At 60.2% G+C, this 57,671-nt stretch carries 51 protein-coding genes, 1 other RNA gene and 1 pseudogene (2 of these 53 cut by a window edge); 21 read left to right on the top strand and 32 right to left on the bottom strand.

Going from position 1 to position 57,671, the window contains the following annotated elements; all coding sequences use genetic code 11:
• Nucleotides 1-924 (top strand): annotated as a pseudogene (locus AC1DPR_RS08125) (metallophosphoesterase) (it extends 172 nt beyond the left edge of the window).
• Nucleotides 925-926: 2 nt separating this feature from the next.
• On the opposite strand, the gene murB reads toward AC1DPR_RS08125, so the two are convergent.
• The 12 genes from murB to mraZ form a co-directional block, all read right to left on the bottom strand.
• Complete coding sequence (gene murB / locus AC1DPR_RS08120) at nt 927-1,901, bottom strand: UDP-N-acetylmuramate dehydrogenase (protein ID WP_018858326.1); 975 nt, start codon at nt 1,899-1,901, stop codon at nt 927-929.
• The gene (gene murC / locus AC1DPR_RS08115; protein ID WP_113471581.1) at nt 1,898-3,313 is read right to left on the bottom strand and encodes a UDP-N-acetylmuramate--L-alanine ligase; all 1,416 of its coding nucleotides are present in this window, start codon (nt 3,311-3,313) and stop codon (nt 1,898-1,900) included. The genes murB and murC overlap by 4 nt, the downstream gene beginning before the upstream one ends.
• Nucleotides 3,310-4,434, bottom strand: a complete 1,125-nt coding sequence (gene murG, locus AC1DPR_RS08110; RefSeq protein WP_113471580.1) for an undecaprenyldiphospho-muramoylpentapeptide beta-N-acetylglucosaminyltransferase — start codon at nt 4,432-4,434, stop codon at nt 3,310-3,312. The genes murC and murG overlap by 4 nt, the downstream gene beginning before the upstream one ends.
• A gap of 6 nt (nt 4,435-4,440) precedes the next feature.
• A complete protein-coding gene (ftsW, locus tag AC1DPR_RS08105) occupies nt 4,441-5,595 on the bottom strand; it encodes a putative lipid II flippase FtsW (RefSeq protein ID WP_018858323.1) in 1,155 nt (384 codons plus the stop codon).
• A gap of 1 nt (nt 5,596) precedes the next feature.
• The gene (gene murD / locus AC1DPR_RS08100; RefSeq protein WP_018858322.1) at nt 5,597-7,009 is read right to left on the bottom strand and encodes a UDP-N-acetylmuramoyl-L-alanine--D-glutamate ligase; all 1,413 of its coding nucleotides are present in this window, start codon (nt 7,007-7,009) and stop codon (nt 5,597-5,599) included.
• A gap of 7 nt (nt 7,010-7,016) precedes the next feature.
• Nucleotides 7,017-8,117, bottom strand: a complete 1,101-nt coding sequence (gene mraY / locus AC1DPR_RS08095; protein WP_018858321.1) for a phospho-N-acetylmuramoyl-pentapeptide-transferase — start codon at nt 8,115-8,117, stop codon at nt 7,017-7,019.
• A gap of 22 nt (nt 8,118-8,139) precedes the next feature.
• Nucleotides 8,140-9,573, bottom strand: a complete 1,434-nt coding sequence (locus tag AC1DPR_RS08090; protein ID WP_018858320.1) for a UDP-N-acetylmuramoylalanyl-D-glutamyl-2,6-diaminopimelate--D-alanyl-D-alanine ligase — start codon at nt 9,571-9,573, stop codon at nt 8,140-8,142.
• Entirely contained in the window at nt 9,570-11,030 is a 1,461-nt protein-coding gene (locus AC1DPR_RS08085) for a UDP-N-acetylmuramoyl-L-alanyl-D-glutamate--2,6-diaminopimelate ligase (protein WP_018858319.1), read from the bottom strand. Before AC1DPR_RS08085 ends, AC1DPR_RS08090 begins: the two co-directional genes overlap by 4 nt.
• Before the next feature lie 67 nt (nt 11,031-11,097).
• On the bottom strand, nt 11,098-12,840 hold the full coding sequence (locus tag AC1DPR_RS08080; protein WP_018858318.1) for a peptidoglycan D,D-transpeptidase FtsI family protein: 1,743 nt from the start codon (nt 12,838-12,840) through the stop codon (nt 11,098-11,100).
• Nucleotides 12,841-12,842: 2 nt separating this feature from the next.
• Nucleotides 12,843-13,244 (bottom strand): cell division protein FtsL, encoded by a 402-nt coding sequence (gene ftsL, locus AC1DPR_RS08075; protein ID WP_018858317.1) that lies wholly within the window; start codon nt 13,242-13,244, stop codon nt 12,843-12,845.
• A 1-nt stretch (nt 13,245) separates the two neighbouring features.
• The gene (rsmH, locus tag AC1DPR_RS08070; RefSeq protein WP_113471579.1) at nt 13,246-14,271 is read right to left on the bottom strand and encodes a 16S rRNA (cytosine(1402)-N(4))-methyltransferase RsmH; all 1,026 of its coding nucleotides are present in this window, start codon (nt 14,269-14,271) and stop codon (nt 13,246-13,248) included.
• Nucleotides 14,272-14,288: 17 nt separating this feature from the next.
• Nucleotides 14,289-14,726, bottom strand: a complete 438-nt coding sequence (gene mraZ / locus AC1DPR_RS08065) for a division/cell wall cluster transcriptional repressor MraZ (RefSeq protein WP_025659370.1) — start codon at nt 14,724-14,726, stop codon at nt 14,289-14,291.
• Nucleotides 14,727-15,305: 579 nt separating this feature from the next.
• Between mraZ and AC1DPR_RS08060 the strand changes: the two genes are divergently transcribed.
• Nucleotides 15,306-15,500 carry a hypothetical protein gene (locus AC1DPR_RS08060; protein WP_018858314.1) on the top strand — a complete coding sequence of 65 codons (195 nt, stop codon included), beginning with the start codon at nt 15,306-15,308 and terminating at the stop codon, nt 15,498-15,500.
• A 40-nt stretch (nt 15,501-15,540) separates the two neighbouring features.
• Here the strand turns inward: AC1DPR_RS08060 and rnpB are convergent.
• From rnpB to AC1DPR_RS08035, 5 genes are all read right to left on the bottom strand, one after another.
• Nucleotides 15,541-15,936: RNase P RNA component class A (gene rnpB / locus AC1DPR_RS08055), an RNA gene on the bottom strand.
• 98 nt (nt 15,937-16,034) lie between these two features.
• Nucleotides 16,035-17,222, bottom strand: coding sequence for an FAD-dependent oxidoreductase (locus tag AC1DPR_RS08050; RefSeq protein ID WP_113471578.1), 1,188 nt, complete (start codon nt 17,220-17,222; stop codon nt 16,035-16,037).
• Between the two features lie 100 nt (nt 17,223-17,322).
• A complete protein-coding gene (locus AC1DPR_RS08045) occupies nt 17,323-17,841 on the bottom strand; it encodes a lytic transglycosylase domain-containing protein (protein WP_026371940.1) in 519 nt (172 codons plus the stop codon).
• Nucleotides 17,842-18,102: 261 nt separating this feature from the next.
• Complete coding sequence (locus tag AC1DPR_RS08040) at nt 18,103-18,867, bottom strand: N-acetylmuramoyl-L-alanine amidase (protein ID WP_113471577.1); 765 nt, start codon at nt 18,865-18,867, stop codon at nt 18,103-18,105.
• Nucleotides 18,864-19,571 carry a J domain-containing protein gene (locus tag AC1DPR_RS08035; protein WP_018858310.1) on the bottom strand — a complete coding sequence of 236 codons (708 nt, stop codon included), beginning with the start codon at nt 19,569-19,571 and terminating at the stop codon, nt 18,864-18,866. The genes AC1DPR_RS08040 and AC1DPR_RS08035 overlap by 4 nt, the downstream gene beginning before the upstream one ends.
• Nucleotides 19,572-19,984: 413 nt before the next feature.
• Between AC1DPR_RS08035 and AC1DPR_RS08030 the strand changes: the two genes are divergently transcribed.
• From AC1DPR_RS08030 to AC1DPR_RS08020, 3 genes are all read left to right on the top strand, one after another.
• Nucleotides 19,985-21,196, top strand: coding sequence for a pyrophosphate--fructose-6-phosphate 1-phosphotransferase (locus AC1DPR_RS08030; protein WP_113471576.1), 1,212 nt, complete (start codon nt 19,985-19,987; stop codon nt 21,194-21,196).
• 57 nt (nt 21,197-21,253) lie between these two features.
• Nucleotides 21,254-21,889 (top strand): LysE family translocator, encoded by a 636-nt coding sequence (locus tag AC1DPR_RS08025; protein WP_018858308.1) that lies wholly within the window; start codon nt 21,254-21,256, stop codon nt 21,887-21,889.
• A 113-nt stretch (nt 21,890-22,002) separates the two neighbouring features.
• Nucleotides 22,003-22,938 (top strand): lytic transglycosylase domain-containing protein, encoded by a 936-nt coding sequence (locus AC1DPR_RS08020; RefSeq protein WP_018858307.1) that lies wholly within the window; start codon nt 22,003-22,005, stop codon nt 22,936-22,938.
• On the opposite strand, the gene AC1DPR_RS08015 is transcribed toward AC1DPR_RS08020, so the two are convergent.
• A complete protein-coding gene (locus AC1DPR_RS08015; protein ID WP_018858306.1) occupies nt 22,932-24,317 on the bottom strand; it encodes a serine hydrolase domain-containing protein in 1,386 nt (461 codons plus the stop codon). The two genes, AC1DPR_RS08020 and AC1DPR_RS08015, sit on opposite strands and share 7 nt — an antisense overlap.
• A gap of 172 nt (nt 24,318-24,489) precedes the next feature.
• Between AC1DPR_RS08015 and AC1DPR_RS08010 the strand changes: the two genes are divergently transcribed.
• The 4 genes from AC1DPR_RS08010 (at nt 24,490) to AC1DPR_RS07995 (ending at nt 28,646) form a co-directional block, all read left to right on the top strand.
• Nucleotides 24,490-25,734 carry a BtaA family protein gene (locus tag AC1DPR_RS08010; protein WP_018858305.1) on the top strand — a complete coding sequence of 415 codons (1,245 nt, stop codon included), beginning with the start codon at nt 24,490-24,492 and terminating at the stop codon, nt 25,732-25,734.
• Nucleotides 25,731-26,402, top strand: a complete 672-nt coding sequence (locus AC1DPR_RS08005) for a class I SAM-dependent methyltransferase (RefSeq protein ID WP_018858304.1) — start codon at nt 25,731-25,733, stop codon at nt 26,400-26,402. The genes AC1DPR_RS08010 and AC1DPR_RS08005 overlap by 4 nt, the downstream gene beginning before the upstream one ends.
• Before the next feature lie 130 nt (nt 26,403-26,532).
• Nucleotides 26,533-27,330: a glycoside hydrolase family 25 protein gene (locus tag AC1DPR_RS08000; protein WP_018858303.1), complete on the top strand. Its 798-nt coding sequence runs from the start codon at nt 26,533-26,535 to the stop codon at nt 27,328-27,330.
• 83 nt (nt 27,331-27,413) lie between these two features.
• Nucleotides 27,414-28,646: a lytic murein transglycosylase gene (locus tag AC1DPR_RS07995; protein ID WP_018858302.1), complete on the top strand. Its 1,233-nt coding sequence runs from the start codon at nt 27,414-27,416 to the stop codon at nt 28,644-28,646.
• Nucleotides 28,647-29,157: 511 nt separating this feature from the next.
• On the opposite strand, the gene metF is transcribed toward AC1DPR_RS07995, so the two are convergent.
• The 4 genes from metF to AC1DPR_RS07975 form a co-directional block, all read right to left on the bottom strand.
• Nucleotides 29,158-30,057, bottom strand: coding sequence for a methylenetetrahydrofolate reductase [NAD(P)H] (gene metF, locus AC1DPR_RS07990; protein ID WP_113471575.1), 900 nt, complete (start codon nt 30,055-30,057; stop codon nt 29,158-29,160).
• Between the two features lie 4 nt (nt 30,058-30,061).
• Complete coding sequence (locus AC1DPR_RS07985) at nt 30,062-31,084, bottom strand: ArsR/SmtB family transcription factor (protein ID WP_026371939.1); 1,023 nt, start codon at nt 31,082-31,084, stop codon at nt 30,062-30,064.
• A 166-nt stretch (nt 31,085-31,250) separates the two neighbouring features.
• On the bottom strand, nt 31,251-32,900 hold the full coding sequence (gene ettA / locus AC1DPR_RS07980) for an energy-dependent translational throttle protein EttA (RefSeq protein WP_018858299.1): 1,650 nt from the start codon (nt 32,898-32,900) through the stop codon (nt 31,251-31,253).
• Nucleotides 32,901-33,109: 209 nt separating this feature from the next.
• The gene (locus AC1DPR_RS07975) at nt 33,110-33,844 is read right to left on the bottom strand and encodes a ribonuclease T2 family protein (RefSeq protein ID WP_477816074.1); all 735 of its coding nucleotides are present in this window, start codon (nt 33,842-33,844) and stop codon (nt 33,110-33,112) included.
• 158 nt (nt 33,845-34,002) lie between these two features.
• Between AC1DPR_RS07975 and AC1DPR_RS07970 the strand changes: the two genes are divergently transcribed.
• From AC1DPR_RS07970 to AC1DPR_RS07955, 4 genes are read left to right on the top strand one after another with little or no spacing between them, the layout of a single operon-like run.
• Nucleotides 34,003-34,932 (top strand): alpha/beta hydrolase, encoded by a 930-nt coding sequence (locus tag AC1DPR_RS07970; RefSeq protein ID WP_026371938.1) that lies wholly within the window; start codon nt 34,003-34,005, stop codon nt 34,930-34,932.
• A gap of 16 nt (nt 34,933-34,948) precedes the next feature.
• The gene (locus AC1DPR_RS07965; RefSeq protein WP_026371937.1) at nt 34,949-35,905 is read left to right on the top strand and encodes a DMT family transporter; all 957 of its coding nucleotides are present in this window, start codon (nt 34,949-34,951) and stop codon (nt 35,903-35,905) included.
• 18 nt (nt 35,906-35,923) lie between these two features.
• Nucleotides 35,924-37,126 (top strand): succinate--glutarate CoA-transferase, encoded by a 1,203-nt coding sequence (gene caiB / locus AC1DPR_RS07960; RefSeq protein ID WP_018858295.1) that lies wholly within the window; start codon nt 35,924-35,926, stop codon nt 37,124-37,126.
• Nucleotides 37,123-38,781: a thiamine pyrophosphate-binding protein gene (locus AC1DPR_RS07955; protein ID WP_018858294.1), complete on the top strand. Its 1,659-nt coding sequence runs from the start codon at nt 37,123-37,125 to the stop codon at nt 38,779-38,781. The genes caiB and AC1DPR_RS07955 overlap by 4 nt, the downstream gene beginning before the upstream one ends.
• Nucleotides 38,782-38,820: 39 nt before the next feature.
• On the opposite strand, the gene AC1DPR_RS07950 is transcribed toward AC1DPR_RS07955, so the two are convergent.
• From AC1DPR_RS07950 to AC1DPR_RS07940, 3 genes are all read right to left on the bottom strand, one after another.
• Nucleotides 38,821-39,165: a RidA family protein gene (locus AC1DPR_RS07950; protein WP_018858293.1), complete on the bottom strand. Its 345-nt coding sequence runs from the start codon at nt 39,163-39,165 to the stop codon at nt 38,821-38,823.
• Nucleotides 39,166-39,237: 72 nt separating this feature from the next.
• Nucleotides 39,238-39,576, bottom strand: coding sequence for a protein tyrosine phosphatase family protein (locus tag AC1DPR_RS07945; RefSeq protein ID WP_018858292.1), 339 nt, complete (start codon nt 39,574-39,576; stop codon nt 39,238-39,240).
• Between the two features lie 69 nt (nt 39,577-39,645).
• The gene (locus AC1DPR_RS07940; RefSeq protein WP_018858291.1) at nt 39,646-40,485 is read right to left on the bottom strand and encodes a DUF4432 family protein; all 840 of its coding nucleotides are present in this window, start codon (nt 40,483-40,485) and stop codon (nt 39,646-39,648) included.
• Between the two features lie 232 nt (nt 40,486-40,717).
• On the opposite strand from AC1DPR_RS07940, the gene AC1DPR_RS07935 reads away from it, so the two are divergent.
• Nucleotides 40,718-42,070: a L,D-transpeptidase family protein gene (locus AC1DPR_RS07935; RefSeq protein ID WP_026371936.1), complete on the top strand. Its 1,353-nt coding sequence runs from the start codon at nt 40,718-40,720 to the stop codon at nt 42,068-42,070.
• A gap of 72 nt (nt 42,071-42,142) precedes the next feature.
• Here the strand turns inward: AC1DPR_RS07935 and AC1DPR_RS07930 are convergent, their stop codons facing one another.
• The 6 genes from AC1DPR_RS07930 to AC1DPR_RS07905 all read right to left on the bottom strand — a co-directional run bounded on the left by AC1DPR_RS07930 (nt 42,143) and on the right by AC1DPR_RS07905 (nt 49,686).
• A complete protein-coding gene (locus AC1DPR_RS07930; RefSeq protein WP_477816073.1) occupies nt 42,143-42,856 on the bottom strand; it encodes an AAA family ATPase in 714 nt (237 codons plus the stop codon).
• A 229-nt stretch (nt 42,857-43,085) separates the two neighbouring features.
• Nucleotides 43,086-44,237: an iron-containing alcohol dehydrogenase gene (locus AC1DPR_RS07925; RefSeq protein WP_018857114.1), complete on the bottom strand. Its 1,152-nt coding sequence runs from the start codon at nt 44,235-44,237 to the stop codon at nt 43,086-43,088.
• On the bottom strand, nt 44,234-45,619 hold the full coding sequence (locus tag AC1DPR_RS07920; protein ID WP_025659346.1) for an aldehyde dehydrogenase family protein: 1,386 nt from the start codon (nt 45,617-45,619) through the stop codon (nt 44,234-44,236). The genes AC1DPR_RS07925 and AC1DPR_RS07920 overlap by 4 nt, the downstream gene beginning before the upstream one ends.
• Nucleotides 45,620-45,723: 104 nt before the next feature.
• Nucleotides 45,724-47,091 (bottom strand): glutamine synthetase family protein, encoded by a 1,368-nt coding sequence (locus AC1DPR_RS07915; RefSeq protein WP_018857116.1) that lies wholly within the window; start codon nt 47,089-47,091, stop codon nt 45,724-45,726.
• 148 nt (nt 47,092-47,239) lie between these two features.
• Nucleotides 47,240-48,787, bottom strand: coding sequence for an amino acid permease (locus tag AC1DPR_RS07910; protein WP_018857117.1), 1,548 nt, complete (start codon nt 48,785-48,787; stop codon nt 47,240-47,242).
• A 125-nt stretch (nt 48,788-48,912) separates the two neighbouring features.
• Complete coding sequence (locus tag AC1DPR_RS07905; RefSeq protein ID WP_018857118.1) at nt 48,913-49,686, bottom strand: N-formylglutamate amidohydrolase; 774 nt, start codon at nt 49,684-49,686, stop codon at nt 48,913-48,915.
• Between the two features lie 176 nt (nt 49,687-49,862).
• Here AC1DPR_RS07905 and AC1DPR_RS07900 point away from each other — a divergent pair, with 176 nt between their 5' ends.
• The 7 genes from AC1DPR_RS07900 (at nt 49,863) to AC1DPR_RS07870 (ending at nt 56,691) form a co-directional block, all read left to right on the top strand.
• Nucleotides 49,863-50,735, top strand: a complete 873-nt coding sequence (locus AC1DPR_RS07900) for a MurR/RpiR family transcriptional regulator (protein WP_113471573.1) — start codon at nt 49,863-49,865, stop codon at nt 50,733-50,735.
• A gap of 202 nt (nt 50,736-50,937) precedes the next feature.
• A complete protein-coding gene (locus AC1DPR_RS07895) occupies nt 50,938-52,020 on the top strand; it encodes an ABC transporter substrate-binding protein (protein WP_477816077.1) in 1,083 nt (360 codons plus the stop codon).
• A gap of 75 nt (nt 52,021-52,095) precedes the next feature.
• A complete protein-coding gene (locus AC1DPR_RS07890) occupies nt 52,096-52,989 on the top strand; it encodes an ABC transporter permease (protein ID WP_026371779.1) in 894 nt (297 codons plus the stop codon).
• The gene (locus AC1DPR_RS07885) at nt 52,986-53,774 is read left to right on the top strand and encodes an ABC transporter permease (protein WP_018116406.1); all 789 of its coding nucleotides are present in this window, start codon (nt 52,986-52,988) and stop codon (nt 53,772-53,774) included. The genes AC1DPR_RS07890 and AC1DPR_RS07885 overlap by 4 nt, the downstream gene beginning before the upstream one ends.
• Before the next feature lie 14 nt (nt 53,775-53,788).
• Nucleotides 53,789-54,850 carry an ABC transporter ATP-binding protein gene (locus AC1DPR_RS07880; protein WP_113471572.1) on the top strand — a complete coding sequence of 354 codons (1,062 nt, stop codon included), beginning with the start codon at nt 53,789-53,791 and terminating at the stop codon, nt 54,848-54,850.
• A 149-nt stretch (nt 54,851-54,999) separates the two neighbouring features.
• Nucleotides 55,000-56,334 carry an MFS transporter gene (locus AC1DPR_RS07875; RefSeq protein ID WP_113471571.1) on the top strand — a complete coding sequence of 445 codons (1,335 nt, stop codon included), beginning with the start codon at nt 55,000-55,002 and terminating at the stop codon, nt 56,332-56,334.
• A gap of 51 nt (nt 56,335-56,385) precedes the next feature.
• On the top strand, nt 56,386-56,691 hold the full coding sequence (locus AC1DPR_RS07870; RefSeq protein WP_018116403.1) for an NIPSNAP family protein: 306 nt from the start codon (nt 56,386-56,388) through the stop codon (nt 56,689-56,691).
• A 68-nt stretch (nt 56,692-56,759) separates the two neighbouring features.
• On the opposite strand, the gene AC1DPR_RS07865 is transcribed toward AC1DPR_RS07870, so the two are convergent.
• Nucleotides 56,760-57,671: the 3' portion of an ABC transporter ATP-binding protein gene (locus tag AC1DPR_RS07865; protein WP_018857123.1), read on the bottom strand. 90 nt of this gene lie beyond the right edge of the window; 912 of the gene's 1,002 nt are visible here — the last part of the coding sequence; its start codon lies beyond the right edge, outside the window; it ends in the stop codon at nt 56,760-56,762.

Here is a 57,671-nt window from a genome sequence, read left to right as displayed (position 1 = left end):
AGGCAAGACCGACGCAAACCTGCTCCGTCACATTCTTGCGCTCAACGGCATTCACCACCAGGCATGGCCCACTGAGATCGCAGGGGAGCCGAGCGGCCTTCTGCTCGCCGGTCAGCCGATTGCGAGGCCGCAGGGCATTACCGTGTGTGGCGATGTGACCGATGATGGCGGCGGCCAGACTGCGGAGTTCGCAGAAGGGTCGCAGCTACTGGAGTCTTCTCAACGCTACCAGCAAGGACGCGGTGCCGACCACGTGCACTTTCCCGTCTATGTTGGGCTCGGCAACCACGATCTCGATCAGGACGGGCGCCCGCCGCAAATCGATTGGTACCGCGACGAACTGCGTGATTACGTGCAGATGAACCACAAGCCGAGCGTCTTCTTCAAGCCGCTGGTGCCTGTCGACAACTACGACGAAGCATCGGACAACTACTCCTGGAATTGGGGTGGCCTGCATCTGATTCAGGCGCAGCGTTACGCTGGGACAACACAAGAGGTTCAGCGAGCAGCCTCGATTGGATGAAACGCGATCTCGAGACCTATGCGTCCGATGGCCGCCCGGTGGTCATCTTCCAGCACTATGGATGGGACCGGTTTTCCCTCGAGCGCTGGAATCCTGAAATGAAGACATTCACGTTAAGAGGAAGCGGTGCGCCCCACTGGTGGGGTGAATCGGAACGTCAGGAACTCCTCGCAACCCTCGAAGGCTACAACGTAATCGGTATTTTCCACGGCCACGAGCACAACACGCCGATGGCCTATCGGGTCGGCAAGCTGGACGTTTTCAAAGCAAAAGCCGCCTTCATGGGCGGCTTCTGCCTTGTCCGGGTGACAAGCAACACGATGGATGTAGCGATCGGCGAAGCCAGTGACGACAGGGGCGGCGTAACTTTCTCCACCGCCTTCAGCAAACGCCTCACCTAACGTTACTCGTTGGTTACGCCTTGGAAAGGACGAACCTCACGTCCTGGCATGAAGACGCCGAGACGCTTGATTTCCCACTCGAGCTTGATACCGGATTTTTCGAAGACTTCGCGACGGACCTGTTCGCCGAGATATTCGAGATCATATCCCGTCGCCTGCCCCATGTTGATCATGAAATTGCAATGAAGCGACGACATCTGGGCGCCACCGATCACCAGCCCGCGGCATCCCGCTTCGTCGATGAGCTTCCAGGCGGAATGGCCGTCCGGATTCTTGAAGGTCGAGCCGCCGGTCTTCTCGCGGATCGGCTGGACCGTTTCACGATGACTGCGCACGGCATCCATCTCGGCCCGGATCTTGGCGCGGTCCTCGCTGTACCCTTCGAAGAGCACCGAGGTGAAAATCAGATCGCTCGGCACCGATGAATGACGGTAGGAATAGCCCATATCCGCGTTCGACAGGACAAGCTTGTTGCCCTTGCGATCAACCGCATTCACCTCGACGAGCCGCTCGCGCGTCTCCCCGCCGTTGGCGCCGGCGTTCATGCGCGCTGCGCCACCAATGCTGCCGGGAATACCGTAGTAGAAATGGAAGCCGCCGATGCCGTTGTCCATAGCCATGGCTGCGACATGCTTATCGGGGCAGATCGCACCAGCGCGTATGCGGTTCTCGCCCGCAAGCTCGACGGCGCCGAAGCCCTTTGCCGAAAGCCGCAACACCACGCCGGGAATGCCGCCGTCACGAACCAGGATGTTCGATCCGACGCCAACGACGGTGACCGGGACTTCCTCCGGCAAAAGCTTGAGGAAAGCAATCAGGTCGTCCTCATCATGCGGCTGGAACATCAACTCGGCCAGACCGCCAGCGTGGAACCACGTGACGCGGTCCATCGGCGCATCCGGCGTGATCCTACCGCGGATGTTCTTTACACCGTCGCCGAGCGACGCAAGAAGCTTTTCCCCATTCACCTGTTTCATGCAGATATTCCCGAAAGGCTTTCCAATTGCTTGGGCAACGCTGCCGCCCAGTATGTGATACTCCCAGCCCCCAACAGAACCACAAAATCCCCCGGCTTTGCAATCTCTGCGACCATTTCAGGCAAAAGCTCTTGGGAAGGCAGGAAGCGGGCATCGCGGTGACCGCCCGATTTGATCCGGGATACGAGTGCCTCGGAATTCACCCCTTCGATCGGATCCTCACCCGCCGCATAGACAGGCGCGAGGAAAATGCTGTCCGCATCGTTGAAGCAAGACGCGAACTCCTCGAAGAGGCTGGATAGCCGCGAATAGCGATGCGGCTGATGAACTGCGATCACGCGACCCTTGCAGGCTTCGCGCGCAGCGCGCAGCACGGCTTTGATCTCGACAGGATGGTGGCCGTAGTCGTCGAAGATCTGGACGCCATTCCATTCGCCGGTCAGCGTGAAGCGGCGCTTGACGCCGCCGAAGGAGGCCAGTCCCTTGGCAATGTCCTCGCTGGACATACCGAGGCGATTGGCAACCGCGATCGCGGCGGTGGCATTGGATATGTTGTGCCGTCCGGGCATCGGCATCACGAGATTGTCGAGCCTGATCACCTGCCCGGTTCTCCGGCGGCGGATCTCTACGTCGAAGATCGAGCGCGGACCCTCGACACGGACATTCATGAAACGAACGTCGGCCTGCGGATTCTCGCCATAGGTAACGATCTTGCGGTCCTCGATCCGGCCGACGAGCGCCTGGACTTCCGGATGGTCGAGGCACAGCACGCCGAAGCCGTAGAACGGCACGTTCTCGACGAACTGGCGGAATGCGCCGCGAACCGCATCGAAATTGCCGTAGTGGTCCAGATGCTCGGGGTCGATGTTAGTGATGACGGCAACGTCGGCGGGAAGCTTCAGGAACGTGCCGTCGGACTCGTCGGCCTCCACCACCATCCACTCACCCTCACCCATGCGAGCGTTGGTGCCATAGGCATTGATGATACCGCCGTTGATGACGGTAGGGTCGAGACCGCCTGCCTCCAACAGCGTTGCCACCAGCGACGTGGTTGTGGTCTTGCCATGCGTACCGCCGATCGCGATCGCATTGCGGAACCGCATCAATTCGGCAAGCATCTCCGCCCGGCGAACGACCGGCAGCAGCTTTTCACGCGCCGCGACAAGCTCGGGGTTGTTCTTCTTGATCGCAGTCGAGACGACCACCACTTCGGCGTCACCGAGGTTTTCTGCCTTGTGGCCGACGAAGACTTCGATGCCCTTGTCACGCAAGCGTTGCACGTTGGCGCTGTCGGCCTGATCCGATCCCTGCACGCGGTGACCGAGATTGTGGAGCACCTCGGCAATGCCGCTCATGCCGATGCCGCCGATGCCGATGAAATGAACGAGGCCGATGGCCTTCGGCATTTTCATGCGCGTTTCCCCTTGAACTCTGCAATTGTACGTCGTGCCGCAATAGCCTCTACCATGTCGGCAAGCAAGTTCGCAGCGTCGGGTTTACCCGCTTGCCTGGCTGCAGCGGCCATCCGGGCGAGCTTTTCCGGATCGTTCATCGCATGGGTGAGTATCGAAGCGATCTTCTCCGGCGAAAGCTCGGCCTGCGGAATGACCTTGGCTCCGCCGGTCGCCGCAAGCGCTGCCGCGTTCGCCGCCTGATCGTGGTCCAAAGCATGTGGGTAAGGCACAAGCACTGCCGGCCGCCCGATCACGGAAATCTCCGAAACCGTGGATGCACCGGAACGGCAGATGACGAGATGTGCCGCGGCAAGTCGTTCGGCCATGTCGCTGAAGAACGGCGCCGTATCAGCAGCCATCTTCAATTGAGCGACGCAAGCGCTCAACATGCCCATATCTTCCGGACGCACTTGCTGGGTGATGCGCAGGCGATCGCGAAGCCCGTCCTCGAGCAAGCTGATGGCTGTCGGCATCGCCTTGGAGAAATACTGCGCGCCCTGGCTGCCGCCAAAGACGACGAGATTGAAAGGCTCACCGGGATTGGACGGAGAATACGGCACTTTCGCCGCCTCGATGATGGCCGGTCGCACCGGATTGCCCGTTGTCACCGTCTTGCTCGGAAACTGGCCGTCGCCTTCGGGCAGGAACCCGCCTGCAATCGCCTGCATACGGCTAGCCAGCGCCTTGTTGGCGCGGCCCATCACGGCGTTCTGCTCGTGGATCATCGCAGGCACGCCGAGGCGCGTTGCAGCGAGCAGCGGCGGTACGGTGGGATACCCGCCGAAGCCAACGACCACCACAGGCTTGAGACGCGCGATAAGCTTCTTGGCAGCCCGCATTCCGGTCCACAGCGTCCACAGCGAGCGCGCGACAGCGACCGGATTCTTGGAGCCTATCGTCGACGACGGCACGACATGAATCTCATCGGCCGGGAATTTGCCGGCATAACGCTCGGCACGGCTATCGGTGACCAGGTGCACGGAATAGCCGCGCTCCTTCAGCTTGTAGGCCAGAGCCTCCGCAGGAAACACATGACCGCCGGTTCCCCCGGCGGCAAGCAGGACAATGCCTTTACTCATAAGCAATTACTCCGCCGGCATTCCGTGCGCGACGCGGAAGAGGCTCCGATCCTGCGCACGTTTTTCCGGCCTGTGACGCGTCAGCGCGAGAATGAACCCCGCGGTAACGCAGATGGCGACCATGGACGAACCGCCGTAGGAAATCAGCGGCAGGGTCATGCCTTTCGCCGGTAGCAGTTCGAGATTGACGCCTACGTTGATGATCGACTGTATGCCGATCTGCAGCACGAGGCCAGCGACGGCAAAGCGGTTGAAGTCGTTCCGCTCCTTGTAGGCATGCGAGAGACCGCGCAGCACGAGGACGGAAAACAGCGCAACGAGCGCCATGCAGAAGACGATGCCGAACTCTTCGGCCGCGACCGAGAAGATGAAGTCGGTATGCGCGTCGGGGATGATCCGCTTGACGATGCCCTCGCCAGGTCCCTGGCCGAACCAATCGCCACGAATGATGGCTTCGCGTGCCGTGTCGATCTGAAAAGTATCACCTTCGCCGGTCAGGAACTTGTCGATGCGCAGCGCCACGTGCGGGAAGATGTAATAGGCGCTGACAAGGCCGCCGACACCGCCTGCGCCGAGCAGGATGATCCAGATCCACGGCATGCCGGCCATGAAGAACATGCCGCCCCACACCGCCGTCGTCAGGATCGTTTGCCCAAGGTCGGGCTGCGCGACCAGAAGTGCAGCGACAATGCCGAAAAGTATGATGGCAAACAGGTTACCCGGAATCTCCGGCTGCCTTGCATGCTCGGCAAAGAGCCAGGCACAGACGACGACAAAGGCCGGCTTCATGAATTCGGAGGGCTGGATAGAGATGCCGGCAAGCGTGACCCAGCGGCGGGAGCCTTTGACCTCGACACCGAAAAACAACGCCAGCAACATCATGCCAAGGGCGACGATCAACAGGATGATCGCCGTTCGCCGCACCTGGCGGGGCGTCAGAAAGGAGAGGCCAACCATCACCGCGAGCGACGGGATCATGAAAGCGGCATGGCGCTTGACGAAGTGGAACGGCTCCAGCCCGATGCGCTCGGCGACGGCGGGCGACGCGGCGAAAGACAGCATGAAGCCGATGCCCATCAGGAAGATGAACATCGCCAGGAAGAAGCGGTCGATGGTCCAAAACCAATCGGCCAGAGGCCCACGTTCCGCGCGGCTTACCATGTTATTTATCTCCTGTTGCCGAATCGATCAGCATGGTGATTCCGTCGAGCGCTGCCACATGGCTGACAAATGCATCGCCCCGGACTTCGAAGTTCTTATATTGGTCGAAGCTTGCGCAAGCCGGGGATAACAGCACGGCCAGAGGACCGCTTTCGTCCTTTTCGGCATCGGCAGCTGCATGAGCGACGGCGCGCTCCAACGTCCCCGAAATCTCATAGGGCACGGCCTCGCCGAGTGTCGCGGCAAACTCGGCCGCGGCTTCGCCGATCAGATAGGCCTTGGCGATCCGCGGGAAGAACCCCGTCAGTGAGGTAATGCCTCCGGCTTTCGGCAAGCCGCCGGCGATCCAGTAAATGCGGTCGTAGCTCGACAACGCCGGAGCCGCGGCATCGGCGTTGGTGGCCTTCGAGTCGTTGACGAAGACGACGTTGCCGCGACGCCCGACCGGCTGCATCCGGTGCTTGAGGCCGGGAAAGGATGCGAGCCCGGCGCGTATCTCTTCTTCGGAGACGCCGACGGCCAGGCATGCGGCAAGCGCCGCTGCGGCATTCTGTGCGTTGTGGCTGCCGCGCAGCGTCTGGATCCCGTCGAGATCGGCAATCGACTTTGTTGCGCCTCCCGAGGCCTGGATGAGCTTCGTTCCATCCGCGTAGATGCCGTAGGGAAGTGCATGACGGCGGGAAATGCGCATGACCTTGCCGCCGGCCCGCTCGATACGATCCGCGATCATCTGGCAGTGGCTGTCGTCCACGCCGATGACGGCGACGTCACTGCCGGCAACCAGCCGCTCCTTGATGTCGGCATAGTGCTGCATCGTGCCATGACGATCGAGATGATCCGGCGTCAGGTTGAGCAGGATGCCGGCGGACGGATTGACCGTCGGCGCGAGGTCGATCTGGTAGGACGAGCATTCGACGACGTAAAAACGTCCATCCTTCGGCGGGTCGAGCGTCAGCACCGCCGTCCCGATATTGCCGCCGAGTTGCGTATCGCGGCCGCTCGACTTCAGGATATGCGCGATCAGCGCTGTCGTCGTCGACTTGCCGTTGGTACCGGTAATGGCAATGAACGGGCAATCGGGCGCATGAGCCCGGCGCTCGCGCACGAAGAGCTGGACGTCGCCGACGACATCGACGCCGGCGGCACGCGCAAGATCAACGGTCCAGTGCGGCTTGGGATGCGTCAGCGGCACACCCGGTGAGAGCACGAAAAGCGACTGCGCGCTCCAGTCGATGGTGCGCAGATCGGCGGTATGGATGCCCTCGGCGGCGGCTTTGGTAACGCTATCCGGATTATCATCCCACGCGGTCACCTCGGCGCCGCCCAGTTTCAGCGCGCGCGCCGTGGCAAAACCGGAACCGCCGAGCCCGAATAGCGCGACCTTCTTTCCTGATAGCGTCGTAACGGGAATCATCGCCGCCTCACCGCAGCTTCAGGGTGGAGAGACCAAGCAGGGCAAGACCGACCGCGATGATCCAGAACCGGATCACCACCTGGCTTTCCGTCCAGCCCTTCTTCTCGAAATGGTGATGGATCGGCGCCATCAGGAAGACGCGCCGGCCGGTCATTTTGAAGTAGCCAACCTGGATGATGACCGAGAGCGTTTCCATCACGAACAGGCCACCGATGATCGCCATGACGATCTCATGCTTGGTAGCGACGGCAACCGTGCCGATCGTGCCGCCAAGCGCCAGCGAGCCGGTGTCGCCCATGAAGATTGCGGCGGGCGGCGCGTTGAACCAGAGGAATCCGAGGCCGGCGCCGATGACGGCCCCAAGCACCACCGAGAGCTCGCCGGTGCCCGGTACGAAGTTGATCTGCAGATAGTTTGCAAAGACGGCGTTACCCGCGAGATACGCAATCACCCCGAAGGATGCTGCGGCAATCATCACCGGCACGATGGCGAGCCCATCGAGACCATCGGTCAGGTTCACGGCATTGCCGGCACCGACGATCACGAAGCCGCCGAAGAGGACGAACATGATGCCGAGGTTGATCATGAAGTCCTTGAAGAACGGGAACGCGATCGATGAGCCGAAGGTCGAACCCGCGGTTCCGGATGCAAGCGCCGTTCGCATCATGAAGTAAACGGCAATGCCTGCGATCACGAACTCGATGCCGAGTCGCGCCTTGCCGGAGAAGCCCTTGTGGCTTTGCTTGGTGACCTTCAGGTAGTCGTCATAGAAGCCGATCGCGCCGAAACCGAGGGTGACGAGCAGCGTGGCAACCACGTAGACGTTGGAAAGATCAGCCCATAGCAGCGACGACCCGACGATACCCGCGAGGATCATCAGGCCGCCCATGGTCGGCGTACCTGCCTTCTTGAAGTGTGTCTGCGGACCGTCGGCGCGGATCGGCTGCCCCTTGCCTTGGCGGATGCGCAGCGAGTTGATGATCGTCGGACCAAAGAGGAAGACAATGAAGGCGGACGTAAACAGGGAGGCGCCCGTGCGGAAGGTAATGTACCTGAACAGATTCAAGAATTTCAGGTGTTCCGACAGTTCGACAAGCCAAATCAGCATTCAGGGCCCCTTGTTTACCCGCTCAAAAATCGCGTTGCGTGTCGGCAAATGGCGGGAACTTGTCAAGAAGCGCGGCGACGATCTTTCCGAAACCTATGCCCAGTGACGATTTTACCATCAGCACGTCGCCAGCCACGACGGAGTTCAGTACGTATTCGCTTAGTTCTTCTGTCGTCTCGTAGTGAACGACCTGGACGCTCTCCGGGAGCGATTCCTTCAGCGCAGCCATTTCACGACCGGCCAGCCAGACATGCTCAATGCCGGCAGCAAGCAACGGCCCCGCCAGATCCGAATGGACCCTTTCCGCGTAGTCGCCCATCTCCAGCATGTCGCCGAGTACGGCGATGCGCCGCCCCGCCCCCGTCGGCACCGCGCTCGCAAGCACGGCGATTGCCGCCCTCATAGAGGCGGGATTGGCGTTGTAGCTCTCGTCGATGACCGTGAAGGCGCCGTGGTCGATCATCAGCCGATGACGGCGGCCCCTGCCCTTCTCGGGCTGGAGCGTCGCGAGGGCGCCGATCGCCTGCTGCATGTCCGCACCGACTATCTTCACGACCCCGAGGGCAGCCAGCGCATTCTCCGCGATGTGCCGGCCCGGCGCACCGATTGCCACTTCCTTCGTGTCGCCGTCGATGGTGATCCAGAGCGTCGAACTCTGGTCCGAGCCGTTAAACTCTGCCAGGCGGAAATCCGCTTTCGCGTGCTGACCGAAGGAATGGATGTGGTGGATACCGCAAGCTTGTGCCGTCCGCTCCAGAAAGTTGAACTGGTCGTTGTCTCGATTGAGCACGACCTGCCCACCGGACACGACGCCTTCGAAAATCTCGGCCTTGGCCGTCGCGATCTCACGAATGCTCTTGAAGTTGCCAAGGTGTGCCGGCGCGATTGTCGTGATCACGGCGACATGCGGCTTGATCATCTTGACCAGCGGGCGGATCTCGTCCGGATGGTTCATGCCCACTTCGAAGACACCAAAATACGTGTCGAGCGGCATCCGGGCGAGCGTCAGGGGTACGCCCCAGTGATTGTTGAATGAGGCAACGGAAGCGTGCACCTTGCCCGATGGAGACAAGACCCGGCGCAGCATCTCCTTGGTGGTCGTCTTGCCGACCGAACCGGTGACGGCAATGATCTGGGCGCGCGAACGGGCGCGAGCAGCCTGTCCGAGCTTTCCGAGTGCCGCCAACACATCTTCGACAACGATCACTGGGACGGTGAGCCGCCCCATGGCTGGCAGGCGCGCTTCGCTGACGACGAGAAGAGCGGCTCCGTTTGCCATCGCCATCGACGCGAAGTCGTGGCCATCGACGCGGTCGCCCTTGATGGCGAAGAAGGCTTCGCCGGGCGCAATGGAGCGGCTGTCGATGGAAATCCCGGTAATGCCCTCAGGCAAAGTGCCGAACGGCCGCCCTGCCATGGCGGCAATCATGTCTTCCGTCGTCCAAAGCCAGTTCACGGTTTCAGCTCCTCCAAAGCCTTACGCAATTCGGCGTGATCCGAAAACGGCAGGGTGACGCCCCCTATCGTCTGCCCTTCCTCGTGCCCCTTGCCGGCGACGATCAGCGTGTCGCCGGATGTCAGCATCCCGACCGCCGTTCGGATCGCCTCGGCGCGGTCGCCGATTTCGGTTGCGCAGCCAGCGGCCGCCATGATCTCGGCACGGATGCTCGACGGCTCTTCGGAGCGCGGATTGTCGTCCGTGACAATCACCACATCGGCCAGACGGCAGGCGATTTCGCCCATGATCGGGCGCTTGCCGCGATCGCGGTCGCCACCGCAGCCAAACACGACGATGACGCGGCCCGTAGTAAACGGACGAACGGATTCCAGGACGTTGGCAAGCGCGTCTGGCTTGTGTGCGTAGTCAACATAAGCAAGCGCGCCGTCCCTGGTGTGGCCCACCAGCTCCAGTCGACCCGATGCGCCCTGCAGCTTTTCGAGGGCCGCCATGGCAACCTTCGCCGGCACACCCGTCGACATGGCGAGACCTGCCGCGACGAGCGCATTGGCCACCTGGAAGTCGCCCGCAAGCGGAATGTCGACCTCGAAGATTTCGTCCTCGGCATGGATTTCAGCCACCTGCTTGTGGCGGAAATGCTCGACGCGCTTCAGCGTCAGGTAGTCACCCTTGCGACCAACGGTGCGGACGTCATGACCCGAGTCGCGCGCCGCTTTGACGGCTTGCTCCGACCACGCATCGTCAGCGAAGATCACCGCCGGTGCGCCCTTTGGCAGCAGCGTATCGAAAAGCCGCATCTTCGCGGCCATGTAGCTTTCGATCGTCGGATGATAGTCCATGTGATCGCGGCCTAGATTGGTAAAGGCAGCGGCAGTGAGCCTGACGCCATCCAGACGGCCCTGATCGAGGCCATGGCTGGAGGCTTCCATCGAGGCATGTGTAACGCCCTCCCCGGAGAGCTCAGCCAGTAATTTGTGAAGCGAAACTGGATCGGGCGTCGTCAGCGAGCCATATTCATTGCGTGTCGGAGAGACGACACCAGTCGTACCGATCATCGCCGCCGGATGGCCGGCATAAGCCCAGATCTGCCGCGTAAAGGAGGCAACCGACGTCTTGCCTGCAGTACCGGTCACGGCAACCATCGTTTCCGGCTGCTTGCCATAGAAGTGAGAGGCCGCGATCGAGAGGAAGCGGCGCGGATCGTTCACGACGAGAACAGGTATGGAAGCATCAATGCCATGGGAGGCAATGGCCACGACAGCACCGCGCGTCGCCGCATCGGCGATAAAACCTGCTCCATCTGCCTTCGTCCCGGCGACAGCTACAAACACCATTCCGCGTTCGATCTTGCGGCTGTCGGACGAGATGCCCAAAACCGCCAGCGCCCCGACAGACCCGGCTAATTGATTTTCAAGTTCCGGAAATGCATCTCCGGCGATGTCTCGCAAGTTCATCGAATGTACTTTTCTCTTTCAAGCCGCCGCGCCCCCGTGGCGAATCGGCTCCGACATTCATTCAGACTCAATAAGACACCAACATGGCCGATCCGTCGTCACCGAACTTGGGTTCCACACCGAGAATTGGCGCTGCGCGGGCAATGATGTTCTTCACCATCGGTGCAGCAGTATACGCGGCGATGTTCTGACCCTTCTCGCCATTGTGCGGTTCATCGCAGAACGTCAGCACGACATACTTCGGATCCTCGATCGGAAATGCGGCGAGGAACGCATTGAAGTTGAGGTTCGTCGCATAGCGGCCATTGACCACCTTGTCAGCCGTGCCAGTCTTGCCGCCGACGTTGAAGCCGGGGACGTCAGCATTGCGGCCGGAGCCCTTGATGCCGTTCAGCTTGAAGAGATAACGCACGTCGTCGCTGGTCGACTTCTTGACAACCACTTCAGCAACCTCGTCCGCCTGTTCCCGATTGCGCGGCAGGAAGGTTGGCTCGATGAGCTTGCCGCCGTTAACGAGCGCCGCGCCGGCAACCGCCGTCTGCAGTGGCGTCGTGGAAACGCCGTGGCCGAAGGAAATCGTGATCGAGTTGATCTTCTTCCAAACCTTCGGTTGGCTCGGCATCTTCACTTCCGGCAGTTCGGTCTGCATCTTGGTCAAAAGGCCGAGCTTCGTAAGATAATCCTTCTGAGCATCCATCCCGACAATGTCGATGATGCGAGCTGTGCCGACGTTCGACGAATACTGGAACACCTCAGGCAGCGTCAGCCAACGGCGCTGGCCGTGGAAGTCGTGAATGGTGAAGCCGCCGATGCGGATCGGCTGCGTCGCATCGAAGCTGTCGTTCAGGCTGACCTTGCCCGTGTCGAGCGCCATGGCAAGCGAGAACGTCTTGAAGGTCGAGCCCATTTCGAACGTGCCGTTCGACATGCGGTTCAGCCAGCCCTCCTTGGCGCCCTCCAGCGGGTTGTTCGGATCGAAATCCGGGGCCGATGCCATTCCGAGCACTTCGCCGGTATGAATATCGAGGATGACAGCGCCGGCGCCCTTGGCCTCGTAGTTCTTGACCGCGTTGACGACGACATCGCGCACGATGTTCTGGACGCGGACGTCAATCGACAGGCGAACGGGCTCCAGCGGCTGGTCGCTTGTCATGCCGACGGAGGCGAGGTCGGCAAGGCCCTGATCGTCAATGTATTTTTCCATGCCGGCAACGCCGCGGTTGTCGATGTTGACGTAACCGAGAATGTGCGCTGCGGTGGCGCCACCCGGATAAAAGCGGCGCTTCTCAGGGCGGAAGCCGATGCCCGGAATGCCGAGCGCAAGGATCTGGCTCTGTTGCTTCGGCGTCAGCTGGCGACGCAGCCAGGCGAAGTGGGACGTGCGGTTCGCGAGCTTCTTGTAAGTCCCCTTCATGTCGAGGTCGGGCATAACGGTGGCGAGTTTCTCGACCGCCTCGTCGGGATCGACAACCTTGTTCGGCTCGGCAAACAGCGAGACGGTGCGGATATCGGTCGCCAGCACCTCGCCGTTTCGGTCCAGGATATCCGGGCGCGACGCCATCAGACGATCAGGCGGCAGGATACTGGACACGACATCGGGGTCGCGGACTGCGTATTCGACGAGACGCCCGCCGATCACGCAATAAACAGCAACGAAGCCGACGATCAGGAGCCCGACGCGGCTCTTGGCCTGTCCCGCCCTCTTTTTTCGCGATCCCTCGATCGGCCTATTGCCGCCGAGGCGGTTGTGCGTGCCGGCGGAGAAATGCGCCTGGCTCTTCAAGACCATGATGCGTGAAAGAAACGACATCTCTACTCCACCGATCCGGTTGCCATCATGTCTTCTTCTTCGGGTTCAGGCGCCACCGCCTTTGGCTTCGCCTTGGCACCGGCCTTCGCTTCGGTAATGTCGGGAACCGGAACTTGCGACTTCAGCATCGGCAGTTCCTTGGCATGAACCAGCGACGTGGAAGCCGTCGGCTGCAGCTGAAGCTCACCATTGTAGTTGTTGACGAGCCGCTCGAGCCTGTTCGGCTGGGACAACAGAGCCCAATCGGCCTTCAACAGATCGATGGTATCCTTCTCGAGCTTGATCTCCGCTTCAAGGCGATGAACTTCCTCGAGCTTGAGCTCGGCATGGTGCTTGATCGTATAGGTGACAGCAGCAGCTGCTGTCATGACACCGACGAGGATGAGGTCCAAGGTTCTCAGCATATCAGGCTCCGAGCTTTCCGAGACTCGCCAGATTCGGCAGCCCGAAGATGGAAATATCCGCCGCTTCAGCGGGTGCGGCAGTGCGCAGCCCTGCCCGCAGCTTGGCAGATCGCGCCCGCGGGTTTGCCTGCGCCTCCGCCTCGGTCGCAGCAACCATGGGTTTGCCGATCCGCTCGAAGGTCGCCGCACGCTCGTGCGCGACGGGCAGATGACGCGAGCCCGAAGCCTTGCCGGCGCGATCAGAGAAGAAGGTCTTGACGATCCGATCTTCGAGCGAATGGAAGGTAACCACAACGAGACGCCCGCCGGGCTTCAGCACGCGCTCGGCGGCAAACAGCGCCCGCGCCAGCTCGCCAAGTTCGTCGTTGACGAAAACCCGCAACGCCTGGAAGACCCGGGTCGCCGGATGAATCTTGTCCTTCATTTTACGTGGGGTAACGAGCTCGATCAGACCAGCCAGATCGCGCGTCGTCTCGAACGGCTTTTCAGCCCGCCGCTTTTCAATCGCATGCGCGATGCGCGGCGACTGATTTTCCTCTCCGAGAAAATGAAAGATGCGGATCAGATCAGCCACCTTGGCACGATTGACCACATCGGCCGCCGAAACGCCAGCCGCCGACATCCGCATGTCCAGCGGACCATTCTTCTGGAACGAGAAGCCGCGCTCGGCCTCATCGATCTGCATTGAGGACACGCCGATATCGAGCACGACTCCATCCAGCCCGCCCGATGGAGCAGCATCGGCCAATTGAGAAAACCGCGAATGAACGAGCTTCAAGCGGCGTTGGCTTTCAGCGACAAGGGCCTGACCGGCTTCGATGGCGGTCGGATCGCGATCCAGGGCGATCACATTGGCGCCAGCACCCAGAATGGCAGAAGTATAGCCGCCCGCACCGAAGGTGCCATCGAGAATGATCTTGCCGGGCAACGGCTCGAGCGCGGCAAGCACCTCATTGAGAAGAACCGGAATGTGGCGAACCGGTCCGCCACCGGCATCAGTTGAATCTCCGCCAGGATTCGCCGCCATTCCGTTCCCTCGTATTTTTAGGAACGCCTGCCCGCCAGCCGACGCCCTCCTCGTGCCTGCACCTGAGCAGCCTGAAATGCCTGCGGCTGCCACAGCTGAAAATGATCCGCCCGACCAACGAAGGTCACTTCGTCCGAGATACCGGTGAAGTCGCGGATGAAATCCGTGACCATCAGCCGGCCTTCCGCATCGAGCTTCATGAAGATACCGCCCCCGTGGATGAGAAGCGACATCTCGTTCGCGTCCGGCGAAAACGGATCTTCCGCAGAGATTTGACGCTCGAACCTCTCCAGGAGATCCGGACCGCCGACACTGATCGCCGGAAACACAAAGTCCTGGAAGCAATAGAGCTCCTGAACATTGCGCTGCGCCAACACGGATCGAAACGCCGCCGGCACGGAAACCCTGCCCTTGGAATCGATTCTGTTGGTCGCATTTGAAAGGAAGCGGCTCATGACACGAAACATCCGTTCCCGAAAGAGCCCGGACTGAACTCAAAAGCCCGGAACCCTGAAATTCAGGCACAGCTTCGCGAGCCGAATGGACAAGACCCCATCCGGAGCTTCCGGAACAGAAGACACCTTGGCTTTGCGATTGGTGGGCACCTACTTGCCCTTGCGCAGTGCATGAATGGGATAACATGGGACCATATGGGCGTCAATGGGAAACGCCCGTCTCACGATGAGCGCCGTATCGAAAATTTATAAGCTGTTAAGTTTAACAAAGGGTTAGTTCCGCACTTACCGATGCCGCGAACCAGCCCTGCCAGCACGCGCCCGAAGGCGACCGATGGCTCAGATCGGCACAACCAAATATGCAATTTCCAACAAAGGCTTAAGGCTTGCTCTTCAACAGTGGCAGGCGTCGATCCAAGGCGCCCCATGAAGAGGTATGCAGCCGCTATCCCCTTTGAAGTAAGCGACCAAGCTATTCGGATATTGCCATGTGCAAAATAATAAGGAGGCGGAGAATTGAATCGGTTCAGCGCTGCCGCATATTAATGAAGGCTAAATAAGTAACCGTGGAGTAATAGTATGACAAACTTCACATTAAAGGGACTTCTTTACGGGCGCTTTGAACCGGAAAAGCGTATTCCACTGTCGCAGTCAGGCATGACGACCGACATCCAATGCGATTCCTGCGGCAAGATATTCAAGCGCTGGTCCATTCTCGCGCGCAGCAGCACCACCTGCGATGAATGCCTGGCAAAGGCACCGACCGCCCACTAGCAATCGACGACATCAACAAGACGCGTCTTAGCAAAGGTAGTTCGCCAGTTGGCCTGTAAGCCGGGTTCTGTATGGCCCCGGCCGAAGCCGGAACGTGGCAGCCATTCCTCTGGGACAGCGTTCGCACGCTGCCTCACGCAACCCACCCGGATGACTGACCTGGAAACCAGCCGGAAGGCTTTCGCCTCCCACGTCATCCCTATTCGGTCTTGCTCCCGGTGGGGTTTACCTTGCCATCGCCGTTACCGGAGATGCGGTGGGCTCTTACCCCACCCTTTCACCCTTACCTGCCGAGGCAGGCGGTTTGCTTTCTGTGGCACTTTCCCTGAGGTCGCCCTCGCCGGACGTTATCCGGCACCGTGTTTCCGTGGAGCCCGGACTTTCCTCACCCTACCGCCTTTCGGCATTGGTAAAGCGCGGCTGCCCGGCCAACTGGCATGGCTCCCTTAGCGGAGACGCGAAGCGAATGCCACTGAAATATCTTCGAGCTCTGCGCGTACTCGCAACGGGCGCCCCTCCCCGACCGGAGCGTGCCTAGCGGAAGACCGGCGTCAGCTCCCTGCCGAAGTCCTCGGCGCCGAGCCAGCCTTGCGTCATGACGACCGCGCCCAGTCGGCCGAGCTCATCCGATGATTTCGCGGCAACGAAATTGCCACCGGCCAGAACCGCAATTCGTGGAGAATCCGTATAGCCCACATAGGGATAGGCTGTTGCCGTGAAGGTTGCCACACACGGCGCCGAGGTTGTTGCGCAACCCGCCAATGCGGGCATGTGCTGCAGGGCCGTTGACACCAGCAGGTCGCGCTCCGCCAGATCGCCATCGGAGCGAAACCATGTTCCGACATCCTCAAGCGTCTCGAATGAGCGCGTTTCCAACTCGCCGCCGAGTTTGAGATAGAACTTGCCGTCGGGATAGCACACCGGCGGAAGGATGTAGACATGGTCCTCGTCGCGGTCGCCGAAGATAATGGCTGAAGGCATTTCGGAAAAAACTGCCATCTCCCGGGCGCCAAGTTCGAAGAATGCCACGGTGCGCGCCGCGATCCTGACATCGATAGCAGCAGGGAGAAGACCGTTGAAATTGCTGAAACCGCCGGCAGCGACCAGCACCCGCTCGGCGGTATAGCGCTTGCCGCCGGCATGAACCTCCACGAACGTACCCTCATCGCGAACAGAGGCAACAGTCGCATCGATAACCGTCACGCCCGCCTGCTCGGCAAGCTTGGCTTGCGCTCGAACCAAAGCGCGCGGGTTGATGTGGCCCGCGCGTTTCGCTTCGAAATAACCATTGAACGACGGGTTGAGATCAAACGGAGGAAAGCGGTCCCGCAACGCCGTCGGCGTCAGCGTTTCGACGTCGAGACCGAGCGTTTCGCTGACCTGCAGCGCCCGTCCGAGATATCGCTCCCCCGGTTGGGCAGGTGGTCCGGCAAAGAGGCAACCCGCTTCCGTGAAAAAGGAAATGCCGCTCTTCGCTTCGATTTCGTGGTAGCGGTCGAGCGAGCGTGCCGCCAGCGTCGCCCAAACGGCATTGTCGTCGAAGGTCCGCGTGATGCGGGCCTCGTCGTAGTGGCTGGCAAAGACGCCATGATGGCTCTTGCGCTCGACTGGCTCACTGGGGCCGATGAGCGCAACACCCTCGATCATCCCGGAGAGATGGCGGGCCGCAGCCGCGCCCATCATTCCGCGCCCGACGATGATCACCTTGAAATCAACTGCCATGTATCACCTCATTTCGGAGGCCAGATAACACAGGCACTATGTTGAATCATATTCTTAAGTGCCCGGTCGAAGTAATTATCAGACAGGCAGTTTCAGGTGATCAGTCGAGCATCGCCAGGACCTTACCGCAATAGGCCTTGGAGACCGGGTTCATGCGGGTTGCGCCATGGCCGGCATTGTACTTCAGGATCGTGTCGCAGGTCTCACCACCGCCGAGTTCATGTGCAGCGGCCAGGTATTTCATGCCGAACCTGATGTTCGTCTCGGGATCGAACAACCCCTTGCTCGTCCCCGAGTAACCCATCATCCTTGCTGTCGCCGGCTTGATCTGCATGAGACCGATTTCACCGGCACTACCGCGTGCGTTCGGATTGAAATTGCTCTCGACGCGAACGACGGCCTGAGCGAGCTCGGCAGGAACGTTATATTGCTTTGCGTACTTGATAATGAGAGCCGAATATTTGTTGGCCGTGAAGTCCGGCATTGCATAGCCGCTAGTCCGATCAACAGTCTTCAAAGGAACCGTCTGTGCCCTTGCGCCCCATTCACCCGCGAAAGCGCAATTCATACCCATCAACAGTGCGCTTGCGCACACCGCAGCAGAAATAATCCTATTCATTCAGTCTAATTACTCCGACCCAAAGAATTTCTGGACCGCGTTTCAAATAACGATCCAGTTTTATGCGGCAGATATTTATTAGAGATACTGCAGCAATTCTTTTTGTTTCAATTGACGACCGCCAAGAACCCCAAACAACACAAGCGGCGCCGTTCGACGTTTGGCGTTAGACCATCGCAATGAGGAGATAATAGGGAAATGATGTGGCGAGCCGACGAACTCTCAGAATCCCGGTAAATTGGCGCGACTCAAAAGTACTACTTATGCGGAGTAGCGTGGAAGCGACGCCAGCAGACGGTGCAGGGTGTCTATCGTCGAAAAGTCCGCAATTCCGTCGATTCGGGCGGGCCGAAAATGACGCTGGAAGGCCTCGACCTCGCCTGCCATCTTGGCCGAGAATTCGCCAGTGATCTCAGTCGCATAGCCGTAGAGCGACAGCATCGACTGCAGGGCTTCGACCGGCTGGCCGCGGTCGCCGCGTTGGAAAAATCTTCCACCGGAGATCGGTGCGGGCTCGACCCAGTGGCCGATACCGGCCCTGGAGAGCTCCGCCCAGGGAAATTTTTCCCCCGGATCGACCTTCCGAATCGGTGCAACGTCGGAATGTCCAAGCACCCTTTCAGGGGCAATTGACCAACGTTGGCCGCAATCTCGACACAATTCGATCACGGCTTGGATTTGTTCTTGGGGATACTCTGGAAGGCCGCCGGGATGACCGGCATTGGCGATCTCGATCCCTATTGACAACGAGTTGATATCGGTCTCGCCCTGCCAGTAACTTTTGCCAGCATGCCAGGCACGGCGCTCCTCGGGCACGAGCTGCAGAACCTCGCCGTCTTCCTGGACAAAGTAGTGGCTGGAGACCTGGCTTTCGTCGCGACAGAGCCACTCCAGCGCTCCGTCGGGCGTTGGCATACCTGTATAGTGAAGAAGGATCATATCTGGCTTGCGTCCATCCGCACGCTCGCCGTGATTGGGCGAAGGGCGAACAATTGCCTTCCGGTAGTCGGCCTCGAACGAGGTCATGCTGCGCGGCGTTCCTTCTCGATCGCCTCGTAGGCGGCATTCAGCGCCGCCATGCGCTCATTGGCAATGGCATGGAACTCGGCCGGCACACCACGGGAAATCAGCCGATCCGGATGATGCTCGCTGACAAGACCATGGTAACGGCGACGGATCGTGGTGAAATCATCGGAGGGAGAAACACCGAGCACCTTATAGGGATCACGTCCCACGGAGACATGGCGCGCGGCGATCCTTTCGAAATGCTCGTCATTCATATGGAAGATCTGGCCGACGTGCCGCAGGAACGCCAATTCCTTCTCATGAATGAGCCCGTCAGCCTTGGCGATATGAAAGAGACCGTCCAGTACCTCTTCCAGTACCGGGCAATTGGCGGCGCATGTCACGCACAGGGACGACAAGCGCTCCGCATAGGCCTCATAGCCGGCCACGTCCTGGCGCGCCAGATTATAAAGACGCGCAACGTTCTTCGCCTGCTCGGGCGGGAATTCGAAGATCTCGCGGAAGGCGTCAACCTCCTTCTCACTGACGATCCCGTCCGCTTTGGCCATTTTTGCCGACAGAGCAATGATCGCGACTGAGAAAGCCACCTTGCGGCGGGTCTCCGGATCGCCTTCGAAAACTGTCCGGATAGCCTCGACCACCGCCGAAAGGACGTTGCCCGCGGTGTTGCCAATGGCATTCAGCAGTTTTTCCCAGAAGGACATAAGAGTCTCTCGCAGTGCAAATAAGATTAGACACCTTGACCAAATAAAGCCTGCGTTTGCAAGGCGACGATTGGTCATAGGAGCGAATACTGCTTTCACAATTCGGTAATTGTCGCTCCGGCATCCAAGCATACGCCGTATTCGCACGGCGTCATATGACACCAAGGGATAGGCTGTTAACGCATCAGAGAAGCATGCAGTTGTACAGTCGGCTCCACGCGCTCGGGAATTTCCACAAGCCATCTGAACAGCTATCCTTGGCTTGAAACGATTATATCCGCGCTTCCATCTACCTTCGCCGTCAGGGGCGCGATTTTCACAATAACAACACTTTACATGGCCCTTTCCCTGCCGCATCCATGCGTTAGGTAAGCAGACGCGCTTGCACCGATACGAGACACAATGGAGGGATCATGGCCAAACAGAAAGTCGCATTGCTCACGGCCGGAGGCCTGGCGCCCTGTCTCTCCTCCGCAGTCGGCGGATTGATCGAACGCTACAGCGACGTTGCGCCCGACATCGAGCTCGTCGCCTATCGTTCCGGTTACCAGGGCGTACTCCTCGGCGACAGCATCAAGATCACGGCAGACATGCGGGAGAAGGCTTCGCTTCTGCATCGCTACGGCGGGTCGCCGATCGGCAACAGCCGCGTCAAGCTCACCAATGCAGCCGATTGCGTGAAGCGCGGTCTCGTCAAGGAAGGCGAAAACCCGCTGCGTGTGGCGGCCGAGCGGCTTGCCAACGATGGCGTCACCATTCTTCACACGATCGGCGGCGACGACACGAACACTACCGCTGCCGATCTTGCGGCATATCTGGCGGCCAACGACTACAATCTGACGGTCGTCGGACTGCCGAAGACGGTCGACAACGACGTCGTCCCGATCCGCCAGTCGCTTGGCGCATGGACAGCCGCCGAAGTCGGCGCACACTTCTTCGACAACGTCAGCAACGAGCAGACCGCGGCACCGCGCACACTGATCATCCACGAAGTCATGGGGCGCCACTGCGGCTGGCTGACGGCGGCAACTGCTCGGGCCTATCTGCAGCGGACGAAGAACTATGAATATGTCGATGGGCTAATGACGAACGCCAGGATGAAAAGCATCGACGCCGTCTACCTGCCCGAACTGGCATTCGATCTCGATGCGGAAGCGGCCCGGTTGAAGGAAGTCATGGACCGCACCGGTCATGCGACCGTGTTCGTTTCGGAAGGCGCCTGCCTTGACGCCATCGTCGCCGAGCGCGAGGCCGCGGGCGAGACCATCAAGCGCGACGCCTTCGGCCACGTGAAGATCGACACGATCAATGTCGGCGGCTGGTTCCAGAAACAGTTCGCAGGCCTCATCGATGCCGAGCGCTCGCTCGTGCAGAAATCGGGTTACTTCGCACGTTCGGCCCCCGCAAACGGCGATGACCTTCGTCTGATTCAGAGCATGACCGACCTTGCCGTCGAAAGCGCCCTGAACAAGGTCTCCGGTGTCACAGGTCACGATGAAGCGGAGAATGGTAAGCTCCGGACAATCGAGTTCCCGCGTATCAAGGGTGGCAAGGCCTTCGACACCTCCACCGAGTGGTTCGGCGAAGTCATGGACACGATCGGGCAGAAATACAGCGCGGCATGATTGACTGAGGGTTAATATGGTGTCTTTGCTTTCCCTTAGGGAACAGGAGGAGATTCCATGTCGCTCGAAGCCTGGCTCGCTTTTGCCGCTGCGTCTGCAATCATGCTGGCGATACCGGGGCCGACGATCCTTCTCGTTGTTTCCTATGCGCTGGGCCATGGGCGCAAGACGGCGCTCGCGACGGTAACCGGCGTCGCGCTCGGCGACTTTACCGCGATGACTGCATCCCTTTTCGGACTGGGGGCCGTGCTTGCGGCCTCCGCGACCCTATTTACGGTGCTGAAATGGATCGGCGGCGCGTACCTGATCTGGCTCGGGATCAAGCTTTGGCGCGCACCCGTGATGTCCGAACCGATGGCGGACAATGACAACCTGCCCGAAAAGAAATCGATCAGGGTTTTCCTGCACGCCTATGTCGTCACGGCGCTCAATCCGAAGAGCATCGTGTTCTTCGTCGCCTTCGTTCCGCAGTTCCTGAATCCCGCTTTGCCGTTCTTCGGCCAGATGCTCATCATGGAAGCCACGTTCCTGGTCCTCGCAACCATCAATGCCTCGACCTATGCACTGGCAGCAAACGCGGCTCGCGGGCTTATTCGCAAGGCAAGCATCCAGCGTGCGGTTAACCGCACCGGCGGCACTCTGCTCATTGCCGCAGGCGCCGTAACAGCCGGTTATAGGCGGATAGCCGCGTAAATATTTCCAGCGGGTTGCAGCAACGCAACGAATACGTTAATTGCGGATTCCAGGCTTAAGGTTTTTGGTAACTTCTAACGCTGCCGGGGCGGCGCGTTCACGAAAGTGAGAGTATGGTAGCGATCGGTTTTTCCGGCCTGAAACGCAGTCTCATCGTTTCGACGATGCTCTGCGGCGTCGTTGCCGGATGCACGAGCGTCGAATACACGTCGGTGGAAGAACTGACCGCAATCCAGACCGTTGTTCCGACACCAAAGCCCGGCGAAGACGCCACGCTTGCAGCCGTGCCGGCCGGCGACGGAGCGGCCCAGACGGCGATGATCACCACCGCCGACCAGGCGACAACGGCCCTCGCGGCACCCGCCATGCCGGCAACCGATCCTTCTCAGTTGAGCGGTCAGGCCGGGGCGACGACGGCAACGGGTTACGCGCAGATTCCGCTCACGCCTGAAATGACAGCGATTCAGTCCGTTGTACCGATCCCGCGCCCGGGCACCCCTTCCCCGTCGACTCAACTCGCCTTTGCCGCAACACCTCAGGCTGGAAGCAGCGCGATTGCAGCTCTTTCCGCTATCGATACGACGCCGCACCCGATGATGGATTACGGTTTCGACACCTCAGGTCCCTCGGATCCACCGGCCGCACCGCCGATGTTCAGCGACAGCGACGACGATGGCGCGCCGACGGTTGAGAAAAGCGCAATCACCAAGATCATCGACAAATATTCGAAGCTCTACCAGGTGCCCGCCTCGCTGCTTCACCGCGTCGTGCATCGCGAGAGCCGCTACAATTCCAAGGCCTATAACAAGCGCGGCTATTTCGGCCTGATGCAGATCAAGTACAACACGGCCAAGTCCATGGGCTACGAAGGTGAGCCCGCTGGCCTCTTTGATGCCGAAACGAACATCAAATACGCCGCCAAGTATCTTCGCGGCGCTTGGCTCGTCTCTGACAGCAGCGAAGACGATGCTGTCCGCCTCTATGCCCGTGGCTATTACTACGAAGCCAAGCGCAAGGGCATGGACGACGTCGCCCAGGGCAACTACTGATCACTGCCGGGCAGCGCGGCTAGGATCTCTTTGACCAGCATCTGCGGCTTGTAGCGAAGCCAGCTTGGCGTCAATCCGAGCCTGACGACGACAAGCTTCGCGGACGGCACGATCGCAATGCTCTGCCCATCGTGCCCCTCCATCCAGAACGTATCTTCGGGAAGACCGGCAACGGCGCTGGTGTCACCGCCCGGCGCGGCGAGCCAGGCCTGCGCCTGGGTATATTTGCCGCCCGAGGCCACGGTCGGCGTCCTCATCGCTGCCATGAACCGTTCCGGCAACAGCCTCTGGCCGTTCCAGACGCCGTCCTGAAGAAGGAACTGGCCGAAACGCGCCCAATCCCGCGCTGTGGCGTAAAGATAGGAACTGCCGGCGAAGGTGCCCCGTGCGTCGACCTCCAAGACAGCACTCGACATGCCGATCGGGTCGAACAGCGCCGTCTTGGGATAGGCAAGCGCCGCCTGCATGTTGCCAATCCTGTTCATCCATATCTTTGAGATCAGCACCGACGAACCGCTTGAATAGCTGAAACGCTGGCCCGGGCTTGCCTCCAATGGCAGACTTGCTGGCAGCGCCGTCATATCCGCATCGAGATAGAGCATCCGTGTGACATCGGCGACCGTGCCGTAGCTCTCGTTGAACACCAGGCCGCTCTCCATGCCGAGCAGATCACTCAGCTTGATCGCCGAATGGTCGCCCCCCTTCCACTGCGGCAGAAGGCCAGCCTCATCGAACGCGATTTTGTTGTCGAGCATCAGCCGCCCGACGATGGCTGCATTCACGGTCTTCGTCATCGACCAGCCTGTGAGCGGCATCATCGGACCGAATCCGTCACTATAGCGCTCCGCGATGATGCGGCCGTTGCGAACCACGACAACCGCGCGCATTGCAGGACCGATCAGCTCGGCATCTGAAAGCAGTGCATCGACACGGCTGTCATTGGCCTTCGCGACGGCATTTCCCTCCGGCCATGGGGCCTCATTTTGCGGCTCCGGAGTCACCGGAACCTCGGGCACGGCGCGCGCCGCGGCCTCGAAGTCACCATCCGGCACGCTGCTGCAGCCGAGTGCGCCGCGATAGATCGCATGGCCCGGCGCGAAGAGCCCGAGGATACGAGCGGTAACCCGCTTGTCCTGCCTGTCGACAGTGACGCGTACCAGTCGTAGCAACGGATTTCCCGGCGCCTGAACGTCCTCGTAAAGCACCTGTTCGGGGTCACGCCCTGCCAGGAATACGTTCGAGCAAACGATCTTGGCTGCGTAACCATCACCGACTCGCAGCAATTCAGGTGGCCGCGCATAAAGCCAAGCCGCGCTCATAGCGACGATCGCGACCAGCAAAAGAGCGAGTGGCCTCACGACACGCAGCACAAATCGCATATGCGATCCTCCTTGCCCACAAGAGAAGCAGGAAAGCCGGCAGCGCGAAAGCCCCCAATGCCCGGATGTTTTTCCATTTCCACCGACGGAAGCACGCGCCCACAGCTTGCGTCATCAAACTGTAGTGACGGCGCGCTAAACGCCCTGAACGCTAAAAGGGTGAAAGACTCATATGACGGAATTTGCACCGGATGCCGGCTTCCGCAAGAACCGGAAACTCAAGGCAGCTCTTCTCCGCCACAATGCCTTCTCCAAGGCAGGCTTTTCGGAACGGCTCTTTGGGTTGCTGTTTTCCGGCCTGGTCTATCCGCAAATCTGGGAAGATCCCGACCTCGACATGCTGGCGATGGAGCTTCAGCCTCACCACCGCATCGTGACGATCGGCTCCGGCGGCTGCAACATGCTTGCCTATCTTTCCAGGAGCCCGGCGTCGATTGATGTGGTCGATCTCAATCCGCATCATATTGCCCTCAATCGCCTGAAGCTTGCCGCGTTCAGCCACCTTCCCGCACACGCCGATCTCGTTCGCTTCCTCGCCACACCGCGCGAGTTGTCGAACAGCCACGCCTTCGACCAATTCCTCGCTGCAAATCTTGACGACGCGACCCGCAACTACTGGAACGCCCGCAAGTTCGGCCGTCGGCGGGTCACGGTTTTCGACCGCAACATCTACGAAACAGGTCTCCTCGGTCGGTTCATTGGAGCAGCACACCTTCTGGCCCGCCTGCATGGCGTCGACCTGACGGAAATGACCAAGACGCGCTCCCTGCGCGAGCAGCGCCAGTTCTTCGACGAGAAGATCGCACCACTCTTCGACAAGCCGGTCGTACGCTGGATCACCGGCCGCAAGAGCTCGTTGTTCGGCCTCGGTATCCCGCCACAGCAATACGACGAACTGGCAAGCCTCGCCGCCGAGCAGTCAATCGCGCCGGTCCTACGGCACCGACTTGAGAAGCTGGCCTGTCACTTCCCCATGCAGGAAAACTATTTTGCCTGGCAGGCTTTCGCTCGCCGCTACGCGCCGAAGGGCGAAGGCACACTCCCAACCTATCTCGAGCCCGCGAACTACGAGGCGATCCGTGGCAATGTGGATCGCGTCACCGTTCATCATGCAAGCTTCACGGAACTGCTCGCCGGCGAGCCGGCCGGATCGCGCGATCGCTACGTCCTCCTGGATGCACAGGACTGGATGACGGACCAGCAACTCAACGACCTATGGGCAGAGATCAGCCGCACGGCGCGCGAAGGTGCCCGGGCGATCTTCCGTACGGCGGCCGAAAAGAGCATCATCGAAGGCCGTCTGTCGCCTGCAATCCGCGATCAGTGGACGTACATGGAAAAGCGCTCCGCCGAACTCACGGCGCTTGATCGCTCGGCAATCTATGGCGGCTTCCATATCTACGGGAAGAATGCGTGAGCGGGGTCGGCACGAATCCCGTCACCAAGGACGACGGCCACGCCGCCCTGATGGACGGCATGTACCGTTATCAGCGCCACATCTATGACCTGACGCGCAAGTACTACCTTCTCGGCCGTGATGAGACGATCCGCAATCTGAATGTGCCGGAAGACGGCACCCTGCTGGAGGTCGGTTGCGGAACCGGCCGCAACCTGGCGCTCGCCCATAAATATTACCCGCGGGCTCGGCTGTTCGGCCTGGACATCTCGCACGAGATGCTGATCTCCGCGCGCAAAACATTCGAGACCAAAGCAACGCTTCCGGATTTCCGCGTCGCGGACGCGACCGCCTTCACGCCGCGCGAGTTCGGCGTCAGCGGCTTCGACCGCATTCTCATTTCCTACGCCCTTTCGATGATCCCCGATTGGGAACGCGCCGTCGACTCGGCCGTGGCCGCCCTCGCCCCCGGCGGCGAGCTGCACATCGTCGATTTCGGCCAGCAGGAGCGCCTTCCGGGCTGGTTTGCACGCTTTCTCAAGGCGTGGCTGCGAAAATTTCACGTGTCGCCGCGTGCCGATTTGCGGCAGGTTCTCGCGTCGCAAGCCTCTGAAAATCAAGCGCGACTGACCTTCGAGACCATTAGTGGCGGCTATGCCTGGCGGGCCGTCATTGTGACCAAACCTTGACATTTCGCTTGAAACTAACCGTTTTTTTACGTTGATATGGAAAATAGAGGGGACATTCCTCTGCTGGACGCGTCTTTAACGGGGTCGAGCTGTGGGGCAAAAAATCCATTCGTTTCGCGACGGAACATCTATGCGCCGGCTTCTGTTTTGCGTTTTGCCGTTGGCTGTCATGCTCGCCGGATGCACGTCATCGGGCTATGATTTTCTCGAAACAGCGTCCGTGAAGCCAAAGACGCGCTTCAAGGACACCGATCCCCAGGACTTCGGATCAAAGCATCCTGAGCAGCAGCCGATCCACGGTATCGACGTGTCGAAGTGGCAGGGCAATATCGACTGGCAGACGGTCAAGGGTTCCGGCGTTGCTTTCGCCTTCATCAAGGCGACCGAAGGCAAGGACCGCATCGATCCGCGCTTCAACGAATACTGGCAGCGCGCCCGCGCCGTCGGCATTCCGCACGCTCCCTATCATTTCTACTATTTCTGCTCGACGCCCGATGAGCAGGCTGACTGGTTTATCCGTAACGTGCCCAAGGAATCCATGCGCCTGCCGCCGGTCCTCGACGCCGAATGGAATGCGGAATCGAAGACATGCCGCTATCGCCCCGATCCGGCGACGGTCCGCGCCCAGCTTCAGCGCTTCATGGATCGCCTCGAGGCCCATTACGGCAAGCGGCCGATCATCTATACCTCGGTAGACTTCCACCGCGACAATCTCGTCGGCTACTTCCAGAATTACCACTTCTGGGTCCGCTCCACCGCCAAGCATCCCGAAGTCACCTATGCCGACCGCCGTTGGGCCTTCTGGCAATACACGTCGACGGGCGTCATCCCCGGTATCAAGGGTCCAACGGACATCAATGTCTTTGCCGGATCGACCCAGAATTGGCACAACTGGGTAGCGGCTGTATCAAAGGACACAAATTCTTAGTAACGTCGCCTCGTCTTTCTTGCTTCCGTCACAATCATTTGGGAAATCGACGGAAATTCCATTTTATGACGAGGATCGAAACTATGTACGTCTCGCCCGCAAGCCGCACGGCACTTGCACTCCTTTTCGCTGCCGGTCTGGCGACCGGCGCAGCCGCGCAGACGCCGGCACCGAGTGCCCCGGCTTCGCAGACACCGGCGGTAGCATGTGACGGCGACCTCAGCGAATTCTTGGCCGGCGTAAAGGCCGACGCCATCGCAGCGGGCGCATCGGCCGAAGCTGCTGACAAGGCTCTGGAAGGCGCACAGATCGACCAGAAGGTCTTGAGCCGCGACCGCGCTCAGGGCGTGTTCAAGCAGACTTTCCTGGAATTCTCGCAACGCACTGTCAGCCAGGGCCGGCTCGACATTGGCCGCCAGAAGATGAAGCAATACGCAGATGTCTTCGCCCGTGCTGAGCAGGAATTTGGTGTACCCGCAGGGGTTATCACCGCCTTCTGGGCGATGGAAACCGACTTCGGCGCCGTACAGGGCGACTTCAACACCCGCAACGCCCTCGTGACCCTGGCTCACGACTGCCGCCGTCCGGAGCTTTTCCGTCCGCAGCTGATCGCCCTCATCGAAATGGTTCAGCATGGCGACCTCGACCCGGCAACCAACACCGGTGCCTGGGCCGGCGAGATCGGCCAGGTCCAGATGCTGCCTCGTGACATAGTCGCCTATGGCATGGACGGCGACGGCGATGGTCACGTCCGCCTCAAGCAGAGCGGCCCCGACGCCATTCTGACTGCGGCCAAGTTCATCCAGCATCTCGGCTTCCAGAAGGGCCAGCCGTGGATCCAGGAAGTCACGCTTCCCGAGAACCTCCCCTGGGAGAAATCCGGTATCGGTGGCCCACTGACGGCCGGTGAGTGGTTCGCCCTTGGCGTCAAGCCGCGCGATGGCAACACGAGCTTCGGCAACCTGCATGGCGACCTGATACTGCCGCAGGGTCGCCTTGGCCCGACCTTCATTGCCTATCCGAATTTCCAGATCTATCTCGAATGGAACAAGTCGTTCATCTACACGACCTCGGCCGCCTATTTCGCGACACGCCTTGCCGGCGCTGAGACCTATCTCAAGGGCACGCCCGAACAGGGACTTTCCAACGACCAGATGAAGGAACTGCAGACCAAGCTCGGAACGCTCGGTCACGACGTCGGCAAGGTCGACGGCATCCTTGGTTCAGGCACGCGCGTCGCCATCCAGAAGGAGCAGCAGCGTCTCGGTATTCCCGCCGATGGCTGGGCAACGCCGACGCTCCTCAACTCGCTCTGATCACGTTTCCTCAAGCGAGCACTTTAAGGCCGGGTTTCGCACCCGGCCTTTTCATTTTCGGGGATTGTTCCATGGTTTCAGGCGCTTCAGGCAAAGCCTTCATCTTGCCGCAAGTGTGAAGGCTGGATCGCCGACCTTAACGGCCGGTTAAAATCTGTGAATATTTTTCCACGGAGATTTATCTTGCGATTTCAACAAATTAAAGAAAGCATCACGGCCGCAATGTGACATTTTCGCCGCAGCGCAATATAAAATCCGCTTTCCAAGCGACACAATCACGACATATTATCGCAACTGTTAACGCGAGGAGACAGACATGGGACTTACACAATCCTTGAATGTCCTTTTGGTCAGCGCGGCGTTTGCATTTGTATTGACAATGCTTTTCATCTGAACGCCGAGGCAAGCGAACAGTACCGAGACTCCTGAGTAGCGAAACAGTTCAATGAATCAGAAAAGCGCATCCCACGAGGAGATGCGCTTTTCTTTTTGTCGTCACTGACGGAGCAGCCTACGCGGCAGCGCCAGCCTTCCTGGCGCCTTCCCGTGTGAAGCCGAGATTGGTCAGCACGGCCGAAACGAGCGGCGCCCGGTTCATCGTGTAAAGGTGGAAATCGGTGAGCCCGCGGCGAGCCAGATCCTCGATCTGTTCGGCGGCAACCTCAGCGGCAACCTTGGCTCTTTCTTCCGGCTTGTCGTCGTAGCCTGCAAAGCGTTCATCGAGAAATGCAGGGATGACCGTGCCGCAGGCACCGGCGAAGCGCTTCAGCTGCGTCAGGTTCTGGATCGGCATGATGCCCGGCACAACCGGGATCTTGATGCCCGCAACCCGCACCTTTTCCAGGTAGCGCTCGAAATTGTCGTTATCGAAGAAGAACTGCGTCAGCGCGCGGGTCGCGCCGTTATCCGCCTTCTGCTTCAGCATCTCGATGTCGGCGGTGGTATCGCGGCTTTCCGGATGCTTTTCCGGGTAGGCCGACACCGAAATCTCGAAATCGCCGATCTCACGCAGACCGGCAACCAATGCCGCCGCATTCGCATAGCCGCCGGGATGCGGCTGATAGGGCGCGCCAACGCCGCCCGGAGCATCGCCACGCAGCGCCACGAAATGCTTCACGCCAACCTTGCGGAAGCTGTCGATGACGCTATGCGTTTCGTCCTTCGTCGCGCCGACGCAGGTGAGATGCGACGCCGTGGCGAGCGGGGTTTCGGAAAGGAACCGTGAGACAGTCGCCAGTGTAGGCGCCTTGGTGGTGCCACCGGCGCCATAGGTCACCGATACGAAGTCGGGATTCCAGTCCTGCAGATCGGTGACCGTATTCCACAGCTGACCTTCCATCTCTTCCGACTTAGGCGGAAAGAACTCGAAGGAAATGCCGATTTTGCGGCGCGCGTCGCTGTTCAAAGCCATATGATTATCTCCCGGCAAGTATGGGTTCGGCGCCTTCGCTCGCTGCGGAGGCCATAAGGCGCCGGGGGTCGCGCGCAAGCCAGACAGTGACGGTGAGCCCCTGCCCGCTTTCATGACCCGGATGAAGATCGACGACCTGCTCGACATCCAGCCCAGCCTTGCGCAGCCAGTCGGACATCGACTGATGCGAAAAGCCGAGGCGAACATGCGCATGCTCGTCGCGAAGATACTCCAGCCCATGCGGGGCAAGATCGATGATGACCAACCGCCCGCCTGGCCGCAGCATGCGCGCTGCCTCGCCGATCGCGATCTCGGGCTGGTCGAAGAAATGCAGTACCTGGTGGATCGTCACCACGTCGAAATCCTGCGCCTCGAACGGCAGGTTCAGGATATCGGCGTGTCGGACGGATGCCTTGGTAATCCCTGACTTGTCGAGGTTGGCGCGCGCCACGCTCAGCATGTCGCGGCTGGCGTCGACGCCGATCGCCCGGCGATAGAGGCCAGATAGAAGCTCGAGGATGCGACCCGTTCCGGTGCCGAGGTCGAGAAGGGAGTCTATGGGCTGGCTGCCGAGCAGCCGAATGACCGCGGCATCGACCTCTTCGTCAGCGGCATGCAGACGGCGAAGTTCGTCCCACTCGGCGGCATTGCGGCTGAAATAGGCCTGTGCCCGCTCGGCCCGCTGGCGCTTGACCGCCGCCAACCGTTCGCTGTCACGCAGGATCACAGCATCGTTCTCGGAGGCATGAGCCAGCAGGCTACGCACGAACGTGGCCGCCTTGCCATCCTGCCGAAGCCGGAAATAGGCCCAAGCGCCCTCCTGGTAACGGTCGATGAGGTCCGCTTCGCCAAGCAGCTTGAGGTGGCGAGAGATGCGTGGTTGGGATTGGCCAAGGATTTCTGTAAGATCGGTGACCGTCAGGTCCCCTGCTGCAAGGAGCGCCAGCAGGCGAAGACGCGTCGGCTCGCCGGCCGCCCTGAGGACGTCCACCAATGCATCCAATCCAAGTCTGATAGGCTCACCCATACTCGATCCAATCAACATATAAAGATATCTTTATGTGAAACGATTGGGCGTGGCAAGCCGCAATTCCCTCCGTTCACGAAATTAGCTGCTCGGATCACGACATCGACGCGCGCAAAAAAGCCCCGGCGAACCGGGGCTTCCAGGTCTCCAACGCGATATTGGGTGATCAGCGCGTCAGGCGCTTGTAAGTCACCCGATGCGGATTGATCGAATCGACACCGAGACGGCGCATCTTGTCCTTTTCGTAGTCTTCGAAATTGCCTTCGAACCACTCGACATGGCTGTCGCCTTCAAAGGCGAGGATGTGCGTCGCCAGACGGTCGAGGAACATGCGATCGTGGCTGATGATGACGGCGCAACCGGCGAAGTTTTCGAGCGCATCCTCGAGTGCTGCCAACGTTTCCGTATCGAGGTCGTTGGTCGGTTCGTCGAGCAGGATGACGTTGCCGCCGGCCTTCAGCATCTTGGCAAGGTGAACGCGGTTGCGCTGACCGCCGGAAAGCGTGCCGACCTTCTGCTGCTGGTCGCCGCCCTTGAAGTTGAAGGCGCCGCAATAGGCACGGCTGTTCACTTCATGCTTGCCGAGCTTGATGATGTCGTTGCCGCCGGAGATTTCCTCCCAGACCGTCTTGTTGCCGTCGAGTGCGTCGCGGCTCTGGTCGACATAGCCGAGATCAACGGTCTCGCCGATACGGATCTCGCCGCTATCGGGCTTTTCCTGGTCCGTGATCATACGGAACAGCGTCGTCTTGCCGGCGCCGTTCGGACCGATGACGCCGACGATACCGCCGGGCGGCAGCTTGAAGGTGAGGTTCTCGATGAGCACGGTATCGCCGTAGCCCTTGGTGAGGTTCTCGGCTTCGATGACCACCTGGCCAAGGCGCTCGCCGACCGGGATGACGATCTGCGCATCGCCGGGGCGACGGGCCTCTGCCGCCGCGACCAACTCGTCATAGGCACGGATACGCGCCTTGGACTTTGCCTGGCGGGCCTTCGGGCTGGCGGCCATCCATTCCTGCTCGCGGCTGATCGCCTTCTGGCGGGAGGCCTCTTCGCGGCCCTCCTGCTGCATGCGCTTGGCCTTCGATTGAAGATAGGCGGAGTAGTTGCCCTCGTAGGGGATACCGCGACCACGGTCGAGTTCGAGGATCCAGCCCGTGACGTTGTCGAGGAAGTAGCGATCGTGGGTGATCATCAGGACCGAGCCGGGGTATTGGCGCAAATGTTTTTCAAGCCAGGCAATCGTCTCGGCGTCGAGGTGGTTGGTTGGTTCGTCGAGCAGCAGCAGGTCGGGCTGCGCCAACAACAGGCGGCAGAGCGCCACGCGGCGCTTTTCGCCGCCGGAGAGCTTCTCGACCGAAGAGTCGCCTGGCGGGCAGCGCAGCGCGTCCATGGCCATTTCGACCTGGCTTTCAAGGTCCCAGAGATTCTGGCTGTCAATGACGTCCTGGAGCTTGGCGCCCTCTTCCGCGGTCTCGTCGGAATAGTTCATCATCAACTCGTTGTAGCGATCGAGGATCGCCTTCTTCGGCGCAACGCCTTCCATGACGTTCTCAAGGACCGTCTTCGACGCATCGAGTTGCGGCTCCTGCGCGAGGTAGCCAAGGGTAGCGCCTTCGGCGAGCCACGCCTCGCCGGTATATTCCTTGTCGAGGCCTGCCATGATGCGCAGAACGGTCGACTTACCAGCACCGTTCGGGCCGAGGATACCGATCTTGGCATCCGGATAGAAAGAAAGGTGGATATTTTCCAACACCTTCTTGTTGCCGTACGCCTTGTTGAGGCCGGCCATATGGTAGATGAACTGACGTGCCATAGATAATTCGCTCCGCGCGGGAATTTGAGTTTTGCCGCTATTTAGGCGAATTGGGGCCAAGGAGCAACGCGCGGCGGCCAAAAACCAGAGGCTTTTGCAGCATTCATAGCCGAACTCGGCACGCTCCTCTACCGTAGCGTCGCATGATCAAGGCGCAGCTAGTCGCGGCGCGTGGACGGACGAAGGCTCGTTTTCGATGAGAGGCAGTCTCAGAACCCTGCAGCGTCCACGACGCCCTCATTGCAGCCGAACGACGTCCGCCCTGCCCCCTGGATAAGGTCACGAAGGCTTGCTTGCTCGTTCGATGTCGCGCCCTCCGACAGCCCGATAGTAAGTTCGCTGATAACGCGGCCTCTGCTGGCCCGTCGGCAGCTCATCTTGACGCGATCGCCGGCACCGGGGCCGAAGCTCTTGTCGAAAGCCGCCTTGATCGCCTCCGCCGTCAGTGGCTTGCCGATATTGGTCGCGAACAGATCGCGGACTGCCGAGGCGTTCAGCTCGTTGATCAACCGAACCGACGCGCTGAAATAGTCGTCGGCGCTCATCTTCGTGCAGGTGCCGTGCTTGGTCCACTCATGCCGCTCCAGGCCGGATTGCGTACCGGGCATCGCCTTATCGAGGGCTGTCTTGGTCTCCGCCGAAAGCTCTACCTCAGGCAGCCTCCCCCACTCGCCGTCCTTGTCGGCGCTCCGCAGGGTACCAGAGACGTCGCAATAGTCCTTCCGCATCGGCCAGAGCCCGTGCAGCGAAAAATTGGTCGCGTCAAACCTCTCCCTGGTCTGGCTGCGGCATTCCGGCTTGCGCTGGTTGGTTTCACAGAACGCGGGTTGCCAGCTGGCCGCCAGAATGAAGCGCGTCCTTCCGCCGCCGTCCTGGGCTCCCGCAACGCCAGCGGCCGCAATTCCTATCAAGACTACAGCCATGCGCAGAAATGGATTGCTCATTCTCACCCCCACAAAGAACAATTCATGAACAGGAAATCACGCCGCGTTTGTTTTCACAACCCTCAATCCGTAGGGTACGAAAAATCCCTTGGCATAAATATCTGGGCGTGTTGCTTTTCACGGCCGATCTGGTCTTCTCCCGGCAACGGGAGGATATGATGTTCGCAGAAACGCAACGCCTTGAAACGGCGGACGCTTCACTCGCCTTTCATCATGAGCCGGCGCAATCCGAGGCACGCGGAATTCTCCTTGTGTCTCATGGGCTGGCCGAGCATTCCAGACGTTACTCCCGTTTTGCGGCAGCGATGGCAGCCCGCGGCTACCATGTGTTCGCCTTCGATCACCGTGGGCACGGCGAAACGACTGGCCCGGATGCGCCAATCGGGCGTTTTTCCCGCCGCAACGGCATGCGACAGGTTATCGACGATGTCGGCTCTGTCCGCGAGCTTGCCGTAAAGCAATATCCCGGCCTCCCCGTCATCCTCTTCGGGCACTCGATGGGCGGGCTCATCGCGCTCAACGCGGCGATCACCTATCCGGAGAAATATGACGCCATTGCCGTCTGGAATTCGAATTTCAACCCGGGCCTATCGGGACGGGCCGCCCAGGCGGTCCTGTTGGCAGAACGAGCCCTTAAGGGCTCCGATGTTCCAAGCGGCATCCTACCGAAGCTCACCTTCGGCACCTGGGGGAAGTCCATTGCCAACCGTCGAACCGAGTTCGACTGGCTAAGCCGCGATCCTGTTGAGGTCGACAAATACATTGCTGACCCTCTGTGTGGCTTCGATGCTTCCGTGTCGCTCTGGCTCGATATTTTCGAGATGACGTTTCGCGCACCACAAGAGGCGCAACTGGACCGGCTGCCGAAGCACACGCCGATCCACCTTGTCGGTGGCGGACAGGATCCGGCAACAGATAACGGAAAAGCGGTGATCTGGCTGTCAAAGCATTTGAAAGCTCACGGCTTCTCCCGTATCAGGACACAGATATATCAGGACATGCGCCACGAAACGCTGAATGAAATTGGAGCGGACGCGGCCATCGCCGCATTCGCCGACTGGTGCGACGAAGCGATCGCAAGATCCTGAACTGAAGGGTTTCGCGATGAGCAATGGCATTTCGTCCCGTTCTGCCTCCGCTTCGGAGGTTTCGACCGGCATTCTCCTGATGTTCCTGTCGGTGCTGGTGTCCCCGATCATCGACATCTTTTCCAAGCTCGCGATCGCTACGATTCCTGCAGCGGAAATCACCGCCGCCCGCTTTGTGGTGCAGGCTCTCTGCATGTTACCGATCGTTGTCTGGCGAGGAAGCTGGAAGACCTTCTCCTGGCGAGCCAATATCTTTCACGCCATCCGAGGCGCCATCATTACCATTTCCATGGTCTCCTTTGTTACGACGCTGAAGTTCATGCCGGTTGCTGACGCCATCGCGATTTTCTTCGTCGAGCCGATCATATTGACGATCCTGAGCAGTATCTTCCTCAAGGAGACGATCGGCTGGCGCCGCTACATTGCCTGCGGCGTCGGCTTCTTCGGCGCGATGCTGATTATCCAGCCGAGCTTTCAAGAGGTCGGCTACGTCGCGCTTCTGCCCGTCGTCAGCGCTTTCTGCATCGCCATCTTCGCCTTGATGACCCGCGTGCTTTCGCACCGAGAAGATCCGTGGGCGATGCAGCTTCAGATGGGCATCTGGGGTCTGCTGTTCTGCGCGATCCTGCTTGCCTTTGGCAGCGGCACAGGTTCCGACATCTTCGACGCGGTGATGCCGGATGGCCGGGGCTACTTCTATCTGGTCGGCGTCGGTGTCACGGCGGCCATTGCCGGCATCTTCGGCGTCTATGCCTATCGTGCAGCACCTGCCTCCATTTTGGCACCACTGCAGTATTTCGAGATCGTGTCGGCGACCTTTTTCGCCTGGCTCGTATTCGATGACTTTCCGGATGCGCTCAAGTGGGTCGGTATCCTGATCATTATCGCATCGGGCTTGTACATCATCTGGCGCGAGCGCCGCTTTGCATCGAAGCCCGTATCCGATACACCTCAATCGGCCCTGGCGCCCTGATCTGATCGTGGGAGGAACATGACAGACAATCAGCTCCAAAAACCGCCGCTATCAGGCATACGCGTCATCGAGCTTGCGCGAGTGCTTGCCGGGCCATGGGCGGGCCAGATGCTGGCCGATCTCGGTGCCGACGTGATTAAGGTCGAAAACCCCGATGGAGGCGACGACACGCGGCATTGGGGGCCCCCCTTTGTCGAAGGTGCCGACGGCGAAAACCTCTCTGCGGCCTATTACCACGCTGCCAACCGCGGCAAGCGTTCGATCACCGCCGACCTGAAGCGCGAAGAGGATCAGGCCCTCGTCCGCCGCCTTATCGCCACGGCCGACGTCGTCATCGAGAACTTCAAGCTCGGCGGCCTTGTGAAATACGGTCTCGATTATGAGAGCCTGAAAAAGATCAATCCGAAGCTTGTCTATTGCTCGATCACCGGCTTCGGCCAGAACGGTCCCTATGCCAGCCTGGCAGGTTACGACTATATCGTTCAGGGCATGTCCGGCTTCATGTCGATCACCGGCGAGCCGGACGGACAGCCGATGAAAGCGGGCGTCGCGATCGCCGACGTCTTTACCGGTATTTATGCCGTCGCAGCCATCGAGGCCGCCCTCATCCACGCGCAGAAGACCGGCGAAGGTCAGCTGGTCGATATGGCGCTACTCGACGTACAATCCGCCGTGCTCGCCAACCAAAACATGAATTATCTCGTTTCTGGCCGAGCCCCGACCCGGCTTGGGAACGCGCATCCGAATATCTCGCCCTATGAAGTCGTCCCCGCCGCCGATGGCTATCTGATCCTCGCAGTGGGCAATGACGGCCAGTTCCGCCGCCTCTGCGCGATCCTCGGCCTCCAGGGCATTGCCGACGATGCACGCTATTCCACGAACAAGGCGCGAGTCGCGAACCGCGACGAGGTACGCAAGCTGGTTTCCACCGAAACGCTGAAATGGCAGAAAGCCGACCTGTTGAAAGCCTGTGAGGCGGATGCGGTTCCGGCCGGTGCGATCAATACAATCGAAGAAATGTTTGAGGATCCGCAAATCCAGGCGCGTGGGTTGCGGGTAGATCTCGCCGACGCAAAGGGTACCGTCATTCCCGGTGTGAGGACGCCGGTCGTGCTGTCGCAAACGCCTTTGCGCTACGAGCGGCCGAGCCCGAGGCTGGGAGAGCATCAGGAGGAAGTTCTGGCGGAACTCGCCGAACTGGAGGGGAAAAGAGCATCATGAAGAAGACCGGCGGGGAACTGATCGTCGAGGCCCTGAAAGCAAATGGGGTGAAACGCCTCTCCTGCGTACCCGGCGAGAGTTTCCTTGCCGTCCTCGATGCGCTTTATGACAGCGACATCGACGTGGTGGTCTGCCGACAGGAAGGCGGCGCGGCCATGATGGCGGATGCCTGGGGCAGGCTCACCGGCGAGCCCGGCATCTGCATGGTCACCCGCGGCCCGGGCTCCACCAATGCAACGGCGGGTTTGCACATTGCCAGGCAGGATTCCATCCCGATGATCCTCTTCATCGGGCAGGTCCAGCGCGATGCCCGCGAGCGGGAGGCTTTCCAGGAGGTTGAGTATCGCCGCGCCCTCACCGAATTCAGCAAATGGGTCGGCGAGATCGACGACGCGGCTCGCATTCCGGAGTTCGTCACCCGCGCCTTTGCGATCGCAACATCCGGTCGTCCCGGCCCTGTTGTGTTGTCACTGCCTGAGGACATGCTGCGAGACGAGGTGGAGGCGCCCCGCGCAAAACGCTATTCGCGCGTCGAAGCCCATCCCGGCCGCCGCCAGATTGACGACTTCTATCTTCGCCTGCTGAAGGCGGAGCGACCGATGGTCATCGTCGGCGGCACGCGCTGGGATGCGGATGCGGTCGCCGACCTGAAAGCCTTCTCGGAACGCTTCGCGCTCCCCGTCGGATGCTCCTTCCGCCGGCAGATGCTGTTTGATCACCTACACCCGAACTATGCCGGGGATGTTGGCATCGGCGTCAACCCTGCGCTGGCGAAGGAAATCAAGGAGAGCGACCTGCTGATCCTGCTCGGCGGCCGGATGTCGGAAATGCCCTCCTCCGGCTATACGCTGATCGACATCCCCTACCCACAGCAATCGCTCGTCCACATTCATCCCGATCCTTCAGAACTCGGCCGTGTCTATCGCCCCGACCTGGCAATCTGCGCGAGCCCGAGTGACTTCGTGGCGGATCTTGCTGATCTCGAGGCGCCAAGCGAACTCAGATGGGCGGAGCGCACTGAACGGATGCACCAAGCCTACATCACCTGGTCGACACCGCCGCAGAGCGGCCCGGGACCGGTCCACATGGGACCGATCATGGAGTGGATCGAAGAAAACACACGCCCCGATGCGATCTTCACCAACGGCGCGGGAAACTATTCCACCTGGCTCCATCGTTTCCATCGCTTCCGCCAGTTCAACACCCAGGCAGCCCCGACATCAGGTTCCATGGGCTACGGCCTGCCGGCCGCTGTCGCGGCCAAGCAGCTCTTTCCCGAACGCGAGGTCATCTGCTTCGCCGGAGACGGCTGCTTCCTGATGCACGGCCAGGAGTTTGCGACTGCCGTACGCTATGGCCTGCCGATCATCGCGATCGTCATCAACAACGGCATCTATGGCACCATCCGCATGCATCAGGAGCGGGAATATCCCGGCCGCGTCAGCGGCACCGACCTGACCAACCCGGACTTTGCTTCACTTGCGCGTGCTTATGGCGGCCATGGGGAAACCGTCGAGACGACGGAAAGCTTCGCCGCCGCCTTCGAACGCGCGCGGGCAAGCGGCAAGCCCTCGATCATCGAGGTAAGGCTCGATCCGGAAGCAATTACGCCGACACGTACCCTTTCGGAAATTGCCCAAACAAAAAGCCGGTGAGTAAAACCCACCGGCCTTCGAGATTACAACACCGTCGACTTAGTCGAGGGCGGCGGTAACCGTGAACTCGACCTTGTACTTCGGTGCAGCAAGCTTGGCTTCGCTGGTAGCGCGAGCCGGCGTGTTGGCCGGGTCGACCCAGGCTTCCCAGGCAGCGTTCATTTCGGCAAAGTAGGACATGTCGGAGAGATAGATCAGCGTCTGCAGGATCTTCGACTTGTTCGAACCGGCCGCAGCGAGCAGACGATCGACTTCAGCCAGTGCCGACTTGCACTGTTCGGTGACGCTTTCGCCTTCGCCGACCTGACCTGCGAGGTAGACCGTGTTGCCGTGGACGACCGCGCCGCTCATGCGGGCGCCAACGTCGATGCGCTTAATGCTCATGATTGTCTCCTATTGGTGAAATGAAAGACGCCGCTGGAAAGAAGCGGCGTCGGACTCGGGTCAGTGATTGTGTTATGCGCGGATGTGCTGCGTCTTCTGATAGATCGCGGTCGAACGGGCACCGGAGCGGCAATAGCCGAGCATCGGACGCGGGAACTCATCAAGCGCGTCGACCATCCCGGCAATCGCCTCTTCGTTGACGCCCATCGGGCCGACCGGCACGTGTGCGATATCGAGGCCGAGTTCCTTTGCGCGCGCTTCGACCAGGGCATAAGGCGTCTGATCCGGGCTTTCGCCGTCCGGGCGATTACAAACGATCGATTTGAAGCCCATGGCCTTGATCTGATCGAGATCCTCGACCGAAATCTGTCCGGAAACCGAATATTCGTCGTCGATTTGGCGAATGTCCATCGCTAATCCTCCTGAAATCATGGGCTGAATGACTACGCCGCCCCATGCCAAGCGTCAACCGCAGATCACTCACACGAAGGCAAAGCTGAGCGCATAATTTCGGCTCTCGCCGGGCTTCAGCATGATGAACTCACCCGCTGCTTCCAGCTCGGAGCGAGATACCCAGCGATGCGACACCGGCTCGATGCCGAGGACGTCGGCAGGTGCCTTCTGATTGCGCCAGACCTGCAGGTGCGGCAACGTCTCGGCAAGGACCCGCACTCGGAGGACCTTGCCGCCGATCGCGGCTATCGGGCCAAGACGCACCTCGGCAAAACCGCTGTCCGTTGCCGGCGCCTTAACGCAGAAGATGCCACCCGGCTCTTCACCAAAATTCCAGGGGAAGCCGCCACCCTCGAGCATCTTGCCTTCGAGGCGCGTGCCGGCATCGAACCACTTGCCGCCAATATTCATATGGTACATCAGGAAAGTCGGCACGACCTTGTCGCTGGTGTTGACGACCTTGTCTTTAAGACTGACCTCGCCTGTCTGACCGTTGATGAACCAATGGCGTTCAATTCGAGCCGGCAAGCCTTCGACCGTTACGATATCGATATCCGCCCGGCACTCGGCATTCCCATTCTCGAATTTCGTCCAGAGGATCCTGGCTGCATGACCAGGGCCCGATCCATGCAAAGGATAGACCTTGCCGTCTGCGCGACCCGGAATCGGCTCGCGGTGACGGATATGGTCCGGTCCGCAGGTAAAGAGAAAGCCTTCGACAGAATGCGAGATGCGCGCGTCGCCGTCATCGGGGACCGCCTTCTTGGGAGCGATGTCGACACCATTGACGATACAGCCGCCGATATCCATCTGCGACGTCTCGTCCAGCATCAGCTTCGGCCCTCTTGCCGCGGCAAACTCGATCATTGTCCAACTTCCTCCCGGTTCTGGCGACTGATGCAGCGATATGTCTCGCAGCGGCATTCGTCAATCGCGGCTGCTATGCCGCTTCAGGGAACCGGCAGTTCACCCCAAAGGTTTATGAGCAAAGGAGAAATCACCAAATATTTATCTTTTGTTCAGTACGATTTCATAAATTCCACACTAGCGTCAAAATTCGCAGGTGTGTGTCGGCCAAGTCACTGAAGGATATGAAGACGTGAATCGCTTTGTAAGATCGGGATTGTCTGCCGCAGCTGCCGTGCTCGCCATCGCTGTCGCGCCTTCTGCCGATGCGCAGCAGTTTTATAACGGACGCCAGGGCGACATTGTCTTCGTGGCGCCGAACGGCGATATCCTCGACTACGTACCATCCGGCGCCGCCTACGCGCGCGACCGCAGGGGTAACCGCGTACTGGTCGATCCCTATGGCAATGTGATTGCGACCGAAATGCGCGCCCGCGGTTACTACCCGCGCCCGCCCGTGCGTGATGCCTACAATAACGACGCCTACTACGGCGACGATCCCTACGGCGATTCGCGCTATTCCGAACGCGGCGCCGTCACCGGCTCGATCCCGCGTGACGCTGCGATCGACCGACAGCCCCTGGACGAGCAGCCTTACCCGCAAGGCGGCGAAAACTACGCTTCCATCGAGCCGGACCAGCAAATGCCGGAGATGGCGCAGCCGAAGCCGCCTCAGGAGCCGGTGATCACGCTCAAGAACAAGTCGAAGTCCGAGATCGTCGCCCTTCAGGTGTTCCTCGACCGCGCCGGCGTGTCCCCAGGTGCGATCGATGGCCACATGGGCGCGAACGTGACCAAAGCGATCTATGCCTACCAGCAGATGACGGGTGAGACTCTCGACCCGAACAATACGGACGCCATCCTCGAGCAGCTTCGCATGACCGGCGGTCTGCCGCTGGTGAGCTACACGATCACGCCTGCGGATGCCGCTGGCCCCTATGTCGCGGAGATCCCCGAGGACTACGCACACAAGGCCGCGATGTCGTCGCTCGGCTACACCTCGACGACGGAAATGCTCGCTGAGCGCTTCCATATGGACGAAGGCTTCCTGAAGGAAATCAATCCGGGCATCGACTTCACGGTTCCCGGCACGGTCATCAAGGTTGTCAATCCTGGCGAAGTGAAAGCTGGATCGGTCGCGCGAATCATTGCCGACAAGGGCCGCAAGCAGGTCTTTGCCTATGACAACGCGGGCAATTTGGTTGCTGCCTACCCGGCCTCGATTGGCTCGACCGATACGCCCTCGCCTTCGGGTACGGTCACCGTCGAGCGCGTAGCTTTCAATCCGGGCTACACCTACAATCCGAAGATCAATTTCCAGCAGGGCGCCAACGACAAGATCCTGAACATTCCACCGGGTCCGAACGGCCCGGTCGGCACGGTCTGGATGGCGCTCTCCAAGCCGACTTACGGTATCCACGGAACGCCGGAACCATCGAAGATCGGTCGGACCCAGAGCCATGGCTGTATCCGTCTGACAAACTGGGACGCCACCGAACTGGCGAAGATGGTCAAGCCGGGCGTAACAGTCGAATTCACCGACTGATCGATCCTGCCATTCCACCAAAAAAAATGCGCCGCAAAGGGCGCATTTTTTTTGTTTAGCAGACAGTTTCCGCTAGGCGGCTGAGCGGATCAACGGGCCAGTGCTGCGCGCCGGCTCCGGGAGCTTTGCCGGGACCTTGCCCATGATCTCTTCAGCGAAACAGCGCGCGTTCTCGCGCGCCTTGTCGAGGTTGCTTACCCGGGCAGGATCGAGGGAATGCAGTGTGCCCCCACAGTCAAAGATGTCTCGGAAGGCAGACCGCTCGATGATTGCAGTATCCAACACCGGCACTTGGCGCTCGCTCAGCAGCGACTTGACGATGGAGAGCGCGCGTGTGGTCACCATCGAGTTGACACGGGTCAACACGACCGAGTGCCCAATACGGATGCCGGCCTTCTCGTCCAGATATTGCAGCAATTCGAGAACCTGCGCGCCGCCCCGAGCGTCCATGGCGCATCCCTGGATCGGGACCAGCACGTGATCGGAGAGGCCGATTGCCGTGGCAAGCAGCGGATTACGCGCACCGGGCAGATCGACGATGAAGTAGTCCGTATTGTGTTTGTTTTCCGATATGTGCAGCGGCAACGACGCCGACGTCACGAAATCGATGACCGAGATGTTGGCCACATGCCCGGATACTTCATGCCATCTCRTGATCCAGTGCTGCGGATCTGCGTCAAGGATTGTCACCCGATAGCCCTTCTGGGCAAGCTCGGTGGCGAGAAGAAGCACGGCTGTGGTCTTGCCGGCGCCGCCCTTGGTGTTTGCGAAAGTGATGACTGGCATGGACGGTCCTCGAAGGGAAAAGTGAGCCTCTCTATGGCCCTGTCGCGCATTTTCCGAAACATCGTGCGGTTAACGCATCCTTTACAATGATGGTTAACAACTCCTAAACACGGCGCCTGAAATTGCGGCTGACATTTCTTGCATCCCCTCGAAATCACGACGCCACGAATAAAAAAGCCCGGAAAGCCTAAGCTTTCCGGGCCAGTTGGGTCCGCCGTCTTGTCTAAATTCAGAAGCAGTCCTTGAAGAGCGCCTTCGTGTTTTCGAGCGTCATCTTGACCGGATTGCCGCCGGCGCTCGGATCTTCGATCGCCATCGCCGAAAGTTCATCGATTCGATCCGGCTTGATTCCCATCGCAGACAGGCTGTCGGGAACGCCAAGCTCGGCGCGAAGCTGCAGCACGTAGTTGTAGAATCCGTCGAAACCGCCGGAGATACCGAGATAGGCTGCAGCACGCGCAATCTTGTCTTCGATCGTCGAACGGTTGAAGCGAAGCACGGCCGGCATGACGACGGCATTCGTCATGCCGTGGTGGGTGTTGTAGACCGCGCCGATCGGGTGCGACAGCGCATGAATGGCGCCGAGACCCTTCTGGAAAGCAACAGCGCCCATGGCGGCCGCCGACATCATGTTCGCGCGGGCTTCGAGGTCGGTGCCTTCCTTGTAGGCGCGTGGCAGGAATTCCTTGACGAGGCGCATGCCCTCCAGCGCGATGCCGGCAGACATCGGGTGGTAGAAGGGCGAGGAATAGGCTTCCAGGCAATGCGCGAAGGCATCCATGCCGGTGCCGGCCGTGATGATCTTCGGCATGCCGACGGTCAGTTCCGGATCTGCGATGACGACGCCCGGCAGGAACTTCGGGTGGAAGATGATCTTCTTCACATGGGTTTCGGAATTGGTGATGACGCTGGCGCGACCAACTTCCGAGCCCGTGCCCGCCGTCGTCGGCACGGCAACGATCGGCGCGATGCCTTCAACGCCGGCGCGTGTCCACCAGTCACCGATGTCCTCGAAGTCCCAGACGGGGCGCGTCTGGCCGGCCATGAAGGCCACGCACTTGCCGAGATCAAGGCCGGAACCGCCGCCGAAGGCAACCACGCCGTCGTGGCCGCCATCCTTGAACGCCTTGACGCCGGCGTCGAGGTTCTTGTCGTTCGGGTTCGGATCTACATCGGCAAAGATTGCGCGACCGAGACCGGCGTCTTCCAGAATGTCGAGCGCCGTCTTGGTGATCGCCATGGACGCGAGGCCGCGATCGGTAATCAGCAGCGGCTTCTTCATGCCAAGGCTCTTGCAGGCGTCCGCCAGTTCCTTGATGCGCCCCCGACCTAACTTGAAGGCGGTCGGATAGCTCCAGTTGGCTGTGATGTTGCTGCTCATGCTGTGACTTTCTTCAGATGGTAGGATTTTGGACGCGTCAGATTGTGGAAGCCGATGATCGACAACGAGCCGCCACGGCCGGTTTCCTTGACACCGGTCCAGCAGAGCGCCGGATCGAGATAGTCTGCGCGGTTCATGAACACGGTGCCGGTTTCGATCTCGCGACCAAGCCGCCCTGCCCGCTCCGGATCCTTCGTCCAGAGCGAAGCCGTCAGGCCGTACTGGCTATCGTTCATCAGGGCCACTGCCTCGTCGTCGCTCTTCACCTTCATGATGCCGACAGCCGGACCGAAGGTTTCTTCGCGCATGAAGGCCATGGAGTGGTCGACGTTGACCAGGATCTGCGGAGCGAGATAAGCGCCGCCATCGTCCTGCGGGAACAGCTTGGGATCGACCAACGCCTTGGCACCCTTGGAGACGGCATCGGCGATCTGCTCGCGCACGACCTTGGCGAAACGCTTGTTCGCCATCGGCCCAAGCGACGTTTCCGGATCCAGCGGATTGCCGAGCTTGTAGTTCGATACCCAGGCGACCGACTTCTCGACGAAGCTGTCATAGAGCGACTCGTGCACATAGATGCGCTCGATTCCGCAGCAGCACTGGCCGGAATTGTAGGTCGCGCCGTCCATCAGCGTATCGACCGCCGCATCGAGATCCGCGTCTTCCATGACGTAGCCTGGATCCTTGCCGCCGAGCTCCAGGCCAAGCCCGGTAAACGTACCCGCCGCAGCGCGCTCCATCGAGCGACCGCCTTCGACCGAACCGGTGAAGTTGACGAAATTGAAGCTACCAGCAGCAATCAGGGCCGAGGTAGTCTCGTGATCGAGGAACACGTTCTGGAAGACATCCTCGGGAACGCCGGCCTCGACGAAGGCCTGCACCAGCCGCTCGCCGACCAGGAGCGTCTGCGAGGCATGTTTCAGAACAACCGCATTGCCCGCCATGAGCGCCGGGGCGATCGTGTTAATCGCCGTCATGTAGGGGTAGTTCCAGGGCGCCACGACGAAGACGACGCCATGCGCCTCGCGCTCGATCCGGCGCTCGAACTTGTCACTCTCTTCGACGACAAGCGGCGCCAACGCATCGGCAGCGATCGAGGCGACATAGTTGGAGCGCTCGTTGAAGCCCTTGTATTCGCCGCCATAACGGATCGGGCGGCCCATCTGCCAGGCAAGCTCGGGCACGACGACGTCGGACATTTCATTGAGCCGTGCGACGCCCTTCAGCACCAGCTGAACACGGTCTTCCAGCGGGCGTTTTGCCCAGGCCTTCTGCGCCTTGCGCGCACGCGCAACGGCCTCTTTCGCCGCCTCCAGCGAAAGCGCCGGGCGCTCGGCGTAAACCGATCCGTCGACCGGTGAAATGCATTGGATCATTCCCATGATCTTCATCCTATGTTTTAGCGTGCCGAAACCGGCGGACCTCCCAAACAATCTCCCGAGATATGGAAATCGTGTGACAGGACGCCGTCCGGCTTGGCTACGCTTTATGCTCTTTCGAAACCGCGCGCCACTTCCCAATCGGTGACGCGACGATCGTACTCTTCCTGCTCCCACTCGGCTGCGCGAGTATAGTGGTCGATGACATCATCGCCGAAGGCATTGCGCAGCATCTTCGATTTCGTCATGGCAACGGTTGCCGCGCGCAACGTGCGCGGGATCTCGCGGACGCGGCGAGCGCCATAGGCGTCGCCGACAAATGGAGCCTCGAGTTCCACCTTGTTCTCGATGCCATCGATGCCCGCAGCAAGCAGTGCCGCAAAAGCGAGATAGGGATTGAGGTCAGACCCACCAACACGGCACTCGATGCGGATCGCCTTGGTGTCATCACCGCAGAGACGATAACCGGCCGTGCGGTTGTCCTTGCTCCAGATCGCTTTTGTCGGCGCGAACGTGCCGGCCATGAAGCGCTTGTAGGAGTTGATGTAAGGTGCCAGGAAATACGTGATCTCGCTCGCGTGCGAGAGCAGGCCGGCGATGTAGTTTTCCATTAGCGGCGACATGCCGTACTTGCCCTTCTCGTCATGGAAAAGCGGCGTCTTGCCGTCCACGCTCCAGAGCGACTGATGGATATGTGACGAGCTACCGGCGGCATTATAGTGCCACTTGGCGAGGAAAGTGATTGCCTTGCCCTTCGACCAGGCGATCTCCTTGCAGCCGTTCTTGATGATGGCATGGCGGTCCGCCATCGTCAGCGCATCGGCGTACCGGACATTGATTTCCTCCTGCCCGGCGGATGCTTCACCCTTCGAGTTCTCGACCGGAATGCCGGCCCCCTGAAGCCCCGTGCGGATTGCCCGCATAACCTCTTCTTCCTTGGTCGTCTGGAAGATGTGGTAGTCCTCGTTATAGGCGCTGGCGAGCTTCAGGTTGCGATAACCGGCTGCGTGCGCGGAGTCGTAGGTCTGGTCGAACAGGAAAAATTCGAGCTCCGAGGCCATAAAGGCCTTCATGCCCATGTCTTCCAGACGCTTGACCTGCTTCTTCAGGATCGCGCGCGGCGAATGCGGCACCTCTTCGTGGGAATGGTGGTCGAGCAGATCGCACAGCACGAGCGCCGTACCTTCAAGCCATGGAATCCGCCGCAGCGTCGAAAGGTCGGGCTTCATCGTGTAGTCGCCATAACCCTTTTCCCAACTCGTCGCCTTGTAACCGGAGACGGTTTCCATCTCCATGTCGGTGGCGACGAGATAGTTGCAGCTGTGCGTTTCCTTCCATGCGCTCTCGAGGAAGTATTCGGCCTGGAAACGCTTGCCCATCAAGCGGCCCTGCATATCCACCTGGCATGCCAGAACCGTGTCGATGCGCCCGTCGGCAACATCCTGCTTGAGATCGTCGAGAGTATAGATGCTCATATTGAATCCGCCTGAACCTGGAACTGAAAAAATCGGGTCAACGAAAGGGCATGCAGTCAAACGGGCGCGCCGCATCTGATGCGTTTTCGTTGAGCCGTTAAACGGGGCCGCCATCGCGGCCCCGCGGTTTGAGAGGGAAGTCGAAGCCTCAGCGTTCGCCAACTGCCTTTTCGGCAGCAGCAATCTCCGCCTGACGGCGCGCGACTTCCTCACCGATCGGCGGGCCCTTGAAGCGGCGGTTTTCAAAGCCGAACCAGATGATCGCAGTCAGTACGAGGAAGCCGACGGTGATGTAGAGAGCCCAATCATTCGGCGGCTGGATGCCGAGGACGAAGATCAGCACCATCGCCAGGATCGAAAGAATCGCGAACAGCTTGAACATGCCTTCGCCGAGGTTCCACGGACCCATCTTGTCCCACTTCGACGAACCCCAGGCGAGGAGGCCGAGGGTGATCGGGATCGCGAAGGAGAAGAACAGGAAGATAACCGTGCACGACACGACGATCGTGTAAACCGGCGTTTCGCCGATCGAAACGAGCGACGAGCCCCAGACGAACAGGACCGCGAGGATCGAGCCAGTCCAGATGGCCGCGACCGGCGTGCGGAACTTCGGGCTGACCTTGGCGAGCGCCTTGGAGGCCGGCAGACCGCCGTCGCGCGAGAAGGCGAAGATCATGCGCGAAACCGAGGTGACGGTCGCAAGGCCGCACAGCCACTGGCTGACGAAGATGGCAAAGTAGAGCACATCCTTGACGACGACATTGACCTGGCTGTCCATCGCCCAGAAGAACACGTTCCAGCCTTGCTTGGCCGCCTCTTCCATGTTCGGCAGCATCAACACGAAGGCGCAAAGCATGATGTAGCCGAAAAGCGCGGACCATAGAACGGAGGAGACCATGCCGCGCGGAACGGAATGAGCTGCCTTGACCGTCTCCTCCGACGTATGGGCCGAAGCGTCATAGCCGGTGATTGTGTAAATCGGCAGCAGAAGACCGAGCAGGAATACCCAAGCGCCCGAAGTCTCCGGCCACACGTTGCCGCCGGCTTCGCCGGAATAGTTGGCAAAGGTGAAAAGACGGCCGAACTCGTAGGACGGAGCCGCCAACAGGCACACCACTGCGAGCGCGATCGCCGTCGCGAAAATGAGATAACCGGAAAAGTCCGTGAGCTTCGCCGTCAGGCCGATACCCATGTGGTTCACGAGCGCCTGTGCGCCGGTGATGACGACCAGGAAAACGATACGAACGGTCGTCGTGTCCGTCAGGCCGAAGTAGCTCGTCCCAAGGGAGCCCATGAAGAAATAGTAGGTGCCGACGTTGATCGCGCCGAGAACGGTGACGAGGCCGAGCAGGTTGAACCAGGCGGTCAGCCAGCCGGTGAAGCGGTTGCCGAGGATCGAACCCCAGTGGTAGAGGCCACCCGCGGTCGGATAGGCCGAGCTGATCTGCGCCATCGCGACGGCGAACACCAGCGAAACGAAGCAACCAACCGGCCAGCCGATGCCGATGGCCGCGCCGCCGGCGCCGGAAGTCGCTTGCGCCAGCGAGTTGATACCGCCGGAAAGAATGCAGATAATAGAGAACGAGACGGCAAAATTCGAGAACGCGCTCAGCCTCCGCTCCAACTCCTGGGCATAGCCCATGGAGTGCAGGATATGCGTGTCCTGCTTCTTGTCGTGATCCGTGTAGTCGGACATGACTTCCCCCTGTTAGCGATCAGCCGCGGGATTGCGAGTGATCATCCAGTGCCAAAGTGCCCGTGACGTTTTCGCCTACGGGCGGATCGCAGTTAGACTGCTCCCTGGGGTCTTTTTCTTCGTTGTCAGGCGTCCAGGCTTTGCCGGAGAAGCCTCGTCAGATAGCCGGCCATGACCCCTTGGCCGTCTTCATCTGAGATGAGGTCGTTGCGGACCTCGATCATTACATTGCGCAGCCCGTTCGAAAGCCCGTGCAGGATGAGCGTGTGGGTCACGCCATCAACGGGGCCGTAGGGCTCGTTACGTTCGATTTTATAGAGAGGCGAGCCGGTCGATGCGGCGTTCAACACGCTGTCGGCAAAGCGGCTGTCTTCGTCATGCAATATACCAATTTCCACGGCACGTGTCTTGCCGTGGTAAACAGGAGTGAAGCTGTGGACCGTCGCAATCACCGTCTCCTGCCCCCTCGCCCTGCGATCGCGAATCAGTGCGCGAATGGCGTCGTGAAAAGGAATATACAATGCTTCGGTGCGCGCGAGGCGTTCTTCCGCGCTGAGATCGGCATTGCCCGGAATTTCATAGACTTCACTCTTCTCGGGCATGGCGCCGGCTGACTCCGGCGGCCTGTTGCAATCGTAAATCAATCGCGAAAATCGCTGGTAGACGAGCGTGGCGTCGAGCGCCTCGGAAATCCCGCGGGCGACTGCCAATGCGCCAGGGTCCCATGCGATATGGCTTTCCAGAGCCTCACGGGAGAGACCGAGGGTACCGTATCGCTCGGGCATCAAACGCGACGCATGCTCGCAGATCACCAGCAGCGGGCTCTCGCCATTCGGCCGCTCAACGGTAACGCAGTCGCCTTCCGCTTCACTTAGGACCTTGAACTGAGCAGGCACCACAGGCGCATCCCGATCATTAATTAAAGAATGTATAAGAAAAGAATTCTTCAGGTTTTGCCGACTGTCAAGCGCGACTGAAAATTTCTTTTCATGACAGCAGTTGACATGGATTGTGACAGCGTTGTTAACTTTCAGTGGGAAAGTGGCACAAGACCAATCCCGGGGAGCAAGAACGCGTGAGCGCTGCGTCGAAGACAGTTTCGGACGTAATCCATTCGCATTTTGGCATGCTTACGCGGGCCGAAAAGCAATTGGCCGAGAGCCTGCTGGACAACTACCCAGTCTCAGGATTGGGGAGTATCACGACGATTGCGGAGAACGCCGGCGTATCGACGCCAACGGTCGTACGCATGGTGCAGAAGCTCGGCTTCAAGGGCTATCCCGACTTCCAGGCGCACCTCCACCAGGAGGTCGAAGCGACAATCTCGAACCCCATCGCCAAGCATGATCGATGGGCCTCCAACGCGCCGGGCACGCATATTCTCAATCGCTTTGCCGACGCGATCATTGGCAATCTTCGCCAGACGCTGAGCGCGCTCGACACGGCGACGTTCGACAGCGTCGCCTCGCTCCTCTCGGATCGCAAACGCGGCCTCTATTTGGTGGGCGGGCGCATCACCGGCGCGCTGGCCGAATACTTCTTTACACATATGCAAGTCATTCGTCCGAACACTGCTTTGCTCTCATCAAACTCGAGCAGCTGGCCGCAATACGTACTCAATATGAATCCCGGCGACCTCCTGGTCATCTTCGATATCCGTCGCTACGAGCAGGAAATGGTCAGCCTCGCGACCGCTGCCCGAAAAAGCGGCGCGGAGATCGTCGTCTTTACCGATCAGTGGGGATCGCCCGCCGCCAAGCTCGCGCGTCACACGTTCCGTGTGCAGATCGAGGCGCCATCGGCCTGGGACACGTCCGTCGTCACTCTCTTCATCGTAGAAGCCCTGATCGAGGCCGTTCAAAGCTCGACCTGGGATGAGACGAAAGAACGCATGAAAACCCTGGAGGGCCTGTTCGAACAGACCAGGCTATTCCGCAAACTCAGTTAGGAGGGAAAATACGACAGTGAGATGACGTTCGGCGCTTGAGCGAATAATGTGTCGTAAATGAAACATCGCCGCCAACTGCCTGCTATACAAAGAAAAAAGAAGGTCATGAAACTGTCACGAAAGCTTCACGTAACGTAAGTAACAGCATCGTCGGACACTGAAAACCCGAAGGAGAACAACAGTGATCTCTAATATTTCGAAAATGCTTTCGCTTTCTACTGCAATTGTTGTTGCTTCGACTGCAATCGCAGCTGCTGAACCAAGCGCTGAACTTATCGCTGCCGCCAAGAAGGAAGGCACGCTGACGACCATCGCGCTTCCGCACGACTGGTGCGGCTACGGCGACGTCATCGCCGGCTTCAAGGCCAAGTACGGCCTCGAAGTCAACGAACTGAACCCCGACGCGGGCTCGGGCGACGAGATCGAAGCCATCAAGGCCAACAAGGGCAACACCGGACCGCAGGCTCCTGACGTTATCGACGTCGGTCTTTCCTTCGGCCCCTCCGCAAAGGCCGATGGCCTGATCCAGCCCTACAAGGTGTCGACCTGGGATTCCATTCCTGACAGCGCCAAGGATGCCGATGGCTTCTGGTACGGCGACTATTACGGCGTTCTCTCCTTCGTCGTGAACACCGACATCGTCAAGGACGTTCCGAAGGACTGGGCCGACCTGAAGAAGTCCGACTACGCCAACAGCATCGCGCTCGCTGGCGACCCGCGCGCTTCTAACCAGGCTGTCCAGGCCGTCTACGCAGCCGGCATCGCAGCTGGTGAAAAGGACGCGACCAAGGCTGGCGAAGCTGGTCTCGCGTATTTCGCCGAGCTCAACAAGGCTGGAAACCTCGTTCCTGTGATCGGCAAGTCCGCTTCGCTCGCTCAGGGCTCGACCCCCATCGTCGTTGCCTGGGACTACAATGGTCTCTCCTGGCGCGATACCCTCAAGGGCAACCCACCAGCTGAAGTCGTCGTTCCGGCTTCGGGCGTTGTCGCTGGCGTCTACGTTCAGGCGATCTCGRCCTTCGCTCCGCACCCGAACGCTGCAAAGCTCTGGATGGAATACCTCTACTCCGACGAAGGTCAGCTCGGCTGGCTGAAGGGCTATTGCCACCCGATCCGCTTCAACGATCTGGCGAAGAACAAGAAGGTCCCCCAGGAGCTCCTCGACAAGCTGCCGCCGGCCGCTGCTTACGAAAAGGCCGTGTTCCCCACCCTCGACGAACAGGCTGCCGGCAAGGCCGCCATCACGACGAAGTGGGACAGCGTCGTTGGCGCCAACGTCAAGTAATCTCTGACGCAAGACCTCTCCGCCTCTGTGGGCGGAGAGGTCTCATTTTTCATTGCCCCGATAAGGCCGTCGTCTATGAGCACTGTTTCAACATCCGTGGCTACGGCCACGCCCATGATAAACCGCGACAGGATCGTAGACTGGCTCGGCATCGCGCCCTTCATGATCTTCGCTGCGATGTTCCTGATCATACCGACGCTTTATCTGGTCGCCGGCGCATTCCTGACCCCGGAAGGCGAACTCACCCTCAAGAACATTGCCGACCTGTTCACGCCGTCGATCCTCAGTGCCTACTGGATCAGTATCAAGGTGTCGGTGGTTTCAGCCCTCGGTGGCGCGGTGATCGGCTCCCTTCTTGCCTGGGCTGTGGTGCTCGGCGGGCTCCCGACCTGGGTTCGTTCGGGCCTCCTGACCTTTTCCGGCGTTGCCTCGAATTTCGCGGGCGTACCGCTCGCCTTCGCTTTTCTCGCCACGCTCGGACGCACGGGTCTCGTGACCGTCTTGATGCGCGACTGGCTGGGCTTCAATCTCTATTCCACCGGTTTCAACCTCTTGAGCTTCTTCGGGCTCACGCTCACCTACATGTACTTCCAGATCCCACTGATGGTACTGATCCTGACGCCGGCGCTCGACGGCATGAAAAAGGAGTGGAAGGAAGCCGCGCTCATTCTCGGCGCCACCAACGGCCAATACTGGCGCATGGTCGCGTTCCCAATTCTCTGGCCGAGCCTGATGGGCACGACACTCCTGCTCTTTGCCAACGCTTTCGGCGCGATCGCCACAGCCTATGCGCTGACGGGAAGTTCGCTGAATATCGTCCCGATCCTGCTCTACGCACAGATCCGCGGCGACGTGCTTCATAACGCCAACCTCGGCTATGCGCTGGCACTCGGCATGATCGTCATCACCGGCCTGTCCAACCTCCTATACATCATGCTGCGCATGCGCGCTGAACGGTGGCAAAAATGAAGACTTCACGCCTTGGAGCCTGGATATCGATCGGATTCGGCGCGATCTACTTCGTCCTGCCGCTCATCGCCACCGTTGAATTCTCGCTGCGCATGCGCCGCGGCGCCTACAGTTTTGACGCCTACGCTTCGGTTTTTTCCGAGGCGCAGTTCCGCGAAACCTTCGGTTATTCGATGCTGATGGCGCTTCTGACGATCGTCTTTGGCATGCTGCTCGTGGTGCCTACGGCGTATTGGGTGCGCCTGCGCCTGCCGCAGATCCGTCCGATCGTCGAGTTCATCACGCTGCTGCCGCTCGTCATCCCGGCAATCGTGATCGTCTTCGGTTATCTCAGAATGTACAACTCGTCCTCGATCCTGCCGCTGACGGGATCGACCACGGGTACGAACATCCTGCTCGTCCTTTCATACATAACGCTGTCCCTGCCCTACATGTATCGCGCCGTCGACACCGCCATGCGTGCCATCGATGTCCGCACCTTGACGGAAGCTGCGGAAAGCCTTGGCGCCGGCTGGGCGACGATCCTGTTCAAGTGCATTTTTCCGAACGTCATGAGCGGCGTACTCTCGGGCGCCTTCATCACGCTCGCGATCGTCATGGGCGAATTCACCATGGCCGCGCTCCTCAATCGTCCGGCCTTCGGGCCTTACCTGCAGCTGGTTGGCGCCAACCGCGCCTATGAGCCGTCGGCCCTGGCGGTCATCGCCTTCTCGATTACCTGGCTCAGCATGGGCCTGCTGCAACTCGTCTCCCGCTTCCACAAAGCCGCTCCGGCTAAGTCGTAAGGTATCTGGTTTTCATGGCCTTTCTCGAACTCGCAAACCTCAAGAAATCCTTCGGCAACACGCAGGTCGTGCATGACTTCAACATGCAGATCGAGAAGGGTGAATTCATCTCTTTCCTTGGCCCGTCGGGCTGCGGCAAGACGACTGTCCTGCGCATGATCGCGGGCTTCGAAACACCCTCGGCCGGTCGCATCGCCATCGGCGGCAAGGAGCAAAACAATCTCAAGCCGAACAAGCGCAACATCGGCATGGTCTTCCAGGCCTACGCGCTGTTTCCCAACATGACCGTACACGACAATGTCGCCTTCGGCCTCAAGGTCGCCGGCACGCAGGCCACCGAGATTGACGCTCGCGTCAAGGATATGCTTGGGCTGATCAAGCTCGACCACCTCGCGGATCGCTATCCCTATCAGCTCTCCGGCGGCCAGCAGCAGCGCGTGGCGCTTGCCCGTGCGCTGGCGGTCCGCCCCCAGGTCCTGCTGCTCGACGAGCCGCTGTCTGCCCTCGACGCCAAGATCCGCGTGTCGCTGCGCGAGGAAATCCGCGCCATCCAGCAGAAGCTCGGCATCACCACCGTCTTCGTGACGCACGACCAGGAAGAAGCTCTCTCGATCTCCGACCGCATCGTCGTCATGAACGCCGGCCGCGCCGACCAGATCGGCACGCCGTTCGAAATCTACAACACACCGGCTACGCGCTTCGTCGCCTCCTTCGTCGGCACGCTCAACATGATCGAAGCGAAGGTTGTCGACCCCTCGGCCAACCGCATCCAGATCGGTGACCAGGGCGTGACGTTGAAGCAGTCCGTCGCCGCCTTCAAGGCTGGCGATACAGTCTCGCTGGCGCTGCGTCCGGAGGCAGGATCGCTGGCCGAGAGCGCGCCATGCGACACGAAGCTGACCGGTCAGGTCGTATCCGCCCACTTCCTCGGTTCGGTCATCCGCACGCGCATGAATGTCGGCGGCAATGTCATTTCCTTCGACATGTTCAACAGCCCGGGCGTGACCCCACCGGCTGCTGGCGAGACCGTCACGCTTCGCTTCATGGCAGCCGACCTCCTCGTCATCCGCGATTGATCGCGGCAGCGCTGCGCTCACGTTTGCGGCTTTGCCACACTTGCCTCCGCATTTCCGGCGCCCCACTCTGCGGCGCCGGAAATTGCTTGAAAGTGCGACCTCGATGCGTAACGACGGCTGAAGCATTTTTATTCAGCAAAGTCAGCATCATGTCCCCTACCACAACAGCCGTACCGCCCCGCCACCTCACCGCGCAGGATTTCCGCACCCTTGGCCTCTCGGCCCTCGGCGGTGCGCTTGAGTTCTACGACTTCATCATCTTCGTCTTCTTCGCGGCGGTGATCGGCAAGCTGTTCTTTCCGCCCGATATGCCGGAGTGGCTGGTGACCATCCAGACCTTCGGGATCTTTGCCGCCGGCTATCTGGTTCGCCCGCTCGGTGGCATCGTCCTCGCCCATTTCGGCGACCTCTTTGGCCGCAAGCGCGTTTTTGCTTTCTCGATCCTGCTGATGGCGCTCTCAACGCTCGGCATGGCGGCGATGCCGACCTATGCTACCATCGGCGTTGCCGCTCCAATCCTCCTCGTGCTCATGCGCATCCTGCAAGGCGCGGCGATCGGCGGTGAAGTTCCCGGCGCCTGGACCTTCGTGGCCGAACACGTCCCCTTCCGCCGCGTCGGCTTTGCCTGCGGCTTCCTCTGCTCCGGCCTGACCCTCGGCATCCTGCTCGGATCCTTCATCGCGACGATCATCAACTCCGTCTTCACGCAAGATGATGTCGTCGCCTATGCATGGCGCATCCCGTTCTTCCTCGGCGGCATCTTCGGCCTCGTTGCCGTCTACCTCCGCCGCTGGCTGCAGGAGACGCCCGTCTTCGCAGAAATGAAACAGGCCCGCTCGCTTGCGCCGGAACTGCCGCTGAAGGCCGTGCTGCGCGACTACCCGCGTGGCGTCATCATCTCCATGCTGCTGACTTGGATCCTGTCGGCCGGCATCGTCGTGACAACACTGATGACGGCAACCTTCCTGCAGAAGCTCTATGGCTACACCGCGCAGCAGTCGCTTGCCGCCACCAGTTTCGGCACGCTGTTCCTGATCTTCGGAACTGCCGCCGCCGGCGCGATCGTCGATCGCGTTGGCTCAGGCCGCTTCTTCGTTGTCTCAAGTATCTTCTTTGGTGCTGCGACCTTCGCGTTCTACAGTTATGCCGCCGTTTCGCTGACCGTTCTTTTCGTGCTCTATGCGATCATGGGGCTATCGGTCGGTATGGTTGGAGCTGTGCCCTACGTAATGGTCCGCGCCTTCCCGGCCCGCGTTCGCTTTAGCGGCCTCTCCTTCTCCTACAACGTCTCCTACGCGATTTTCGGCGGCCTGACGCCTCTTGCAGTCGCATCGCTGCTGCCAATCAATCCGATGGCTCATGCCTACTACCTGCTCTTCATCGCCGCCCTCGCCTTCGTGCTAGGGCTCTATCTGATCGCCAAGGGAGACAGCGTCGAGGCAGACGTCGGCATCGAGGAACTCGCCGAGCGCCTCGCCGCCTAGCTGTCGGAGGCGTGTGGCCGCCGTCCGGCTTTGCTTCAAAGAAACGCTTCAATGATTACCTGCTATCTGCGTTACACGATCGACCCACACAAGGTGGCCGAATTCGAGGAGTATGCGCGCCTCTGGATTCCGATCGTCAATCGAATGGGAGGCACGCATCACGGCTATTTCCTGCCGTCCGAGGGCGCGAACAACATTGCCATTGCGCTGTTTTCGTTTCCGAGCCTCGCGGCCTACGAAGACTATCGCACGCGCATGGCAAGCGAACCCGAATGCCAGGCCGCGTTCGATCTCGACAAACGAAATCGCAGCATCATCAGCTACGAGCGCAGCTTCATGCGCCCTGTTCTTGGCTGATCGATAGAAATGGAAAGCCCCGCTCTGGCGGGCCCGCTCTGGCGGGGCTTTCAGTTTGACGTTGGGCTCTAGCGGATCGCCTTGTCATTGGCATCGAACCGATGCATGTGGGCCATGTCCGGCGTCGCATAGACGATCTCGTCGGGCTCGTACTGATGCTCACCGAAAAGGCGCGCGGTGATCAGGCCGCACTGCTCGGATTCGAGATAGATGATCGTGTCCGCGCCGAGATGTTCGACGTGGACGACCTTCGCCCGCCACGTGCCCTGCTCGCGCGAAAGGGTCAAGTGCTCTGGGCGCACGCCAACAGTCTTTGCCGCGGCATCGCTAACCTTGTCACCCGGAATGAAGTTCATCATCGGCGAACCGATGAAGCCCGCAACGAAGGTGTTTGCAGGGCGGTTGTAGAGCTCCATTGGCGAGCCGACCTGCTCGATCGCACCGGCATTCAACACCACGATCTTGTCGGCAAGCGTCATCGCCTCGACCTGGTCGTGGGTGACGTAGATCATCGTCGCCTTGAGGCTGCGGTGCAGGCGCGCGATCTCAAGACGCGTCTGAACGCGCAAGGCTGCGTCGAGGTTCGACAACGGCTCATCGAAGAGGAAGAGCGCCGGCTCGCGCACGATCGCGCGGCCAATAGCGACGCGCTGGCGCTGACCACCGGAAAGCTCCGCCGGGCGCCGCGCCAGATAAGGCTCAAGCGACAGCATCGAGGACGCCTTGGTCACCCGCTTGTCGATCTCATTTTTCGGCGTGCCGGCCTGCTTCAAGCCGAGGCCCATGTTGTCCTTGACCGTCAGGTGCGGGTAGAGCGCATAGGATTGGAACACCATCGCGATGCCACGCTTGGCGGGAGGCGTCAGCGTCTCTTCCTTGCCATTGATGAAAACGGCGCCCGAGGTGACATCCTCCAATCCCGCAATGCTGCGCAGGAGGGTTGACTTGCCGCAGCCCGAAGGTCCGACAAAAATGACGAA

The sequence above is a fragment of the Rhizobium sp. 01T417 genome (genome assembly GCF_056398905.1).
This window is presented reverse-complemented; position numbering and strand designations above follow the sequence as displayed.

Coding starts and splice junctions, on each gene's coding strand:
- murB (WP_018858326.1), bottom strand. CDS start 1,901: ATGAAACAGGTGAATGGGGAAAAGCTTCTTGCGTCGCTCGGCGACGGT.
- murC (WP_113471581.1), bottom strand. CDS start 3,313: ATGAAAATGCCGAAGGCCATCGGCCTCGTTCATTTCATCGGCATCGGC.
- murG (WP_113471580.1), bottom strand. CDS start 4,434: ATGAGTAAAGGCATTGTCCTGCTTGCCGCCGGGGGAACCGGCGGTCAT.
- ftsW (WP_018858323.1), bottom strand. CDS start 5,595: ATGGTAAGCCGCGCGGAACGTGGGCCTCTGGCCGATTGGTTTTGGACC.
- murD (WP_018858322.1), bottom strand. CDS start 7,009: ATGATTCCCGTTACGACGCTATCAGGAAAGAAGGTCGCGCTATTCGGG.
- mraY (WP_018858321.1), bottom strand. CDS start 8,117: ATGCTGATTTGGCTTGTCGAACTGTCGGAACACCTGAAATTCTTGAAT.
- AC1DPR_RS08085 (WP_018858319.1), bottom strand. CDS start 11,030: ATGAACTTGCGAGACATCGCCGGAGATGCATTTCCGGAACTTGAAAAT.
- AC1DPR_RS08080 (WP_018858318.1), bottom strand. CDS start 12,840: ATGTCGTTTCTTTCACGCATCATGGTCTTGAAGAGCCAGGCGCATTTC.
- ftsL (WP_018858317.1), bottom strand. CDS start 13,244: ATGCTGAGAACCTTGGACCTCATCCTCGTCGGTGTCATGACAGCAGCT.
- rsmH (WP_113471579.1), bottom strand. CDS start 14,271: ATGGCGGCGAATCCTGGCGGAGATTCAACTGATGCCGGTGGCGGACCG.
- mraZ (WP_025659370.1), bottom strand. CDS start 14,726: ATGAGCCGCTTCCTTTCAAATGCGACCAACAGAATCGATTCCAAGGGC.
- AC1DPR_RS08060 (WP_018858314.1), top strand. CDS start 15,306: ATGACAAACTTCACATTAAAGGGACTTCTTTACGGGCGCTTTGAACCG.
- AC1DPR_RS08050 (WP_113471578.1), bottom strand. CDS start 17,222: ATGGCAGTTGATTTCAAGGTGATCATCGTCGGGCGCGGAATGATGGGC.
- AC1DPR_RS08045 (WP_026371940.1), bottom strand. CDS start 17,841: ATGAATAGGATTATTTCTGCTGCGGTGTGCGCAAGCGCACTGTTGATG.
- AC1DPR_RS08040 (WP_113471577.1), bottom strand. CDS start 18,867: ATGACCTCGTTCGAGGCCGACTACCGGAAGGCAATTGTTCGCCCTTCG.
- AC1DPR_RS08035 (WP_018858310.1), bottom strand. CDS start 19,571: ATGTCCTTCTGGGAAAAACTGCTGAATGCCATTGGCAACACCGCGGGC.
- AC1DPR_RS08030 (WP_113471576.1), top strand. CDS start 19,985: ATGGCCAAACAGAAAGTCGCATTGCTCACGGCCGGAGGCCTGGCGCCC.
- AC1DPR_RS08025 (WP_018858308.1), top strand. CDS start 21,254: ATGTCGCTCGAAGCCTGGCTCGCTTTTGCCGCTGCGTCTGCAATCATG.
- AC1DPR_RS08020 (WP_018858307.1), top strand. CDS start 22,003: ATGGTAGCGATCGGTTTTTCCGGCCTGAAACGCAGTCTCATCGTTTCG.
- AC1DPR_RS08015 (WP_018858306.1), bottom strand. CDS start 24,317: ATGCGATTTGTGCTGCGTGTCGTGAGGCCACTCGCTCTTTTGCTGGTC.
- AC1DPR_RS08010 (WP_018858305.1), top strand. CDS start 24,490: ATGACGGAATTTGCACCGGATGCCGGCTTCCGCAAGAACCGGAAACTC.
- AC1DPR_RS08000 (WP_018858303.1), top strand. CDS start 26,533: ATGCGCCGGCTTCTGTTTTGCGTTTTGCCGTTGGCTGTCATGCTCGCC.
- AC1DPR_RS07995 (WP_018858302.1), top strand. CDS start 27,414: ATGTACGTCTCGCCCGCAAGCCGCACGGCACTTGCACTCCTTTTCGCT.
- metF (WP_113471575.1), bottom strand. CDS start 30,057: ATGGCTTTGAACAGCGACGCGCGCCGCAAAATCGGCATTTCCTTCGAG.
- AC1DPR_RS07985 (WP_026371939.1), bottom strand. CDS start 31,084: ATGGGTGAGCCTATCAGACTTGGATTGGATGCATTGGTGGACGTCCTC.
- ettA (WP_018858299.1), bottom strand. CDS start 32,900: ATGGCACGTCAGTTCATCTACCATATGGCCGGCCTCAACAAGGCGTAC.
- AC1DPR_RS07975 (WP_477816074.1), bottom strand. CDS start 33,844: ATGAGCAATCCATTTCTGCGCATGGCTGTAGTCTTGATAGGAATTGCG.
- AC1DPR_RS07970 (WP_026371938.1), top strand. CDS start 34,003: ATGTTCGCAGAAACGCAACGCCTTGAAACGGCGGACGCTTCACTCGCC.
- AC1DPR_RS07965 (WP_026371937.1), top strand. CDS start 34,949: ATGAGCAATGGCATTTCGTCCCGTTCTGCCTCCGCTTCGGAGGTTTCG.
- caiB (WP_018858295.1), top strand. CDS start 35,924: ATGACAGACAATCAGCTCCAAAAACCGCCGCTATCAGGCATACGCGTC.
- AC1DPR_RS07955 (WP_018858294.1), top strand. CDS start 37,123: ATGAAGAAGACCGGCGGGGAACTGATCGTCGAGGCCCTGAAAGCAAAT.
- AC1DPR_RS07950 (WP_018858293.1), bottom strand. CDS start 39,165: ATGAGCATTAAGCGCATCGACGTTGGCGCCCGCATGAGCGGCGCGGTC.
- AC1DPR_RS07945 (WP_018858292.1), bottom strand. CDS start 39,576: ATGGACATTCGCCAAATCGACGACGAATATTCGGTTTCCGGACAGATT.
- AC1DPR_RS07940 (WP_018858291.1), bottom strand. CDS start 40,485: ATGATCGAGTTTGCCGCGGCAAGAGGGCCGAAGCTGATGCTGGACGAG.
- AC1DPR_RS07925 (WP_018857114.1), bottom strand. CDS start 44,237: ATGAGCAGCAACATCACAGCCAACTGGAGCTATCCGACCGCCTTCAAG.
- AC1DPR_RS07920 (WP_025659346.1), bottom strand. CDS start 45,619: ATGGGAATGATCCAATGCATTTCACCGGTCGACGGATCGGTTTACGCC.
- AC1DPR_RS07915 (WP_018857116.1), bottom strand. CDS start 47,091: ATGAGCATCTATACTCTCGACGATCTCAAGCAGGATGTTGCCGACGGG.
- AC1DPR_RS07910 (WP_018857117.1), bottom strand. CDS start 48,787: ATGTCCGACTACACGGATCACGACAAGAAGCAGGACACGCATATCCTG.
- AC1DPR_RS07890 (WP_026371779.1), top strand. CDS start 52,096: ATGAGCACTGTTTCAACATCCGTGGCTACGGCCACGCCCATGATAAAC.
- AC1DPR_RS07885 (WP_018116406.1), top strand. CDS start 52,986: ATGAAGACTTCACGCCTTGGAGCCTGGATATCGATCGGATTCGGCGCG.
- AC1DPR_RS07880 (WP_113471572.1), top strand. CDS start 53,789: ATGGCCTTTCTCGAACTCGCAAACCTCAAGAAATCCTTCGGCAACACG.
- AC1DPR_RS07875 (WP_113471571.1), top strand. CDS start 55,000: ATGTCCCCTACCACAACAGCCGTACCGCCCCGCCACCTCACCGCGCAG.
- AC1DPR_RS07870 (WP_018116403.1), top strand. CDS start 56,386: ATGATTACCTGCTATCTGCGTTACACGATCGACCCACACAAGGTGGCC.